Raw genomic sequence first — 48,412 nt, 5'->3', positions numbered from 1 at the left:
CCGGAGGGCGTGGGGCCGTGGCCGGGGCTGGTTTTCACGGGGCCGTTCACCGGGGTGCGCGATCAGGTCACGGGGCTGTACGCGGCCCGGCTGGCCGAACGGGGATACGCCACGCTGGCCTTCGACCACCGCAACTGGGGTGAGTCCGGCGGGTCGCCGCGTCACCACGAGGATCCGCAGGGCAAGTTGCACGACCTGCGGGCGGCGGTGTCGTTCCTGCGGTCGCGGCCCGAGGTGGATCCGGAGCGGATCGGGGCGGTGGGGATCTGTCTCGGCGGGGGATATGCCCTGAAATTTGCTGCCTTCGACCCGAGGGTGCGGGTGTTCGCGGGGATCGCGGGGGCGTACAACAACCCCTATGCGGGGCGAGGCGTGGATCTCGCGCCCTACGTCGAGGTGCTGGAGCGGCGGGAGCTCGAATACCTGCCCGCCGTGGCGGAGCGGGGCGAGGCCGCGATGCCGGGCGACGAGCCGTACGCCTACTACGGGAGCGATCGCGGCGCCACGCCGCTCTGGTCGAACGAGGTCACCAGGGTCTCCCTGCTGGAACTGCTCACACTGGACAACATGATGGGCAGCGACTTCCTGTCGCCGAAGCCCGCGCTGATCGTGCACGGGATCGTGGACCGCTTCTGCACGCCCGAGGGGGCCGAGGAGGTGTTCAGGCGGCTCGACCAGCCGAAGAAGATCGTCTGGGTGGACGCCAAGCAGCACATCGACCTCTACGACCGCGAGCCGTACGTCACCGAGGCCGTGGACGCGACCGCCGCTTTCCTGGCCGAGCACCTCTGAGGCGCTGATCGTGCGGTCGGCAAGGTGGTGCTGAAGGTCTGACCAGGAAAGCGCCTGGTGCGATGAGCCCGCCCGCCGGGCAGGGCATGCTCCGAACAACCCCCGACGAGATCTCGGGGGTTACGCGTGCGTGCGAAGTGGATGGCCTGGCTGGGGCTGGCGATCGTGACGGGGTGCGGGACCGGGAAGGCACCGGTCGTACCCGTGGCCATGGAAGCGCCGGTCAAAGTCGCGCGATGTCTCCTGAAATTTCCGGACAACCGCGCCGCAGGCGTGGCCCGCGCCCGGCTGCGCCGCGACATCGCCCAGTACGTCGGCGGCCGCCCGGGCCGCATCGTCTACGGCGCGCACGACCTGGTCACCGCGATCCGACTGGGACAGGGCGAGCACCAGAACGACCTGATCACCGCCAGCGGCGCCAAGGTGGACATCGTCACCGCGCTGCTGGCGAATCGCGACGGCCGCCTCGACGAAGGAGAGCGGGACCTGGCGGGCCGCATGATCAAGGAGAGCGACAACAGCGCCGCGGACGCCATGTGGTCACGGGTGGGCGGTGGCGAGGCCATGGGCGGCTTCTACCGGAAGATGGGGCTGACGGAGACCACACCCGGGCCGAGCCGCTTCTGGGGCGGCACCAAAACCAGCCCCACCGATCGGATCAGGTTGCTGAAGGTGCTGGTCAAAGGGGGCAAGGGATTGACGACCGGCGATCGGGAGCTCGTGCTGGGGCTGATGGAGCAGGTGCAGAAGGACCAGAGGTGGGGGGTCAGCGCCGCGGCGAGACCGGGGGATCGGGTGGCGCTCAAGAACGGGTGGACGCCGCGGCCGTTCATCCACAACACGTGGGCCGTGACCAGCTACGGCCGCGTCGTGGGTCCTGGGCGGGACCTGCTGCTGGCGGTGCAGACCGATCAGCAGCCCGGGGAGGGCACGGGCATCCAGACCATCGAGGGCGTCGCCCGGCTGATCGGCAGCCGCCTCGACGGCCTGTCCCCGGTGAGCACCCGCCCCTGCCCCAGGAACCCCATCGCCTGAGCTCAGGAGTGCGCCCCGGCCAGGACCTCCTCCGGGATGACCTTCGGCACGCCGCGCAGCCCCACCAGCGCGAGCACCGCCACCACGGCCAGCAGGCCCGCCGTGACGAACGAGGTGAGGTGCACACCCTCCATGAAGGCCGCCTGCGCGGCGCGTACGATCTGGTCCGCCTGCTCGGCGGGCAGCCCGGCGGCCATCCCCATCGCCCCCGCGATGGACTCCCGCGCGGCCTCGCCCCCCACTCCGGCGGGCAGGTCCAGGTTGGCCCGGTAGGCGCTGGTCAGCACCGTGCCCAGGACCGCGATGCCGAGCGCCCCGCCCAGCTCGAACGCCGTCTCCGACACCGCGGCAGCGGCCCCCGCTCGCTGCCGCGGCGCCGTGGCCAGCACGTTGTCGTTGTTGACGGTGAAGGCGAACCCGACGCCCACGCCGCCGATCACCATGACGGGCAGCAGCGCGAGGTAGTTCAGCTCGGCGGTGAGCGTGGTGTAGTAGAGGAACGAGCCCGCGTTCATGGCCAGGCCCAGCGCCACCACGCCGTTCCTGCCGAGGTGGCGGATGAGCCTGGCGGCCATGATGCCGCCCACCGCGCCGCTCAGGCCGCCGGGGAGCTGGGCCAGCCCCGCCTGCAGCGGCGACCAGCCGAGCACGAGCTGGAGATACCAGGCGAACATCAGCATCATGGCCGACATGGCGAAGATCGCCAGCAGGTTCGTCACGATGGACGCGCTGAACGCCCTGCGCGTGAACAACCGCACGTCGATCAGCGGCTCGGCCAGCCGGGTCTGCCGCCAGGCGAACAACGCCAGGAGCACGATTCCGGCCACGCCCGCCCCCAGCACGTCGGCGTGTTCGAGCCCCTTGTGCGCCGCCTCCTTGATCGCGTAGACGGCGATCACGATGCCCGTGAAGGACAGGGCCACGCTGGTCAGGTCGAGCCGGCCCGCGTGCGGGTTGCGCGACTCGGGGAGCACCATGATGCCGCCGGCCACCACCAGCGCCATGATCGGCACGTTGATCAGGAAGACCGAACCCCACCAGAAGTGGTCGAGCAGCAGGCCGCCCACGACCGGGCCGACGGCGAAGCCGGCCGCGCTCATCCCGCTCCAGATGCCGATGGCCGCGGTCCGCTCGCCCGGCTCGGTGAACACGTTGCGCACGATCGACAGGGTCGAGGGCATGATCGTGGCGCCGGCCACGCCCAGCAGCGCCCTGGCGGCGATCAGCAGTTCGGCGCTGGGCGCGTACGCGGTGACCACGGAGGCGGCGCCGAACGCGACCGCGCCGATGATCAGCAGGCGCTTGCGGCCGATGCGGTCGCCGAGGTTGCCCATGGTGACGAGCAGGCCGGCCAGCGCGAAGCCGTACATGTCGCCGATCCACAGGAGTTGTGTGGAGCTCGCGCCCAGGTCGGTGACCAGCCGGGGCAGGGCCAGGTGCAGGACCGTGAGGTCGAGCGAGAGAAGCAGGGTGGCCAGGCAGGCGATGGCCAGACAGGACCATTTGTTCTTCATGCCGCCCACTCTCAGGAGGACGGCTGACGGCGGGCCTACCGTTCGCTGACCGCCCCGCTGACCTTCGCCAGCGCGGCCGCGATGCGGCCGCGGGTGTCCTCGGTGCTGTACCAGCCGTCCGGGCACACCTCACGCGCCTGGAGCAGCAGGGGGAGCGCCGTCTCCGGGTCGCCCGCGGCCAGCGCCACCTCGGCCTGCCCCAGGTACGCCCAGGCCAGGGTCTCCATCGAGCCGTTCCTGCGCGACACGTCGGCCGCCTCCGCGTAGTCGGCCCGCGCGCCCGCCACGTCGTCCAGATGGAACAGCGCGTCGGCCCTGCGGCACAGGCCCTCGGCGATCTCGGTGCTCGCGCCCAGCTCGCGCGCCAGCCCCAGCGCCTCGTCGGCCAGCGCGTACGCGGCCGGGTAGTCGTCCTGCAACTGGCGCAGCGACCCCAGCCCGGACAACACCAGCACCTTGCCCCACCGCTCCCCGATGACCTTGAACTCGGCCAGGCTCGCCTCGAACTGGACCCGCGCCTCGTCGATCCGGCCGAGCGCCTGCAACATGAACGCCTGCCCGCTGACGGCCAGCGCCTTCTGCCAGGGCGGGAGCACGTAGGACGGCGCCTCGTCGAGTAACCGGTGGGTCGTCTCGAGGTCACTGGGCGGCCCGGTGAACATCGACAACAACATCATCAGGAACTCCACCCGCACCGGCAGGTAGTGGATCGGCAGCAGGCCGGACACCTCGGCCAGCCGCACCCGCAGCCGCTCCTCCACGCTGCCCGTCCAGGCCGTGATGAGCACGCACATGACGTACTCCTCCTCGCGGCCGGGGAAGCGGGTGTCGCCGAGGGCGGCCAGCAACCCGGCGGCCAGGTTCGCGCTGATGGCCCGGTGGCCGCGCATCCACCAGTAGCAGGCGGCGTGCGCCAGCAGGCACATCGCCAGTTCGAGCTGCCCGGACTCGGTCGCCCAGCGCACGGCCGCGTCGAGGTCGTCGCTCTCCTCGTCGAGCCTGGCCAGCCACCGCGTCTGCCCGGCGGTGCGCAGCATGGGATCCGCCGCCATCAGCAGGTCGAGGTAGTGGCGGGCGTGCGCGTCACGGATCGCCTCACCCTCGCCCGACTCCTCCAGCCGCTCCACGCAGAACGCCCTGATCGTCGCCAGCATCCTGAACCGGCCGTCCACGAACTCCACCAGCGACTTCTCCGCCAGCGAGAACAGCACCTCCTCCGGCAGCCCGCACACCGGCTCGGCCGACGCCGGTCTGGCCCCGCCCACGAACGCGCTCAGCCGCCTGGCCATCCGCTGCTCGTCCTCGTCCAGCAGGTCCCAGCTCCACGCGACGACCGCGCGCAACGTCTGGTGGCGCGGCAGCGCCGTACGGCTGCCGCGGGTCAGCAGCCTGAACCGGTCGTCGAGGCGGGCCGCGACGTCGGCGACCGACAGCGTACGCAGCCGCGCCGCGGCCAGCTCGATGGCCAGCGGCAGCCCGTCGAGCGCCCGGCAGATCCGCACGACGTGCGCCGCGCTCGTCTCGTCCACGGCGAACCCCGGCCGGACGGCGGCGGCCCGGTCGGCGAACAGCCGCACCGCCGGGTAGTCGAGGGGGTTGCCCGCCTCGGGCGGCGGCAGCCGCAGCGGCGCCACGGGCAGGATCGACTCCCCGGTGATGCCCAGCGCCTCGCGCCCGGTCACCAGCACGCGCAGGCCGGGACAGGCGGCCAGCAGGTGGTCGGTCAGCTCGGCCGTGGCCCCGACGAGGTGCTCGCAGTTGTCCAGCACCAGCAGCAGCTTGCGGGCGGCCAGCGCGGTGACCAGCCTGGTCAGCGGGTCCACGGTGGGTCGTTCCGGGTTGTGCAGCAGGGCGTCGCGGATGCCGAGGGCGGCCAGCACCGCCTGCGGCACGCTTTCGCCGTCGGAGACCGGCGCGAGCGGCACGAAGCACACGTCGCCCGGCTCCTGGCCGGCCGCCTCGATGGCCAGGCGCGTCTTGCCCGCGCCACCGGGGCCGATCAGCGTGACGAGCCTGCTCTCCTGAAGCCGCGCGCCGACCTGCGCGAGCTCCTCGGCCCGGCCCACGAAGCTGGTGAGCTGAGCCCGCAACCCCTGCCTGGAGCGCGGCTCCCGCTCCGGCGGCGGAGTTCCGGGCGCGGGAACGGCCCTGGGGCCGCCGAAGGCCGAGTCGGTGCTGGGGCCGCCCAAGGCGGGGTCGGCTCTGAGGACGGCCAGGTGGGCGGCGGCCAGTTCGGCGCCCGGCTCGATGCCCAGCTCCTCGTCCAGCAGCTTCCTGGCCTCCTCGTAGACGGTCAGCGCCTCCGCCTGGCGGCCGCTGCCGTACAGGGCGCGCATGAGCTGGGCGCGCAGCCGTTCGCGCAGCGGGTGCGCGGCGGCGAGCTGGCTCAGCTCGGCCACCAGCTCCCTATGCCGTCCCAGGTCGAGGTCTGCTCGCACGCGGTCCTCGGTGGCGGCCAGGCGCAGCTCGTCCAGGGCCGCGGCGGCGGCCTCGGCGTGCGGGGCGTCGGCCAGCGGCGCGCCCCGCCACAACTCCAGCGCCTCGCACAGCAGCGCGGCCGCCTGGCCGGGGTCGCCGCCCGCCAGGGCCTGCCGGCCGGCCTGCGTCAGAAGCTCGAACCTGCGCGCGTCCACGTCCTGCGGGTCGGCGATCAGCCGGTAGCCGGCCGGGCTGAACTCCACCAGGTCCCTGCCCAGCGCCCGGCGCAGCCGGGACACCTGCGACTGCAGCGCGTTGGCCACGCCCTCGGGGGGCCGGGGGCCGTACATGCCGTCCACGAGTTGCTCCGCGCCGACGATGCGGCCCGCGTGCAGGGCGAGCAGCGTCAGCAGGGCACGGACGCGGGGACCGCCGAGCGTGATCGGCTCGCCGTCCTCACCCAGCACGGTGGTGGGCCCGAGGATCTGGAAGCGCATGTCTCAAGTATCGCGGCAGCGGGTCGCCCGGCGGCGCGGGTCGCGGACGTTCACGGGAGCAGCCCCTCCAGGACGCCGGCGGCCAGCGCGAGCGCGTGGGCGGGCGCGGGGCAGGGACGTATTCCGTGGCCGAAGGTCAGGTGCGGGGTCCGGCCGCGCGCGGGGTCGAACCGCAGGGGCTCGGCGAACACGTCCGGGTCCCGGTTGCAGGCCACCAGGTCGATCGTCACCTCGTCACCGGTGCGCGTGTCCAGCCTGCGGGTGGCCTTGAGCGGCGGGTCCTGCCTGAGGGTCTCGTGCAGCAGCGCGTCGACGTCGTCGCCGGGCTCGGCGTGCTCCAGAGCGGTCTCGATGAGCGCCTCCGTGGCGGCGTGCCCCTGCAGCAGCAGCGTGATCGCGGGAATGCCGGCCAGGCTCAGCAACTTCGCGACGGCGGCGTCGGCCCCCGGGCTCTGCTCGCCCGACAGGTAGCCGGCCGCGGCGTCGGCCACGGCTCCTGTGTCCGCGACTCCGAACGCCACTCCGAGCGCGGCCCCGAGCACGGTCGTGGGCACTCCACGCCAGTCGCCACCGCGTTCCGCGGTCATGGCGCGGGCCTGCTCGCGCAGGTCGCCGGGGTCCAGGCCGTTCAGCAGCTCGACCAGTTCGCGGCGCCGCGCGGCGTGCTCCTCGCCGGTGCTGAACCGCGACACCTGGGCGCGCAGCCAGGCCGGCGTTCCTTCTGCGCCGTCCTGGCGTACGGGAGGCGGCACGTACCTCGGGTCGGAGAGGACCGCCTCGGCTTCCGCATGGCGTGTGATGAGCATGACTTCACGTTAGGACCTGGTCCTTTCGGTAGCGGTCGAAATATGTCAGGCGGCCAGCCGCTGCTCCGGTTCCTGCGCCTTGGTGGGTTCCGCCGGGGTCGCCTCGGCCTTCACGCCGGTACGGACCCCGCCGATGGCCAGCGCCATCACCATGAGGAGCACCATCTCGGCCAGCACCACGCCGCGCTCCATCAGCCCGTAGTAGGCGCTGCCGTTGATCAGCGTGGAGGTGAAGGTCGCCGGGTGCGCCGCCAGGTAGACGGCCAGGGTCAGCCCGGAGGCCACGCTCATGGCCCGCACCGCGTTCCACCGGGGAGTGGCCGCCCGGCCCCTGGCCAGGACCCAGCCGGCGACCGGCAGCGAGGTGAAGACGACGGCCGCCGACCAGCGGTGGATCTCGCCGGACAACGAGCCCACCTCCGACGTGCCGGGGTCCGTGGGGAAGATCGCGCTCATCATCAGCCCGGCCGCCCCGGCCAGCAGCAGCACCCTGGTGGCCGCGGTACGCAGCGGGTCGGCGGCCGCCAGCCCGTACGCGAGACACAGGCACGCCCCCGCGAGCGCCAGCATCCCGATCAGCACCGGCACCAGCCCGCCGGAGAGCAGGGCGTAGTCGCTGAGCAGCACCTGAGTGGGCAGCGCGACCTGAGCGTAGGCCAGCGCGCACGCCGACACCGCCGTGCCGATCACGGTGGCCCAGAGGCTCTGCTTTGGCGTCATCGACCCACCTCGTCATAGATGCGCTCGAACCGGGCAAGCGACGACTGGTCGTCGTGGGTCAGCGCCAGTTCCCTGCTGGACTTGCCGAGCCTGGTCCGCAGGCCGTCGTCGGTCAGGATGGTCGTGAGGTGGCGGGCCAGCGAGACGACGTCGCCCGGCTCGAACAGGTAGCCGTTCTCCTCCACCAGGTGCGGCAGCGCCATCGCGTTGGCCGCCACCACGGGCAGCCCGGAGGCCATGGCCTCCAGCGTGGCGATGCTCTGCAACTCGGCGACGCCGGGCATGGCGAACACGTCGGCGGCGGCGAACGCCTGCGGCATGTTCTCGTCGGCCACGAAGCCGAGGAAGAACACCCGCTCGCCCACGCCGATGCGCCTGGCCAGCCGCTCCAGCTCGCCCCGCTGGTTGCCCTTGCCGACCAGCGCCACCTGCGCGTCGGTCTCGTTGAGGATCATCGGCAGGGCGCGGATCAGCTCGTCCAGGCGCTTCTCCTCGTCCAGGCGGCCGACGAACAGCGCCGTGGGCCGGTCGGGCAGGTCGAACATCCTGCGCGCCCACGCCTTGGGCTCGGCGTGCGGGTGGAACCTGGTCAGGTCGATCCCGCAGGACACCGGCTCGACCTCGTGCTGGAAACCCTGGGCGGTCAGGAGACCGGCGGCCAGCGGGGTGGGCGTGGTGATGTGGTCGGCCCGGCCGTAGATCCGGCTGAAGTCGCGCCACGCCAGCCGGCCCGCCTGCCGCCGCAGCCGGTCGGGGATGTGGGCGAACTGGAAGAGGTTGTCGGGCATGAAGTGGTTGGTGGCCACGACCGGCACGCCGGCCCGGCGGGCGGCGGCGATGGCGGCCCTGCCGACCACGAAGTGGCCCTGGGTGTGCAGCACGTCGGGGTTGATGCTGGCGACCAGCCGGTCGAGCCGAGTCGGGACCGTGACCCGCATGGTGGGGTGGACCAGCAGCGGCGCCGAGCGCAGCCGGTGCACGACGACGCCGTCCACCACGTCGGTGCTGGCCGGGCCCGCGTCCGACTGGCAGACCACGTGCACCTCGTTGCCGCGCGCGGCCAGGCCCGTGGCCAGGCGATGGGTGAAGTAGGCGGCGCCGTTCACGTCAGGGGGATAGGTGTCGGAGGAGATCAGGACGCGGCGGGGACGCTCAGGTGCTGGGGACAGGGTGGCGACGTCGGGGACGGTGTGCAGGGGCATGGCCATTTCGGTGAACTCCGATTTCACAGCGGCTTGGGGAGAGCCGGAGACAAGGGACAGAAGGGGGGACATCAATGGGCCTCTATCGGGCTGGTCCTGGCCAGGGCGACGGTGCCCACGGCGGTCAGCAGGGCCGCGCCGATCGGCAGGATCCCGGTCGGGAGCGGCTCGCCCAGCAGCAGCGCGCCGAAGGCCACCGCGGTCAGCGGGTCGGCGATCTGCAACGAGGCGAAGGAGACGCCGAAGTGGCCGACGGCGTACGCGCGCTGAAGCATCATGAGCGCCAGCAGCGCCGGGATCGGCAGCGCCAGCAGGTACCACCAGTTCCAGTCGCCGTCGACCAGGACGCGCATGAGGGTGGCGGTGGCGCCGTACAGGACGCCGGAGCTGGTCGCCAGCAGCGCGGCCCGGCCCGCGGGCGAGGCCGCCTTCGAGCCGGCCCACAGCAGCACCGCCGCGACGCCGGCCACGCCCAGCAGCGTGAACACGCCGTCGGGGGCGAGGTGGGTGGGACCTTCCGACTCGGGGACCAGCAGCACCAGGCCGATCAGGCCCATCGCCACCACTGCCGCCGCCGCCAGTTCCCTGCGCGACGGCTTGCGGCCGTGCATCGCGGCGGCGAGGGGCAGCGCGAACAGCAGGCTGGCCACGCCCATCGGCTGAACGATGGTCAGCGGACCGAGCCCGAGGGCGACGATGTGCAGGCCACCACCCGTCAGGATGGACACGCCGCCGAGCAGCCAGCGCGGCCTGCGCAGCAGGGCGAGCAGTCCCGGCTTGGCGGTGCCGGCCGCCTCGAACTGCTGCAGGGCGGCCCCGAGCGCGAAGAACAACGAACCGACCAAGGCGATCACCGCGGCCAGCACAGTCATTGCGCACTCCTTTCAGACGGATAGTTGCCAGGCAGGGTCAAACGGACGTGTCCGCCGGAAGTCCTTCCGGGGAAGCCTTGATGGCGCGTCGCTTCCTGGCCCATCGCACGATCTCCACGACGGCGGTGACGGACAGCGCGATGCCCAGGCCGAGCAGCAGACCCTTGATCGGGTCGTTCTCGAACGCCATCCCGCCGAAGAAGCCGATCAGCCCGGAGTACACCGCCCACGAACTGGCCGCGATCGCGTCGAAGAAGGTGAACTCGCGCAGCGGGTGCCGTACCGCGCCCATGGTGAGCGTGGTGGCGGTCCTGCCGCCGGGGATGTACCTGGCCACGACCAGGACGAGCCCGCCCCGCTCGGCCAGGGCGCCGCGCGCCCAGACGAACGCCTTCTTGTCCCTCAGCCTGCGCGCCGACTTGTGGCCGATCAGGTAGGAGATGTGGTCACCGGCGAACGCGCCGAGCGCCGCGACCACGATGACCAGGGCGAGGTTCGTCTCGCCCGAGGCGGCGAACACCGCGGCGGTGATCACGGACGTCTCGGCGGGCACGATGGGGAAGAACCCGTCGAGCAGGGCCAAGGCGAACAGCGCGACGTACAACCACGGCGATGACATCGCCTGTTCGACCAGGTCGAGGATCGCGTGCGACATGGGCGTGTACTCCGATCGTTTAGGGCACCCCCACAGCGTGTCGGTGAGGGACGGCCGGGGACATCGGGGATGCCCCGGGTCGAACGCGGCCCTTTCCCTTACGCGGGTCAGGGCCGGTACCCCATGAAGGTAGAAACTCCGCAGGTCATGGCACATCGGACGATCGGCACGCACTACCCCCTACTTTCGTCAGGGGCGGGCCGGCGACCTCCGGGTGACATCTTCGATCCAAGCGATTTCCACAGGCGGAAACAGCAGTGGAGGTAGGCGCTTTCGAGGTGGGGCTACCTCTACCGTGGTGGTGGACCGGCCCCCACCCCGACTTTCGTCAGGGGTCACACCCGACTTCGGCCGGCACCCGCGCCCGAGCAGGGCGGATAACGTCGGTGCGGTGAAGGTCCTGCGTCATCTCCGCCGCGACAGCCGCCGTCAGGTGGTCTACGATCTGCTGCTCTGGGCCGTGCTCAGCATCTGCATCACCGCCATGGGCCCCGATCCGTTCATGGACCCGGCGGGGTTCGGCATGGTGACCGCGCCCAGGGAGGCGCTCGCCGCGGTGGCCGTGCTCGTCGGCCGCCGCTGGCCGCTGGCCGCGGTGGCGCTGCTGCTGCCGCTGGGGCCGTGGCGGTTCAGCGAGGGGTTCGCGACCGTGGACCTGAGCTGGTTGTTGCCCAGGCGCAACGTGAAGATCGTCCCGCTGCTGCCGACGTCGCCGTTCATCATCTGGTACGCCTACCTGACCGGGCGGCGCCTGGCCAGGCTGTGGCCCGCTCTGGTGGCGTTCGGCGTGATCTGCCTGGTCGGCGTGGTCGTGGTGCTGCTCAGGGGCGGCGATCTGGCCCTGTGGGTGTCCATGGTGACCGCGCTGGTGGGCACCTACCTGATGCCCTACCTGTTCGGCATGCTCCGGCGCAAGCTGCTGCAGCAGCGGCTGCAGACCAGGCTGTCGGCCGAGGCGCAGGCCAGGCTGCGGGAGCGGGCCAGGATCGCGCGCGACATGCACGACTCGCTCGGCCACGACCTGGCCCTGATCGCGGTCAGGGCGGCCGGGCTCGAGCTGGCCCCCGGGCTCGCCCCGGCGCAGGTCAAGTCGGCGGGGGAGTTGCGGCTGGCGGCGGCGGACGCCACCGAGCGGCTGCGGAAGATCATCGGGCTGCTGCGCGACGACGCCGACGCCGCGCCGCTGTCCCCCGTGGGGGAGGACGTGTCGGAGCTGGTGGGCAGGGCCGCCGACTCCGGCATGGCGATCACCCTGGACCTGACCCCGGGATCGGTGCCCGCCCTGGCCCGCGCCGTCGTCCAGGAAGGGCTCACGAACGCCGCCAAGCACGCCCCGGGGGCCGCAGTCGAGGTCTCGCTCTCGCCGTACCGTGTCCGTGTGCGGAACGGGCCGCCGCGCTCCCGCCCCACCGCGCGCCGCGGCGGGCTGGGGCTGGCGGGCCTGCGTGAGCGGGTCCGGCTGGCGGGCGGAACGCTGAGCGCGGGACCGTCGGGTGACGGCTTCGAGCTGTCGGTGACCATCCCCCGTGAGGGGGAGGAGGATCCCCGCTGATCGGGAGGGAATCGCCCGCCGGGCACGCGACGCTCGGACCATGACAGAAGAAGCACCGGGCATCGGCCGCCTGACGGCCGCCATCGTGGCGATCGCCGCCATGCTGCCCTACCTCACACTGAAGATCCTCTGGCTGACGGGCAGCACCGTCGGCGTGAGCGACCCGTACCTGATGAGCGACCCGGCGATGGTCGGGCTGAACGCGATGACGTTCGGCATGGACGCCGTGGGCCTGCTGCTGGCGCTGGCCTTCACCATGCGCTGGGGCCTGCGGCTGCCGGCCTGGCTGGTGCTGGCGCCGCTGTGGGTGGGCACGGGCCTGCTGTCGGTGGTGGTGGTCACCGCGCCGATCATCGTGGCGACCGCCGGGATGGCCGCCTTCAGCGGCGGGCCCATCGAGCCGTGGGTCTACATGATGGTCTACGGCGGGTTCATGGGTCAGGGCGTCGGCCTCATGGTGGCCTTCACCCTCTACGCCCGCGACCGCTGGCCGGTCGTCTTCACCGCGGCCCCGCCCGATCAGAGGCCCGGCCCGACCAGGTCCCTGCAGGAGGTCATGGCCTGGGGCGCGCTGATGGCGGCCGTGGTGGTCGGCGGGGTCAGGCTCTCGTGGGTGTTCGGCGAGCCGTTCGCGGCGGCGGCGCAGGACGGGCTCAAGGGCCTGCTCGGGATCGCCGGGGCCGTCGCGCTCGTGCTGCTGGTCAAGGGGCGCGGCGGGTTCTGGCCGGCGCCGGCCTGGCTGGGCTCCGGATGCCTGTTCGGCTGGGGCCTCTACGCGATGATCCTCAGGTCCGTGGGCGGCCCGCTCGGCGCGGGGATGAGCGGCGCGGCCGACCTCGTGGAGCTGTTCGGCATGCTGACCGGCCTGGTCATGGGGATGTGCGGAGCACTCGTGCTGGTGGAGCGGTCAGGTGTGCGCGACGTGCAGGCGGTGCAGGAGCCGCTTGAAGGCGATGACCGAGAACGTGATCGCTGTGCCGCTTATCACGGCCACCGCTGAGGTGCGCAGCACCATGAACGCGCCCAGCGAGCCGCCCAGCGACTCGTAGACCGCCAGGAAGATGCTCAACGTCGAGTTCATCAGCAGCACGAACGCCCACAGCAGCGTGATCCTGGCGAAGAAGCGGCGAACCCGCTCGTGCTTGAGCACCGCCGACGGCAGGTGGATGTAGTCGAGCGTGAGCTTCTGCACGAGCGGCTTGTTCAGCCGCACCGAGGCGAGGAAGGCCATGCTGATGCAGATCGTGCCCATCTCCGGCTGGATGAAGAACCACATCCAGGTGCCCGTCCAGAACGCCACGATCGCCCGTATAGTGATCGCGAACGCGGCCAGGAACATGGTGGCGGGCACTTTCACCCGCTTGATCAGCCGCCAGGCCACCCCGAAGTAGACCCAGCCGACGGTGAGGGCGAGCGCCCACTTGAAGCCGAGGATGACCATGGCGAGGTAGAAGACGGCGAGGGGTGCGACCACGCCTTCGAGCAGCCGGGGAGCCGCCTGCCGGGCGAGGGCGGTGAGGCGTGGAAGAGTGACCGGAGGATGGTTCAAGGCTGCTCCGCAGATAGGCCGACGTTCAGCGTCTACCCGGGCTTCGAGGGACCAGGCATTCCTGGATGGAGCGCTGGGTGTCACCAGATGCGTCATCACCGATGTCCCGGGAAGCACGCCGGTGGCCTACCGTACCCGAGGCCTGGTGGTGAGACTGCCTCTTTTGACTCGTTCCATCTGTCTCCACGAAAACAGCCGGGCCTTGAATGCGGCTTTCATCCGAGTGACGTTGTGGCGAGCTTCGCGCCAAACCCCAGGAAAACGGCGCCGACTCCGGAGGTCAGTCCGGCGCTGAGCCGGCGGTGGCGGCGGAAGTGGGCGGCCAGGAAAGTGCCGCCGAGGATCAGCGCGGTCAGGTAGAGGAAACTGAAGATCTGGATGACCGCGCCCAGGATGGCGAACGACAACGCGGGACTGGCGTATCCGGGCGAGACGAACTGCACGAAGAACGAGACGAAGAACAGGATCGCCTTCGGGTTCAGCAGGCTGATCGTCAGGGCCTTGCGGAACGGGCGGCTCTCCGACATGGGCCTTTCCACGGGCGCCGAGTCCTCGCGCCGGGACTTCCAGGCGCCGCGGATCATCTGGAAGCCGATCCACACCAGGTAGGCGGCGCCCGCGTACTTGACGATCGTGAACAGGGTCGCGTTGGAGCGCAGGAGGGAGGCGGCGCCGGCGGCGCTGAGGAACATCAGCACGGTGTCGCCGACGAAGACGCCCGCCGCCGCCCGGTAGCCCTGGCGGACGCCGTGCTGGGCGGCGAAGGTGAGGACGTACAGGGAGTTCGGGCCGGGCAGGAGAATGATCAGAAAGGCGCCGATCACATAAGCCCAGATATCCGTGATACCGAAGAACATGCCGCTTGCTCCTGGGGAAGTACTGGTGACATATCACGGTATCGCGTGATTAATCGCCTGGTGCGTACCAGATCCCGCCATAAGCCTGCCTGTAGCCGAGCGCCCGGTACGTGGCGTCCACCAGCGCCTGGCCCCGCGGGTTGATGCCGAGTCCGGCGCCCTGCTTGTTCATCGTGTAGCCGAACGCCAGCCGCGCCGCCGGATCGCAGAACCCGGCCGACCCGCCCATCCCCACGTGCCCGAACGCGGACGCCGACATCAGCACGCCCTCGCTGTCGGCCGGCGGCAGGTGCCGGTTGTCCACCGACTTGACGAAGCCCAGCGAGAAATGCGTCGGCGCGAGCAACACGGGCCAGCACCAGCGCGGACACCGAGGCGGGATCGGTGAACACCTTGACGTAGAACGAGGGCGGCGCTTCCGGCGGCTCGGCCGCGATCGTCGGCGCGACCCTGTGCTCCTGCTCCTCCGGCAACCCCAGCCAGAGCTCCAGCCCGAGCGGCTCGGCCACCTCCTCGCGGAAGAACGTGCCGAGCGAGCGCCCGCTCACCCGCCGCACGACCTCGCCCACGAGGTAGCCGAACGTCAGCGCGTGGTAGCCGTGCCTGCTCCCCGGCTCCCAGAACGGCTCCTGCTCGGCCAGCCGCCCGGCCATCAGCTTCCAGTCGTAGAAGGCGCCCGGCGGCAGCGGCGCGTCGAGGTCGAGTTCGCCCCGCGAGGCGAGCGCGTGGGCGCAGAGCGTGGTCGCGCCCTTCGTGCACGACCAGACGTGCCCGATCGTGTCGCTCGCCCACGGAACGCCCGGCGCGGCCTGGCCGCCCCACAGATCGACGGCGACCTCACCGTCGACGATCACGCACACCGACGCGCCCACCTCGCCACGACCGGCCAGATTCGCTTCGAACTCCGCCGCGACCTGGGAGAACTTGGGATCACAGGCGCCGTGCACGGTCATTTCCCGAATCCATCACGAAGGAGGCCGCCTGTAAACCGATGACTTCCGGCTCTTCCCGGCGTCGTACACGGAGACAGGAAAGGAGCATGAAATGGATCTCGGAATCGGCCTCCCCATGTCGGGACGGCAGATCGACCCTGAGCAGATCGTCCGGGTGGCGCAGAACGCCGAGCGCGCGGGCCTGGGCGCGGTGTGGACCTTCGAGCGTCTCCTGCGCCCCGCCCAGGCCTCCATGCTGGGCATGGACCAGCCGATCTCCCTCCCCGACAACAACGCCTGCGTGTACGACCCGCTGGAGACGCTGGCGTACGTCGCCGCCAAGACCAGCACCATCCGCCTCGGCACGAGCGTCGTGGACTCCCTTTTCCACAGCCCCGTCGTGCTCGCCAAGCGGCTGGCCACGCTCGACCGGCTCAGCGGCGGCCGGGCCATGATCGGGCTCGGGCAGGGCTGGATGGAGCAGGAGTTCGAGGCGACCGGCGTGCCGGTCAAGCGGCGAGGGGCGGGCTTCGAGGAGCACGTCCAGGCCATGCGGGCGTGCTGGGGCCCCGACCCGGCGAGCTTCTCCGGCCGCTTCTACACGATCCCCGAGGCCGACGTCGGCCCCAAGCCCGCCGGGCTGACCCTGCTCGCGGGCGTGGCGGCGCCGGCGGCGATCGAGCGGGCGGCCAGGCTCGGGCTGGGGGTGACCACGGTGGTCTTCGACTGGGACCAGGTCAGGCAGACCGTCGACCTGTACGGCAAGGGCCCAGGCCCGATGGTGCTCCAGGTGAACGGCCCGATCACCGACCGCCCGCTGGACCAGCGCATGCCGCTCACCGGCTCGCCCGAGCAGGTGGCCGAGGACCTGCGGAAGGCCGGGGAGATGGGGGCCGACCACGTGTTCTGGCACCCCTTCGAGGTGGACGCGGACGACCTGCTCGGACGCATCGGGGAGATCAATACCTATTGACCGTGTAGGTAATCGGTCTATATCTGGAAAGATGACTCTCTGGACTCCGGATCCCACGTTCTATCCCTCTCCCAGAGACGCCGCCGGCGCCCCACCTGAGAGGCTGGCGTACGTCGCCGCGTTCGACCGGGCCGCCGCCCGGCCCGACGCGCTGGCCGTCATCGACACCGACCCGTCCTCGCCCGGCTACGGCACGGTCGTGGGCTGGACCGACCTGCCCAACACCGGCGACGAACTGCACCACTTCGGCTGGAACGCGTGCAGCAGCGCCCTGTGCCCGAACGCCCCGCACCCGCACGTGGAGCGCCGCTACCTCGTCGTGCCGGGGCTGCGCTCCTCCCGCATCCACATCTACGACACCAAGGCCAGGATCAGCCCGGAACTGGTCAAGGTCATCGAGCCCGACGCGCTCGCCCGCGGCGCCGGCTACTCCCGCCCGCACACCGTCCACTGCGGCCCGGAAGGGCTGTACGTCTCCGCGCTCGGCGGCGCCGGCGGCGAAGACGGCCCAGGCGGCATCGCGGTGCTCGACCACACCTCCTTCGAGGTGGTCGGGCAGTGGGAGCTGGACCGGGGGCCGCAGTACCTGGCCTACGACTTCTGGTGGCACATCAACCAGGACGTGCTGATCACCTCCGAGTGGGGCACGCCGTCGATGATCGAGGACGGGGTGGTCGGGGAACTGCTGCTCGGCCGCAAGTACGGCCACAAGCTGCACTTCTGGGACCTGCGCAAGCGTACGCACCTTCAGGAGGTGGACCTGGGCGACGAACACCAGATGCCCCTCGAACTACGCCCGGCCCACGACCCCACCCGCCTGTACGGCTTCGTCGGCGTGGTCGTCAGCGTCGAGGACCTGTCGGCGTCCGTCTGGCTCTGGTTCCACGAGGAGGGCCGCTGGCAGGCGCGCAAGGTCATCTCCATCCCCGCGGAACCGGCCGACGCCGACCGCCTGCCGCCGCTGCTCAAGCCGTTCGGGGCGGTGCCGCCGCTGGTGACCGACATCGCCCTGTCGGTGGACGACCAGCGCCTGTACGTCTCCTGCTGGGGCACCGGGGAGATCAAGCAGTATGACGTGTCGGATCCGTACAAGCCGGTGGAGCTGGGCTCCCTGCGGGTGGGCGGCGTTGTACGGCAGGACGCACACCCGGCCGAACCCTCGCTCCCGCTGCGCGGCGGCCCGCAGATGGTCGAGGTCAGCCGCGACGGCCGGCGCGTCTACCTCACCAACTCCCTGTACGGCGCCTGGGACGACCAGTTCTACCCCGACGGGGTGGGCGCCTGGATGGCCAAGATCGACACCGACTCGTTCACCTTCGACAGCCGCTTCTTCCTCCACGGCGACGCCTTCCGCGGGCTGCGCCCCCACCAGGTCCGCCTGCAGGGCGGCGACGCCTCCTCCGACTCCTACTGCTACCCGTGACCCTTGCCACGGTGTTCCTGCTCGGCGCCTTCCACGGCCTGAACCCCGCCATGGGCTGGCTCTTCGCCGTGGCCCGCGGCCTGCAGGAACGCAGCATGGACCGGCTCCTGCAGTCGATCCCGATGATCGCCCTGGGCCACCTCGCCTCGGTGGCCCTGGTGGCCCTCGTCGTCGCCGCCACCGGCTCCCTGGTCACGGGCACCGTGCTGTCCGTCGGCGGCGGTCTGGTGCTGGTGGGCTTCGGCCTCTGGCGTCTGCTGTCCAGCCGGCACTTCCGCTGGGTGGGGATGCGGCTGTCGTTGTGGCAACTGGCCGGCTGGTCGTTCCTGATGTCCTCGGCGCACGGGGCCGGTCTGATGTTGCTGCCCGTCTTCACCAGCTTGAGGGTGGAGGGGCACGCGGGCCACGCCGTCTCCGGAGGGCTGGGCGTGGCGGCCCTCCACACCCTGGCCATGTTCCTGGTGGCCCTCGTCATCGCAGTGGTGGTCTACCGGGTCGCCGGGCTGACGGTGCTCCGCCGGGCCTGGTTCAACGTGGACCGCATGTGGGCGGTGGCCCTGGTCGCCGCAGGGGTCATCACCTTGGCCCAGGTCTGAACGGGTTAGTCGAAGATTTCTTCGGCGGTGGTGGCGTGCAGGGCACGGACGAGCCAGGCATCGAGGAGGGCGAGGTCGGTGGTGCTCATGACGCGTGCGTGGACGGACTCGCTGACGGGAATCTCACGCCCCTCAAGGACCCTCAGGATGGAGATCGCCTCGCCTCTTGCTTCGCCTCTCGCTTCGCCTCTTGCCTCGCCGATGGCCTCGCCTTCCGCCCTGCCCACGGCTATGCCTTCGGCGCGGAACATCTGCGCGGTCTCCGAGCGGAATCGGTATGTGCTCATGCGAGCCAGCTCCTTCCAGATTTGTCCGGCTTCGGACCCTCCGAGGCCTATTTCTGTTTGTTCGGCGAGCGCACGCGCCGTGTCGATGTCGATCTTGTCTAGAGCGTAATCCAGAGCTTTCAGTATGGCACCTGCCTTCGGCGAGTGTGCGTGGGTGAATGCGGAGTACATGGTCAGCACGACCTCCGCCGCCGCCCGCTCCGGATCCGTGATCGGGTCGACGATGTCCGGGCCGAGCACCCAGGGGCATACGACCAGGGAGGGGTGGTCCACCAGGCCGATCGCCAGCTTGCCGCGTGCCCACCGGGTGGTGGCCATATCCGAGCAGGCCACCAGGAGTGATACCGGGCACTCGTACTTGATGTGCGCGTAGCTGACATAGTGGGCCCAGGCGGCCACCTTCCTGTCGTCTCTTTTCAGTTGTGCCTCGCTGATGAGGATGTGCTTTTTCCCTTGGTGGGAGGTGAGCATCATCACTGTGTCGGCGCGCCGGTCGATGGGCCTTATTTCCGTCATGTCTGTATCGACTATCGCAATATCCCGGGGAGTGGGAAAGTCGATGTGGAGCATCTTGAATGCATGGGAGTAAAGCTCCGGATTGTCGCGAAAGATGCGGTGGAGCCCCTCGTGCTCGGTGGTTGGCATGTGTGGAAAGTTATCGCGAATCGGTGTTCGATTTTGCCGTCTCTTTGGGAATGGAATATCCGTCGGTATAAATTATGCGTACGAAGTGGAAAACTGTTTCACCGCGGGAGTAATAAACCTGCGTGCTGAGTGGTGCCGGCAACGGGGCAGGATGTGACATGTGCGGATATCCATCCTGGGCCCGCTGGAGGTCGAAGGCGACGGAGGGCCGATCGCGATCGGTGGGTTCCGGTTGCGGGCGTTGCTGGCGATGCTGGCGCTCGAAGCCGGGCATACCGTCACGGCCGAGCGGCTGATCGACGCCCTGTGGCCGGAGGAGCCCCCGGTCAACGGGCCCAATGCGTTGCAGACGCTGGTCAGGCGGTTGCGGGTGGCGTTGCGGCCTCATGACGTGGTGGAGAGCAGGCCGGGCGGGTACGCGCTGGCCGTGGCGGACGACGACGTGGACGCCTTGCGGTTCAGGCGGCTGGCGCCGACGGGGGACGGGCTGGGGCTCTGGCGGGGGGCGGCGCTGGCCGACCTGACCGCCGTGCCGCGGCTGGCGAACGTGGCCGCCGCGCTGGAGCAGGAGCGGCTGGGTGCCGTCGAGGCGCGGGCCGAGGCGCGGCTGGCGACCGGGTCGCCGGTGGATCTGAGCGCCGAGGTGGCCGCGCATCCGTTGCGGGAGCGGCTCTGCGCGCTGGCCATGCGGGCCCTCGCCGCCTCCGGGAGGCAGGCCGAGGCGCTGGAGTTGTTCGAGCGGACCCGCCGCACGCTCGCCGACGAACTCGGCGTCGATCCCGGGGCCGAGTTGCGGGCCGCCCATCTGGCCGTCGTGTCAGGGGAGGGACAGCCGCAGGCACGTCAGCCCGTACGGCACAAGGGCAACGTACGGGCCCCGCGGACCAGCTTCATCGGGCGGAAGGCCGAGCTGGAGCAGATCCTGCGGCTGCTCGGCCGGGCCAGGCTCGTGACGCTCGTCGGGCCGGGAGGCGCGGGGAAGACGCGCCTGGCCACCGAGGTCGCGCTCCAGATGGACGGCGGCGACGGAGCCTGGATGGTGGAGCTGGCCCCCGTCAGCGAGGCCGAGGACCTCGCGGGGGTGTTGCTCGACGCGCTCGGCATGCGGGAGGACCGCCCGCGGTACCGGAAGGCGGAAGAGGAGCGCTACCCGGTGGCGGAGGATCCGGTGGCGCTGGTCGTCGAGGCTCTCGCGGGGCGGCGGGCGCTGATCGTGCTGGACAACTGCGAGCACCTCGTCGAAGCCGCGGCCGACCTGGCGGAACGGCTGCTCACCGAGTGCCCGGCGCTGATCGTGCTGGCCACCAGCCGGGAGCCGTTGAGCCTGCCGGGCGAGCACCTGGCCCCAGTGCCGCCGCTGGAGCCGCCGCCCATCGGGGCCGAGCCGGCGCTGGCGGAGGCGTACCCGTCGGTCAGGCTGCTGGTCGATCGGGCCACGGCCGCCAGGCCCGGGTTCGTCCTGGACGAGGGGAACGTGGCGGCCGTGGTGGCGCTGTGCCGCAGGCTGGACGGGATGCCGCTGGCCATCGAGCTGGCGGCGGCCCGGCTGCGTACCATGACGCCGCGGCAGCTCGCCGACAGGATCGACGACCGGTTCAGGCTGCTCACCGGCGGCAGCCGCAGCGCGCTGCCGCGCCAGCAGACGCTCAGGGCAGTGGTCGAGTGGAGCTGGGACCTGCTGGAGGCGGAGGAGCGGGTGCTGGCCAGGAGGCTGAGCGTGTTCGCGGCCGGGGCGACGCTGGAGGCCGTGGAGGAGGTGTGCGGAGGCACACCGGACGTGCTGGGCGCGCTGGCCGACAAGTCGCTCGTCCAGGTCTCGCCTGAGGGCCGCTACTCGATGCTGGAGACCATCCGCGCCTACGCGCTCGAACGCCTGGAGGAGGCGGGCGAGGTGGGCGCGTACCGGCGCGGGCATGCGGTGTACCTGCGCGACCTGGCCGAGCGGGCGACGCCGGAGCTGCGGACGAGCGCCCAGATCGGCTGGATCGAGCGGCTGGCGGCCGAGCGCGACGATCTCACGGCGGCGCTGCGCTGGGCGCTCGACGAGCGGGACACCGAGCTGGCGCTGCGGTTGTGCGCGGGGATGAACTGGTTCTGGTGGATGTGCGGCTACCGGAAGGAGAGCGCGGCGTGGGCCACGCAGGTGCTCGAACTGGCCGGTGACACGCCGCCGCCCGGCCTGGCCGCGGCGTACGCGGCCTGCCTGTTCGCGTACGGCGTGGACAAGTTCGCCTCGATCGTCAGCGACCGGCCCGCCATGCGGGAGATGACCGGCCGGATCGACCGGCTGATCGAGCGGGCGGAGCGGGAGGGCCCCGTGCACCCGCTGATCCTGCTGAGCAGGGCCGTCATGGCGGCCGCGGCCGGGCTGGACGATCGCGCCACTGAGCTGCTCAGGACCTACGCCGCCAGCGACGATCTCTGGTTGTCCAGCTCGGCCCTCATGATCGGATCGCACCGCGGCGAGGAGGAGCTGGAGCGGGCGGTGGCCGGATTCAGGAAGCTCGGCGACCGGTGGGGGCTGAGCGAGGCGCTGCTGGGGCTGGCCGCGGTCAGGGCCGCGCGGGGCGCTCCCACCGACGACCTGATCGCCGAGACCTGGTCGCTGACCAGCGAGTGGGTCAGCGCAGACGAGGCGATCTCCACGCTGACCAGGCTGGCCGAGCTGCGGTTCAGGGCGGGCGACCTGGACGGCGCGGCCGAGGACCTGGCCAGGGCCAGGGCCGGCGTGGATGAGGACACCAGCCCGTACACGCGGATGCATCTCGGCCTGGCCGAGGCCCTGTACGCCTGCCGCCGCGGCGACCTGGAGCGGGCCCTGGAGATCTACCGCGGCCTGTTCGAGGTGCTGCCCGACGTCGTGCCGGTGGTGCCGTTCACGGTCTCGCTCATGACCGCCTACGGCCGGGCGCTGGCGCTGGGCGGCGACGTGGACGCGGCGCTCGCGCAGCACCGCGCCGCCCTGGAGCTGTTCGACGGCCCCAGCCCGGACCGGCCGTTGTTCTCCGAGGTGCTGGCCGGGTTCGCGCTGGCCGCGCAGGCGGGGGGCGACGAGGAGCGGGCGGCGGTGTTGTTCGGGGCCTCAGCGGCGATCGAGCCGCACGACACCTCGCCCGAGACCGTCGAGGGGACGCGAGCGGCCGGGGCCGCGCTGGGCGAGCGGCGCTTCGCGGAGTGCTTCGCCAAGGGCGCGGCCATGCCCAGACCAGAGATCTACGAGATGGTGGGCAGTACGGCGTAGGACGGGGCGTGCAGGGTGGTGGTGCCCTTCTCGGGGTTCCTGCCAAACCTGGGGAAGTTGGAGCCCGCCACGTCGATCCTGATCCGGTGCCCGGGCAGGAACGCGTTCGAGATCGCGCCGAGCGGCACCGTCACCTCGCGCACCTCGCCGGGGACCAGCCCGGTCACCCTGACGATGCCGTCGGTCAGCAGCTCGGCCCGCCCGGACGGATGCACGTCGATCAGCTTGGCGGTGAGGTCGGTGGCGGGCGCGGTGGAGGAGACGCGCGCGACCAGCTCGACGTGCCCGCTGACCTCCACCCGCTCCGCCAGCGGCTCGCTCTGGTGGCGCAGCACGTCGGCGCGCTCGTCCAGCGGGCGCTGGTCCAGCGGGCCGAACGCGTCGAACATCATGACCGCGCCGCCGACCGTCGGCACCGGGTCCGCGGGGTCGCCGGCGAACTCGGCCGCGCCGCCGGTGCCGGGGGTCGTGGAGAGCGTGCCGTCCCGGCCCAGGTGGTACGGCACGCGCCGGGCCCGCCGGATCGGCCAGTCCGCCTCCTCGCGCCACTCGTCGTCACCCATCACGAAGATCTTCACCCTGGCCCGGTCGCGCGGCGCCGCCCCGCGCAGCCACTGGTCGAACCAGTCGAGGTGCGTCCCGGTCCAGTCGACGGCGTCCTGGCTCGCGTGGTCCCCGTAGCCGCGCCCGCAGATGTCCCTGTCGTGCGTGAAGTGCGACCACGGGCCCACGATCAGCCGCGAGTCGCCGCGCAGCCGTTCGTAGTGCTCGATGGAGGCGTCGACGAAGTAGTCGTACCAGCCGGTGCTGACCAGCGCGGGCACCTCGATCGCGGCGTGGTCGACGATCCCTTCGCGCCAGAGCGGGTCGAGGGGGTCGGGGGTGTCCATCCAGGGGGCGTAGAAGGGGACGAGGTCGGTCAGCAGGGGCTGGTCGCTGAGCGGCAGCCGGTCGGACAACTCCCCGAACCGGACGGCCTCGGCCAGGTAGGCCTCCTTGTCCCGTGGGGTGGCCGTCCCCCGGGCGATCCTGCGGTCGAGCTCGTGCGGGCCCAGCACGATCAGGCCGACCGTGAGGAGGACGTTGAGGTTGGGGATGCCGCCCGGCTGGTAGACGCACTCGTACAGGCCGGCGGGGGAGACGTGCGGGGCGATGGCCCGCAGGCCCTCCGGCCGTTCCTGGGCGGCGAGAAGCTGGGTGATGGCCAGGTACGAGTCGCCGTACATGCCGATATTTCCGTCGGACCACGGCCGCGTCGCCGCCCAGCGGACCGCGTCGTACCCGTCGGCCGCCTCCCCGCTGATGAAGCGCAGCTCGCCGTCCGAGTCCCCGGTCCCGCGTACGTCCTGGGCCACGACCGCGTACCCGGCCGCCACCAGGCGGGGCACGTCGAGGTGGAACCCTGGACCGGACAGGCCCCTGCCGTACGCGGTGCGCGACAACAACACCGGGAAGCGCCCGGACTCGGCGGGCCGCCACGCCGTCGCCACGAGTTCGACGCCGTCACGGGTGGTCATGGTCTCGGTGGTCTCGATCATCGAACTCTCCTGTTGTAGGCACGAAGGGCAAGGGGGAAGAACAGGGCGAGCAGTCCGGCGGTCCAGCCGAGCGTGATCCACACGTCGGCCATCACCAGCCCGCCGCCCATGAGGCCGCGCAGGGCCCCGGCCAGGTGCGAGACCGGGTTGACCCGCATCCACCAGGTCAGCCAGCCGGGCATGTCGCTGGCGGGCACGAAGGCGCTGCTGCCGAACGTGAGCGGCAGCAACACGGCCGTGGCCAGGCCCTGCATCGAGGTGACGGACTTGGCCACCAGCCCGATCCAGGCCGAGCCCCAGCTCAGCGCCATGGTCATGAGCAGCACCAGGCCGATCCCGGCCAGCGCGGCGAGCGGGCTCGTGGTGACGCGGAAGCCGACGGCGTACCCGACGGCCAGCGACATGGCGATGGTGATCAGCAGCGTGAGCATGTCCGCCAGGACGCGGCCGGCCAGCGGCGCGGACCTGGCGATCGGCATGGTCCTGAACCGGTCGAAGACGCCGTTGCCGATGTCGGTGGCCAGGTTCATGCCGGTGGTGATCGTGGCCATCAGCGCGACCTGGACGAGCACGCCGGGCAACATGTACGCCACCGCGCCCGCCCGGTCACCGCCCGCCGCCCCGCCGAACAGGTACACGAAGATGACGATCATGAAAACGGGCTGGAACAGCAGCCCGGCGAGCTGCCCCGGACTGTTCTTCAGCGGGATCAGGCTGCGCCAGGCCAGCGTCAGTCCCTGGGAGACGGCGGTGGTCATCGGGGGCCTCCGGTGAGGGTGAGGAAGACGTCGTCGAGGGAGGGCAGCCGCAGGGCGTGCTCGGCGAGCACGATGCCCGCGTCGTCCAGGTCCCGCAGCACCGCGGGCGGCACGGCCAGGTCGTGCACGGGCAGGGTCAGCAGCCCGTCGGCGGCGCGCACCCCGAGGATGGCCTCGGCCTTCTCCACGTCGGCGGCGCGCAGTGGCCTGACGTCGAGCCGATGGCCGCCCGCCAGTGCCTTGAGCTCGGCGGGCGTGCCGGCCGCCGCGACCCGGCCGCGGTCGATGACCAGCAGGTCGTCGGCGAGCTGGTCGGCCTCCTCCAGATACTGGGTGGTCAGCAGCACGGTCACCCCGTCGGCGACCAGCTCCCGCACGATCTCCCACAACTCACCGCGGGCGTGCGGGTCCAGGCCGGTGGTCGGTTCGTCGAGGAACAGGATCCGCGGCCTGCTGACCAGGCTCACCGCCAGGTCGAGGCGGCGGCGCATGCCTCCCGAGTAACCACTGGCCGCCCGGCCCGCCGCCTCCTCCAGGCCGAACCTGGCCAGCAACTCCGCGGCCCTGGCCCGGGCCGCCACCCTGGACAGACCGAGCAGGCGGCCGATCAGCAGCAGGTTCTGGGTGCCGGTGAGCTTCTCGTCCACGGAGGCGTACTGGCCGGTCAGGCCGATCAGCTCGCGGACCTTCGCCGGGTGACGGGTCACGTCGTGCCCGCCGACCAGGGCCCGGCCGGCGTCGGGCGCGGCGAGGGTGGCCAGGATCCGCACGGCGGTGGTCTTGCCCGCGCCGTTCGGTCCCAGGACGCCGAGCACGGCTCCGGTCCTGGCCCTCAGGTCGATGCCGTCGAGGGCGGCCTTGTCGCCGTATCTCTTGGTGAGCCCTTCGGCTTCGATCGCGTACTTCATGCCTCCGAGAGTGTCGGGCCGTCCTGGCATCCACCTGACACTTCCCTGTCAGCCAATGGCAGCACCCGATGCGGCACGACAGCGGACAGCGTGATCACGGTGGTGCCGCGCCGCACGCCCGGGATCGCGAGCATGGCATCGATGACCCGCTGGAGGTGCTCGTGGTCGCGCCCCGCGATCCGGCACCACACGTCGCCGGGCCCGGTCACGATGTACGCCTCCAGCAGCTCGGGGATGGACTCCAGGGCCTTGGAGATGTGCTCGCGGGCCGGCTGCTCGACCTCCAGCGTGGTGAACGCCTGCACCGGGTGCCCGAGGGCGGCGGGGGACAGGTTCGGGCCGAAATCGGTGATCACGCCGTCGGCGGTCATGCGGTCGAGCCGGGCCTGTACGGTCCCGCGCGCCACCCCTAGCAGCCGGGCGATCTCCAGCAGCCCGCTGCGCGGGCGCTCGGCGACCAGGCGGAGGAGGCGAAGGTCGAGAGCGTCGAGACCCCGCCGGCGTGCTGGCATATTCGTCTCCAGAAGTCCGCTTCCACTGTCAGATCGGCAGTACGCGGCGAGGGCTGTTGTCAGATCCGCCATCCGTTGCCGAGACTTCGGATCTTATGGAGCACCAGCACCCGTTCGTTCCCTACCAGCAGGAGCGCTACGAACCCGAGGAGATGGTCAGGCGCGGCGAGGAGTTCCACCGGCTGGTGGACCGGCGGCGCAGCGTGCGGGCGTTCAGCGCGGAGCCGGTTCCGTACCGGTGTGTGGAGCTGGCCGTGCGCGCGGCCAACACCGCGCCGTCGGGCGCGCACCAGCAGCCGTGGACGTTCGTCGTGATCGGCGACCAGGAGACCAGGCGGCGCGTACGCGAGGCGGCCGAGGTGGAGGAGCGGCAGAACTACGAGGGCGGCCGGCTGCCACCGGACTGGCGCGCGGCGCTGGAGCCGATGAAGACCACCTCGGACAAGGGCTACCTGGAGGTGGCGCCGTGGCTGGTGGTGTGCTTCGCCGAGAAATACGGCCTGACCTCCGGCGGCGAGAAGGTCCGGCACTACTACGTCAACGAGAGCGTCGGCATCGCCTGCGGCCTGTTCATCACGGCGCTGCACGTCATGGGCCTGTCCACGCTCACCCACACGCCGAATCCGATGGCCTTCCTCAGCGAGATCTGCCATCGCCCGCCCAATGAGCGCCCCTACATCCTGTTCCCCATTGGCTACGCGGCCGAGGGCGCGGAGGTGCCCGACCTGACCAGGAAACCCTTGGAACAAGCACTTATCCCCATGTCCGGAAAGTTGGGTCTTTCCTAGGGGATTCAACGTCTTCACTCTCGGTTCAGGCGCCGGTCGACACCCGAGATCCCGAGCGCCTGAGGAGGACGAGGTTGAAACGCCGATTAGTCATCCTGCTGGCAGCCCTCAGCCTGATCACCCTGACCGGAATGACAGGGGTGGGCGCCACCGCGGAACCGCCGCCGAACAAGCAGTATCGCGTGTCGGGTCCGGCCAACTCTCAGCAACGCAGTGCCGTGGCGGCCACCGGAGCCGCCATCGAGGAGGTGGCCGGCGACTCCGTTCTGGTCACGGCCACGGAAGCCGAGGTCTCCGCCATCAAGCGGCTCGGCTACCGGGTGGCGGAGGTCCCGCGCCCGACACCCCCGTCCGTCGACGCGTTTGACTTCCCGCCGGCGGACTCCGGGTACCACAACTTCGCCGAGATGACGGCCGACATCAACGCCCTGGTCGCGGCCCATCCGAACATCGTCAGCCAGACGACGTTCGGCACGTCGTACGAGGGCAGGGCGCTGCGCCTGATCAAGATCAGCGACAACGTCGGCACGGACGAGAACGAGACGGAGGTGCTGTTCACCGCCCACCAGCACGCCCGTGAGCACCTCACGGTCGAGATGTCGCTCTACCTCATGCACCTGCTCGCCGACAACTACGGCACCGATTCGAGGATCACCAACCTGGTGAACACCAGGGAGATCTGGATCATGCCGGACCTGAACCCGGACGGCGGCGAGTACGACATCGCCACCGGCTCCTACCGCTCCTGGCGCAAGAACCGCCAGCCGAACTCCGGCTCCTCGGCCGTCGGCACCGACATGAACCGCAACTGGGCCTACCAGTGGGGCTGCTGCGGCGGCTCGTCGGGCACGACGTCCAGCGAGACCTACCGCGGCGCGAGCGCGGAGTCGGCCCCCGAGGTCAGGGCGGCGGCCAACTGGGTACGCGGCCGTGTCGTCGGCGGCGTCCAGCAGATCAGGACGAACCTCGACTGGCACACCTACAGCGAACTGGTGTTGTGGCCCTACGGCTACACCTTCAACGACACCGCCCCCGGCCTGACCCAGGACGACCGGGACGCGCACGCCACCCTCGGCCAGAACATGGCCTCGACCAACGGCTACACGCCCGAGCAGGCCAGCGACCTCTACATCACCGACGGGACCATCGACGACTGGATGTGGGGCGTCTACAAGATCTTCAGCTACACCTTCGAGATGTACCCGACCGGCTCCAGCCCCGGCTTCTATCCGCCGGACGAGCAGATCGTCCCCCAGACCACCCGCAACAGGGAGGCGGTGCTGCGCTTCCTCGAATACTCGGACTGCGTCTACCGCATCATCGGCAAGGAGGCCCAGTACTGCGGCACCGGCACCCCGCCGGTGACCGTCTACTCCGACACCTTCGAGACGGCCACGGGCTGGACGACGAACCCGAGCGCCGCCGACACGGCCACCACCGGCACGTGGGAGCGCGGTGACCCCGCGGCCACCACCTCCACCGGCGCCAAGCAGCTCGGCACCACGGTCAGCGGCACGAACGACCTGGTCACGGGCCCCCTGGCGGGCACCGCCGCCGGCGACTTCGACATCGACGGCGGCATCACCTCGATCCAGTCGCCACCCATCACGCTGCCGTCGACGGGCGCGCTGAACCTCTCGCTCTCCTGGTACCTGGCGCACGGCTCGAACGCCTCCAGCGCCGACTACCTCCGGGTACGCGTGGTCGGCACCACCACGACCACCGTGCTCAACCAGGCGGGCGCGGCCACCAACCGCAACGGCGCCTGGGCCACCGCCACGGCGAGCCTGAACGCCTTCGCCGGTCAGACGGTCCGCATCCTCGTCGACGCCGCCGACGCCTCGGGAGCCTCCCTGGTGGAGGCAGGGGTGGACGACGTCAGGATCACTCAGCAGCCGTAAACCGAAATCACTTTCCGCCGTACGAGACGTGCGTCTCGTACGGCGGAGCCATGTTTGGGCCTTGTAAGCACGGGATGTCAAAGCTACGATCGCGACAACTCTTAGGAAACTTTCCTAAAAGTAATCATCAATCGGACAAAACCTGACACCCCCTGCAAGGTTACTGGCGCCGACACCCCCCGGGCCCGCGTTTCACCTCCGCGGGCCGTGCCGTACGGCTTGCGCTCTCACCCCCCGGTGCAAGCCGTACGGCACGCACACCTCCATAAGGAAGAACTCCGTGAAAGTACGCGCGATTCTCCTGGCACTCGCCACCCTCGCACTCAGCCTTCAGGCCCTGCCCGCCCAGGCCGCCGCCGCCACCGCGACGTTCGCCAAGGTCTCCGACTGGGGCTCGGGCTTCGAAGGCAAGATCACCGTCACCAACGGCACCACCGCCGCCATGCCCACCTGGAACGTGCAGTTCGACGTGCCCTCGGGCTTCACGATCCCCTCCGCCTGGGACGCCGTGATGGCGCGGAACGGGCAGCACTACACCTTCACCCCTCCCACCTGGGCATCCCCACTGGCGGCCGGCGCCAGCACGACCTTCGGATTCAACGGCAGCCCAGGTAACTTCCCGGGCATCACCGGCTGCACCCTCAACGGCGCCTCCTGCGGCGGGGGCGGCTCGACCCCCGGCGTCCCGGGAACCCCGGGAACGGCCGGGGCCAGCACGACCGGCAGCGCCATCACGCTCACCTGGGGCGCGTCGAGCGGCACGGTGACCGGCTACCGCGTCTACGAGGGCACCGCGGTCAAGGCCACGGTCACCGGCACCACGGCCACGATCAGCGGGCTCGGCGCCTGCGAGACCCACAGCTACACCGTCAAGGCGTACAACGCGCAGGGCGAGTCACCGGGACAGGGCGTCACCGCCACCACCACCGGCTGCTCCGGCGGCGGCGGGACGTTGCCCAAGCACATCCTCACCGGCTACTGGCACAACTTCGTCAACCCCGCCGTCGAGCTCAAGCTCTCGGCCGTCCCGAACGAGTACGACCTCGTCGCCGTGGCGTTCGGCGAGGCCACCTCCACCGCCGGAGAGGTCGTCTTCGCGGTCGATTCCGGGCTGGCCTCAGCCGTGGGCGGCTACACCGACGCCCAGTTCAAGGCCGACGTGCAGGCCCTGCACCAGCGCGGCAAGAAGGTGATCCTGTCGGTCGGCGGCGAGGCCGGGCGCGTGCAGGTGGCCGGCGCGGCGGCGGCGACCAAGTTCGCCGACACCGTGTACGCCCTCATGCAGAGCTACGGCTTCGACGGCGTGGACATCGACCTGGAGAACGGCCTCAACGCCACCTACATGGCCCAGGCGCTCAGGTCGCTGCGCGCCAAGGCCGGCTCCGGCCTGATCATCACCATGGCCCCGCAGACCATCGACATGCAGTCCACCGGGATGGAGTACTTCAAGCTCGCCCTGTCGATCAAGGACATCCTCACGGTCGTCCACACGCAGTTCTACAACTCCGGCTCCATGCTCGGCTGCGACCAGGCCCAGGCGTACTCGCAGGGCTCGGTCAACTTCATGACCGCGCTGGCCTGCATCCAGCTCGAGAACGGCCTGCGCCCCGACCAGGTGGCGCTGGGCCTGCCGGCGGGACCGGGCGCGGCCGGCGGCGGCATCGTCGCGCCCACCCTCGTCAACCAGGCACTCGACTGCCTGGCCAAGCGCACCAGTTGCGGCACCTTCACCCCACCGCGCGCCTACCCCGACATCAGGGGCGCGATGACCTGGTCCATCAACTGGGACGCGAGCAACAACTGGTCGTTCTCCAAGACAGTCAAGCCCCACCTCCAGGGAATGCCATGAGACTTCGCAGCAGACTCACCGCCTTGGCGGCCGGCCTGGTCCTCGCGCTGACCGGCGCGGGACCGACCATCGCAGCGCCCGCGGCGTACGGCGCGACGCAACAACTGGCCGTCGCCTGGGCCCCGTGGACCGCCTACGCCACCGGCGCGGTCGTCACCTACAACGGCGTGGACTACGTGTGCCTGCAGGCGCACACCTCCCAGCCCGACTGGACGCCGCCGAACGTGCCCGCCCTGTGGAAGCAGGGATCGGGTGGCGGCGGCGGCAACGACACCACGGCCCCGTCGGTGCCCGGCAACCTCCGCTCGACCGGCGTCACCTCCAGCAGCGTCTCCCTGGCCTGGAACGCCTCCACCGACAACGTGGGCGTCACCGGCTACAACGTCTATCGCGGCGGCACCCTGGTCACGACCGCGACCGGCACGTCGTTCACCGACACCGGCCGCGCGGCGAGCACCGCCTACACCTACACCGTCCGCGCCCGTGACGCGGCGGGCAACCTGTCCGGTGTGAGCAACTCCGTCACGGCCACCACCTCCGCCGGCGGCGGCGGCGGCCCCAACCCCACCAAGATGCCCGGCGCCCCCTACCTCTACATGGGCTGGGGCAACCCGCCCAACCCCGGCACGGTCATGGACGCGACCGGCGTCAAGTCGTTCACGATGGCGTTCATCCTGGCCAGCGGCGGCTGCACCCCGGCATGGGACGGCAACCGCGCGTTGACCGGCGGCGCCGACCAGCAGGCGATCAACACGATCAAGTCCAAGGGCGGCAGCGTCCAGGTCTCCTTCGGCGGCTGGTCGGGCAACAAGCTCGGCCCCAACTGCGGCACGCCGCAGGCGTTCGCGAACGCGGTGCAGCAGGTCATCAACGCCGTCGGCCCCGCCGTCGTGGACTTCGACATCGAGAACACCGACGAGTTCGAGAACTACACCGTCCAGGACCGCATCCTGAACGGGCTCAAGATCGTCAAGGCGAACAACCCGAACGTCAAGGTCGTCGTCACCTTCGGCACCTCGACGTCGGGCCCGACCAGCCACGGCATCCGGCTGATCAACCAGTCGAGGGCGCTCGGCGTGCCGATCGACAACTACACGATCATGCCGTTCGACTTCGGCGGCGGCGCCAACATGTACCAGAGCACCGTCAACGCCTCCGAGGGCCTGAAGAACGCGTTGAAGAGCGCCTTCGGCTGGACCGACGCCCAGGCGTACGCGCACATGGGCATCTCGGGCATGAACGGCCTGTCCGACCAGCAGGAGCTGACCTCGCCCGCCACCTGGACCCAGATCCGCGACTGGGCCAACTCCCACGGGCTGACCAGGCTCGCCTACTGGGCCGTCAACCGGGACCGTCCCTGCCCCGGCGGCGGCGTGGTCTCGAACTGCAGCGGCATTGCCCAGTCCGACTGGGAGTTCACCCGCACCACCGCCGGATTCTGACCCGCTGGGCGGCCCGCCCTTTCCTGCGAGGGGGCGGGCCGCAGTGAGGAACCCCCCATGAGACTCCGAGGACCGGCGGTCTTACTCTCCGCCGCACTGATCGCCTTTCACGCCACCCCGGCTTTCGCAGCGAATATCGCGATAAATCCTGGCTTTGAGGATGGCCTGACCGGCTGGACGTGCTCGGGAGGGCAAGCCGTCTCATCCCCGGTCCACGGGGGCACACGGGCGCTCCAGGCGACCCCGCAGGGCAACGACTACGCCAGGTGCCAGCAGGCCGTCACGGTCAAGCCGGGCACGACCTACCAGCTCTCCGCATGGGTGCAGGGCGCCTACGTCTTCCTGGGCGCGACGGGCACCGGCGTCAGCACCAGCACGTGGGGCGCCCCCGGCGGCCAGTGGGGCCAGCTCAAGACCTCCTTCACCACCGGCGCGTCCACCACCTCGGTGACGATCTACGTCAACGGCTGGTACGGCCAGGGCGCCTACCTGGCCGACGACATCGTGCTCGACGGTCCCGGCGGAGCGCCTGACGTCCTGCCGCCCAGCGTCCCCGGCAACCTCTCCGTCGCCGGCGCGACCGCCACGAGCCTCACCGCGACCTGGAACGCCGCCACGGACAACTCCGGCGGCATCGCCCGCTACGACGTCTCCAGGGACAACGGCGCCCCCACGCCCGTCACCTCCACCACCCACACCGCGACGGGCCTGACCCCGGACACCGCCTACGGCTTCCGCGTACGCGCCTGCGACCTGGCGGGCAACTGCTCGGCCTACTCCGCCTCCGTCAGCGGCCGGACGAACAACGACACGACGCCGCCGGCCGGCGACATCCGCCACGCGCCCTACATCGACATCACCATGCCCACGCCGTCCCTGGCCGGCGCGGCGAACGCGACCGGGGTCAAGAACTACACGCTGGCCTTCGCGCTCGGCGACAGCTCCGGCTGCAACCCCTCGTGGGGCGGCACGATCCCGATCAACGACTCCCGCATCGTCAATGACATCAAGGCGTTGCAGGCCCAGGGCGGTCAGGTGATCGTGGCCAGCGGCGGGGCGCTGGGGCCCTACCTGGAGCACGCCTGTGGCAGCGTCGCGGCGCTGATCGGCGCGTACAAGAAGGTGCTGGACACGGTCGGGACGAACCATCTCGACGTGGACGTCGAGGCGGCCATCGACGTGAACAAGGTCAACACCGCGCTCAAGCAGCTCCAGAGCGAGCGCGGCACCGTCGTCAGCTACACGCTGCGGATCCAGGGCCAGGACTACGGCGTGGACCCGTTCTCGTTGCAGATCCTGCAGGACGCCGCCGCCAAGGGCCTGAACGTGGTCGTCAACCCGATGCTGATGAACTTCGGCTACACCGGCAACTGGGGCGATGCCATGATCGCCGCCGCGCAGGCCACGCTGAACCAGATGAAGGGCGTCTGGCCGGGCAGGACCGACGCCCAGCTAAAGCGCTCGCTCGGCGTCACGCCGATGATCGGCAAGAACGACACCGGCATGACGACCACCCAGGCCGACGCCCGCAAGCTGCTCACCTGGGCGAACGCCAACCACATCGGTTTCGTCGGCTTCTGGTCCGCGGCCCGCGACAACGGCGGCTGCCCGGACGGGCGGGTCTCGCCCACGTGCAGCGGTATCGCGCAGTCGAGTTACGAGTTCACGAACATCTTCAAGGGGTTCACCGGATGAGGAGCCTGCTCAGCGTCGTGGCCGGGGTGCTGCTCACCCTCGCCCTGACCACAACCCCCGCTTTCGCGGCAAATATCGCGATAAATCCGGGCTTCGAGGACGGCCTGACCGGCTGGACCTGCTCGGGCGCCTCCGGCGCGCAGGCCGTCACGACGCCGGTCCACGGCGGCACGAAGGCCCTGCGCGCCACCCCGGCCGGCAGCGACACCGCCAGGTGCCAGCAGGCCGTCACGGTCAAGCCGGGCACGACGTACCAGCTCTCCGCCTGGGTGCAGGGCGGCTACGTCTTCCTCGGCGCGACCGGCACCGGCGGAACCGACCCGCAGACCTGGGGCTCCCCGGGCGCGGCCTGGAGCCAGCTCAAGACGTCCTTCACGACCGGCACCTCCACCACGTCGGTGACCGTCTACGTCAACGGCTGGTACGGCCAGGGCGCCTACCTGGCCGACGACCTCGTGCTCGACGGCCCCGGCGGCACCCCCGACACCCAGCCCCCCACCGTCCCCGGCAACCTGACCGTGGGCGGCGCCACGTCGTCGTCGCTCTCCCTGAGCTGGTCGGCCGCCACCGACAACACCGGCGTCACCTGGTACGAGGTGTCCAGGGACAACGGCGCCCCCGCGGCCACCACCTCGACCGCCTACACGGCCACCGGCCTCGCCGCGCAGACCGCCTACGCCTTCCGGGTGCGCGCCTGCGACGCGGCGGGCAACTGCTCGGCCTACTCCGCCACGGTCAGCGGCACCACGACCACCGGCGGTGGTGGGGGAGGCGGGCTGCCCAAGCGGGTCCTGGTCGGCTACCTGCACGCCTCGTTCGCCAACGGGTCCGGATATATCCGGATGGGCGAGGTGCCTGACGAGTGGGACGTCATCAACCTCGCCTTCGGCGAACCCACCTCCGTCACCTCGGGCGACATCAGATTCCGCCAGTGCCCGGCCGCGGAGTGCCCCAACGTCGAACCAGAGGCCGACTTCATCGCCGCCATCAGGGCCAAGCAGGCCCGCGGCAAGAAGGTGCTGATCTCGATCGGCGGTCAGAACGGCCAGGTCCAGCTCACGACCACGGCGGCCCGCGACAAGTTCGTCGAGTCGGTCGCGGCGATCATCGACAGGTACGGCCTCGACGGCCTCGACATCGACTTCGAGGGCCACTCCCTCTACCTCAACCCCGGAGACACCAACCTCGCCGCTCCGACCACCCCGGTCATCGTCAACCTGATCTCCGCGCTCAGGACGCTCAAGGCCCGCTACGGCGCGAGGTTCACGCTCACCATGGCCCCCGAGACGTTCTTCGTCCAGCTCGGCTACCAGTTCTACGGCCCGGGACCGAACGGCGCCGCCGACAGCAGGAGCGCCTCCTACCTGCCCGTCATCCACGCCATGCGCGACGACCTGACCCTGCTCCACGTGCAGGACTACAACTCGGGCCCGATCATGGGCCTCGACGGCCAGTACCACACGATGGGCGGGCACGACTTCCACGTGGCCATGACCGACATGTTGCTGGCCGGCTTCCCGATCATGGGCAACGCGGCCAACAGGTTCCCGCCGCTGCGCCAGGACCAGGTGGCCATCGGGCTGCCCGCCTCGGTGAACGCGGGCAACGGGTTCACCGGCGTCGCGGAGGTGCAGAAGGCGTTCGACTGCCTGGCCAAGGGGAGCAACTGCGGGACGTACAAGCCGCGCGGCGTCTACCCGAACCTGCGCGGCCTGATGACCTGGTCGATCAACTGGGACAGGTACAACGGGCAGGAGTTCTCCCGGAGCCACCGGGCCTACCTGAACGCACTCGGCTAGAAGCGGACGAGCTGGGTGGGCTTGAGCGGGATGCCCAGGCCCGGCGGCCGGTAGGTGGGCAGCGCCTCGCCGTACTCGTGCATCCAGGCGTGGTCCACCAGCAGCCGCATCCGCTCGAACACGCCGGAGGCGTAAGGCTCGGCCAGGGCCGTCTCACCGGACAACCGGGAGACGGCCCCGGCCACCAGGTCGGGATCGGGCGGCGACAGGTCGCAGTGCTCGTCCGGCCCGATGAGCAGGTCCACGCCGGGCGGCAGCGGGTAGATCGGCCGGGGCAGCGCCAGCACGCGCGGCGGCGGCGCCATCGGCCAGCCTCCCGCCACCGCCTCCAGCAGCACCGAGCGCGACGTCCTGCGCGCGAACAGCCCCTCCGCCAGCGCCCAGCTCAGCGCGCCCACGTCGGCGAGGTCCTCGCCGCAGGCGTGCAGGCACAGGTACGGCACCAGCGGGATCCCCGCCCCGCCCGCCTGCGCCCATCCGCCGCCGCACCCGGTCAGCACCAGCAACGCCAGCATCGCCCGGTAGGCGGTGTCGGCGTGCGGCGTCTCCAGCCGCCCCGGCACGATCACGCACCGGCCGCCGGTCTTCTCGGCCGTCACCCCCAGCTCCCGCGCCGTCTTCAGCGCCCGCGACGCGGCCACCCCCGTGTACGCCTCCTGCCAGGCAGGCGTGTACGGCTCCGCACGGTCCTCGTACCCGGCGGGCCACACCCCGGGCAGCCCGGGCCGCTCCACCCCGTAGACGGCCAGCAGCAGGTCGAACACGGTCGTCAGCAGCTCACCGCCGTCCCGCAACACGGGCACGCCCCGGCGCAGCACCCCTGGGCCGTCGTCGAAGCGCGGCAGCAGCACCTCCACCGCCTCCTCGCCGTACACGCTGAGCCGCCCGCACGCCCCGCCCACCAGCCCGCCGGGCACGTAGGCGTCCTCGCGCTCGCGCAGCCGCACCAGGCACGGCAGGTCCGTGCGCTCCATGGCGTGCCCGTCGAACGGCGTCCTGTCCAGGAAGAACTCCTTGAGCAGCACGTGCCCCATGGCCATGGCCAGCGCCCCGTCCGTGCCGGGCCGCACCACGAGCGTCTCGTCCGACAGCCGCGTCGGGTGCGTGCCGATCGCGACCACCTTCTGCCCCTTGTACCGCCCGGCGATCACCCAGGGCGTGTCCGCCGTCCGTACGAGCCGGTTGTTCTCCCCCCACAGCAGCACGTACGCCGCCCGCGCCCAGTCGTCGGCCCCCGGCCCCGCGAACCGCGGACCCAGCACCTGCTCGGGCGCGGCCGGATGCTCGGTCAGCACTGCGCCCCCGAGCCCGCCGACGACCCGCGCCAGCGGGGAGGTGGCCAGCGCCGCCACCCGCTCCGCCCCGTGCTGGGTGGCGGTGTGCACGATCGCGGCCGCCGCCAGTTCCGCCGCCGTCCCGTCGTCCAGCGGCACTCTGCGCTCGCCTCTGGCGCGGTGATAATGCTGAGAATTGGCTGTGAGTTTCGCCCAGGCGGCGACCGGATCCCGCACCCCTTCCCGGACTTCGAAGTAGAGCCTGACCAGTGCCTGGTTGACCTGCGATCCCCCCATGGAAAAAGTTCAACACAGACGGTGATGTCGTATCGGGATACGTGTCGGCATGTCGGGGATAAGAATTGGAAGCCGGGCGGCGCCAGGTGGCAGCAGTGCTCTTGTTACGGCAGGCTAGGGGCCGCCATGGATTACGCAGTTCTCACGGGGATCGTCCTCGTCGCCGGTGTCGTGCTCGCTCTCGTCGCGCAATGGCGTGACTGGCGGCCCCCTCTGATCGTCGCCATTGTGGTGGGCATCGCGGTGCGCGTGCTCATCATGTACACCTCGGCGATCGACACGTGGCAGCCCGTCGACTTCATGCAGAGCTTCAAGCCCGCGGGCGAGGCGGTGGTGCGGGGCGAGGACCCCGTGCTGGCCAGCAACGGCGGCTGGCACTTCCTGCCGACCATCCCCTACGTCTACGGCATCCTGCTGTGGCTCGGCATCCCGTGGGAATACGCCGGGCGTCTCGTGACCGTGGTCGCCGACATCGTGCTGATCCCGCTGGTCGCGAAGCTGGCCGGCGGCCCCAAGGCGTCGCTGCGCGCCCTGCAGTACGCGCTCAACCCGCTCGCCGTGCTCATCGCCTCCGTCCATGGCCAGGTGGAGCCCGTCGCGCTCGTGTTCGGCGTGGCCGCCTTCGTGGTGGCCCGCGGCCCCGGCGACCCCGACAGGCCCGGCCTGCTCACCGACGTCGTCGGCAGAGTACGCGGCGGCGTCGCGTCCTACGGCGTACGCGCCTCGATCCCGCGCGTGATCGGCCGCGGCGGCATGTTGCACCGGGCCCTGCTGGCCGGCGAGGACGACCGCGCCCACCTCAGGCGCGGCGCGCTGGCCGGCGTGCTCATGGGTCTGGCGCTGTGCGCGAAGAGCTGGCCGATCTGGCTGATCCCCGGCTTCCTGCTGCTCCTGCCCAACCTGCGTTCCCGCGTGGCCGCCCTGTTCACCACGGGCGTGGTGCCGCTCTTCTTCCTGGTGACGCTGCCGATCTTCGCGGGCACCTCGCTCAGCCAGATCCCCAAGGTCATCGACACCATCCGCGACATCCGGCCCATCGTCGGCGAGTGGGGCTGGACCCCGTGGTTCACCGAGGGGAGCTGGGACCTGAGGCCGGGGCTGGCCTCGTTCGGCACCAACCTCATCTACCTCAGCGTCGTGCTCGTCATCCTCATCTGGCGGCGCGCCGACCCGATCGACATGACCACGGCCATCCTGCTCGTCTTCATGGTCATGACACCCCGGCTCGGCGCCCAGTATCTGCTGTGGTTCATGCCGTTCCTGGTCGCCAGGCCCACCCGATTCGCCTGGCCGGCCATTCTGGGGGTCTCGTTCTGGTCGGCCTACGGCTACATCTACATGACGCAGTTCGACTCCGACGGATGGTGGTTGCAGCACACGTACTGGTCGCGGGCCTCGATCGTGCTGCTGCCCGTCCTCGCGCTGGCCATGCCGTGGGGCCGCCGCATCGCGGCGACCCCCGGCCTGACCCACCGCCTGGGGCCCAAGGGCCCTTCGGCCAAGATCACGTCACCGGCATAGGCGCCCCCACAACGTGACCCACTGGTCGGGGTGGACGTGGCCCACGACGGTGTCGCGGGCGACGCCCGCCGCCTGCAGCGCGGCGTCCACGCCGTCGTAGCGGGCCTTCAACGAGGCGCGTACCGAGCCGCCCACCCCGCCGAAGCCCAGCTCGACCAGCTCCTGGTACGAGCGGCGCCCGGACACGAGCGGCTCCGGCCTGCGCTCCACACGCAGGATCGCCGAGTCCACGGACGGCACGGGACGGAAGCTCTCGCTGCCGACCGTGTCGCCCAGCCGCCAGGAGAACCAGGGCCACGACTCCACCGTGACCAGGCTCCACCGGCCGTAGTCGCCGGAGCGCTTGCGGGCGTACTCCCGCTGCGTGAGCAGCGTCGCCGAGGTCAGGGCCGGCGCCCGCAGGCACCAGTCCACGATCTTCGACGTGATCGAGTAGGGGATGTTCCCCACGACCGCGAACGGCTCACGCGGCGCCCGCGCGGCCGTGAAGTCGCCCCTGACCACGTCGATCCGGGGATCGTCGCGCGTGCGGGAGGCCAGCCGCCCGGCCAGCCTGGGGTCGATCTCGTAACCGACCACCTGCGCGCCCGCCCCGGCCAGCGCCAGGGTGAGCACGCCCTCGCCGGAGCCGGGCTCCAGCACGAGCCCCTCGGGAGCGGCCGCCTTGACGACCAGTCCGACGGCATGGGCGTCGACCAGGAAATTCTGCGAGAGAGTGCGCCGCGCCCGATCCACGGGCGTGCGACCGCCGCCGCCGTTCCTGGCCTTCCTCTGGGTGTGTGAATAGTTTCCGTGAGCGAAATTCTGCGCCACAGCGCTGCCCTTCCGGGTCCTCGAGATTGACGGGTCTCGAAGGGCCCTGGGCGCGCCTGGCGGACGCTCTGCCTCAGGTCATCGCGTCCGCAGGCGGGCCAGAGCCCGGCCATGGCGGATACGGATGAAAACCTGGCAGGTGAACATGCATGACATGCGTGTCACTGTAGGTCGCCCCTGTTCAGGCGGGCAAAGCATTTAACTCAGCGTGCGCGGGCCGGCGTTCTACCTGAAATGAGGCTTTGAGGCGGCTTTGAACTGGCTCAGGTAAACCTTGGGACATGGACCGACCGGCCAGGGTTCTCGTCGTGGACGACGAGCCGAACATCCGCGCCCTGCTCTCCCAGACGCTGCGACTGGTCTCCTTCGAGGTCAGGACCGCTGAGACGGGCGCCGAGGCGGTCAGCGCCGCCAGGGAGTTCAGGCCCGACATCGTGGTGCTCGACGTGATGCTGGCGGACTTCGACGGGTTCGAGGTGGCCAGGCGGCTCGGTGAGAGCGTCCCCGTGTTGTTCCTGACCGCCCGCGACCGCGTGGAGGACCGCGTGCAGGGGCTCACGCTGGGGGCCGACGACTACGTGGCCAAGCCGTTCAGCCTGGAGGAGGTGGTGCTGCGCATCCGGGCCATCCTGCGGCGCAGCCGTACCGGGACGGCGGACGACGTCCTGCGCTACGCCGACCTGGAGCTGGACCCGCAGGCCCACGAGGTGCGCAGGGCCGGCGTGCCGGTGGACCTGTCGCCCACCGAGTTCAACCTCCTCGAATACCTGCTCACCAACGCCGGCCGGGTGGTGAGCAAGGCGCAGATCCTCGACAGCGTCTGGCGCTACGACTTCGACGGCGACTCCAGCATCGTCGAGTCCTACGTCTACTACCTGCGCAAGAAGATCGACAAGTACGAGCCGCAGCTCATCCACACCGTGCGCGGCGTCGGCTACACCCTGAGGACCCCGCGATGAGACCGGCCACCTGGACCCTGCGCACCCGCCTGGTACTGGCGATACTCGGGCTCACCACGCTGGCGCTCCTGCTGTCCAACGTCGTGGGCGTCACCGTGCTGCGCGACAACCTGATGGGGCGCGTGGACGAGCAGCTCGCCGGCCTCACCAGGGTCGCCGGCGTCAAGACCATCACCGCGATCGGGCAGCGGCCTGACACGGCCACCGACCTGGCCACGCTGCTCACCAAGCGGATCGCGACCGTCCAGCAGATCCTGATCTACCGCCCCGACGGCACACTCCAGGCCCGCACCCCCGAGGCCAAGAACCAGCCGACCCCCGTCATCGACGACGTCAGGACCGACGAGCCCTACACCGTGCCCGGCACCAGCGGGGCCTCCTGGCGCGTGCGCGGCGCCGAGATGCCCAACGGCGGCACCCTGGTCGTCGCGCAGTCCCTCACCGAGCTGGAGGCGACCCTGACCTCGGCCGTCGTCATCGCCGCCGCGGTCAGCCTGGTCGTGCTGCTCCTGCTGGGGCTGGCCGCCGCCGCCGTCGTGCGGCTCGGGCTGCGCCCCCTGACCAGGATGGAGGCCACCGCCGGGCACATCGCCCGCGGCGACTTCGCCCGCCGGGTGCCCGCCCAGGACCCGCACACCGAGCCCGGCCGCCTGGCCGCCGCCATGAACGTCATGCTCGACCGCCTCCAGGCCGAGATCACCGCCAGGACCGACTCCGAGACCCGCATGCGGCGCTTCCTCGCCGACGCCTCCCACGAGCTGCGCACCCCGCTCACCTCCGTACGCGGCTTCGCCGAGCTGCACCGCAGAGGCGGCGACGCCGGCGAGGCCATGCGCAGGATCGAGGACGAGGCCGCCAGGATGGGCGTGCTCGTCAACGACCTGCTCACGCTGGCCCAGCTCGACGAGGAGCGCCCCCTCGACCAGCGCCCCGTCGACCTGCTCGAAGTGGCCGCCGACACCATCCGCGACGCCCGCGTACGCGTGCCCGACCGGCCCGTCAGGCTCGCGCCCCTCGGCGACCGGCTCGCGCCCGTCTCGGTCGTGGGCGACGAGGCCCGCCTGCGCCAGGTGGCCGCCAACCTCGTCGGCAACGCGCTCTGCCACACGCCGCCCGACGCCGCCATCACCGTCAGGGTGGGCAGGTCGGGAGGCTCGGCCGTCCTGGAGGTGACCGACACCGGGCCCGGCGTGCCGCCCGAGCACGTGCCGCGCCTGTTCGACCGCCTCTACCGGGTCGGCCGGGGCCGATCGAGGGCCGACGGCGGCGCCGGGCTGGGCCTGGCCATCGTCTCCGCCATCGTCCGCGCCCACGGGGGCCGCGTCGAACTGGACACCGCACCGGGCGAGGGCGCGACATTCCGCGTACTTCTACCTGACTCCGAGGTCGCTCCCAGCTCACGTTGAAACGCGCTCGCGACAGTCGGGGCATGAGACTCATCGCCACAGCGCTCCTGGTCGTCCTCGCGGCGGCCGGGTGCGGCAACCAGCAGAGCGGTACCGGTGTCGCCTCCATCGCCACCGGCTCGGCCCGGCCCTCCGCCGCCACCCCCACCGCTACGGCCGACCCGCAGGAGCAGGGCAGGAAATGGGCCCGGTGCATGCGTGAGCACGGCGTACAGGTGGACGATCCCGACCCGAACGGCGGCGGCGGCCTGAACGTGACGGCGGACAAGGCCGACAAGGGCAAGATCCAGGAGGCCATGGAGGCCTGCCGCGGCACCGCGCCGTTCATGGACCGCAAGGCGTCCAAGCCGCAGGACATCGACCAGTTGCGGGCGTTCGCCCAGTGCATGCGCGACAACGGCGTGGACATGCCCGACCCCAACCCCGACGGCACCTTCGGCACGAGCGCCATCGACAGGAACGACGCCGGGTTCAAGAAGGCGTTCGACGCCTGCCGCGGGAAGTTCCCCAAGAGGGGAACGGGCAAGTGACGAAGGTCGAGGAGACCAGGCTCGCCCCCCGAGCCCTGCCGCCGCGCCGCCGCCCGCGCGCGGTCCTGGCCTGGACGGGCGCCGCGGCACTGCTCGCCGCCGCCGTCGCGGCCGCCGCCGTGGGCTTCGGCGGCACCACCACCGGTACGGCCCTCGCCGGCCGCACACCCCCCGCCACCGCCAAGGTCACCCGCACGACGCTCACCGAGACCAAGACGGTCGACGGCACCCTCGGCTACGGCGCCCCCGTCGCCGTCACCGCCAAGTCCCAGGGCACGATCACCTGGCTCCCCGCCGAAGGCTCCACCATCACCAGGGGCCACGCCGTCTACAGCGTGGACGCCGACCGCCGCCCCCTCCTGTACGGCACCATGCCCCTCTACCGGACCCTCCAGGACGGCGTCGAGGGCAAGGACGTCGAACTGCTCGAACGCAACCTCCACCGGCTCGGCTACACCGGATTCGACGTGGACGACACGTTCACCTGGGCCACCGGGGAGGCGGTCGAGGACTGGCAGGACGACCTCGGCCTCGACGTCACCGGCCGGGTCCAGCCCGGCGACGTCGTCGTGGCCGACGGCCGCATCCGCGTCGCCGACCTCAAGAAGGCGCTCGGCGACACCGCCACAGGCCAGGTCCTCACCGCCACCGGCACCACCCGCCAGGTGCTCGTCAACCTCGACGTGGCCGACGAGCACCTGGTCAGGAAGGGCATGAAGGCCACCGTCGAGCTCCCGGACGGCGGCACGGTCAACGGCAAGGTCGCGGGCGTCGGCAAGGTCGCCACCGAGACGACCAGCGGCAACGAGAGCGTCACCACGGTCGAGGTCAAGGTGTCGGTGACCGGCCTGAAGAAGGCGTACGACGCCGCCCCCGTGGACGTCACGATCGTCTCAGAACAGCGCGAGAACGTCCTGGCCGTACCCGTCGGAGCGCTGGTCGCCCTGACCGAGGGCGGCTACGGCGTTCAGGTGGTGGAGGGCTCGGCCACCCGGTACGCGGCGGTCGAGACCGGGCTGTTCGCCGACGGCCGGGTCGAAGTGGAAGGCGTCGCGGAAGGCGTGACCGTGGCGGTGCCCAAGTGATCGTCGAACTGCGCGAGGTGAGCAAGGAGTACGGCGACGTCGCCGCCCTCCGGGGCGTCTCCCTGGGCATCGACCACGGCGAGCTCGTCGGCATCGTCGGCCCGTCGGGTTCGGGCAAGTCGACCATGCTCAACATGATCGGCACCCTCGACCGCCCGTCGGGCGGCACCGTCCGCATCGCCGGGCACGACGTGCTCTCCCTCACCGACAGGCAACTGTCCGCCCTGCGCGCGAACGTCATCGGCTTCGTCTTCCAGCAGTTCCACCTGGCCCCCGGCGTGCCCGCGCTGGACAACGTGGCCGACGGGCTGCTGTACGCGGGGCCGTCGCCGCGAGAACGGCGGCTGCGCGCGTACGAGGCCCTCGAAAGGGTGGGGCTCGGACACCGGATCGGCCATCGCCCGCACGAGTTGTCCGGCGGCGAACGCCAGCGCGTCGCCATCGCCCGCGCCGTCGTCGGCGGCCCGCGCCTGCTGCTGGCCGACGAACCGACCGGCAACCTCGACTCCCGGTCCGGGGCGGGCGTGATGGAGCTGCTGCGCGAGCTCAACGCGGCCGGCACCACCGTGGTCGTCATCACCCACGACCGCGACATCGCCGCCTCCCTGCCCCGCCAGGTCGAGATGCTGGACGGAGCACGGATATGACCACTCTCGTACCCACCCGCCTGCGCCCCCGCGACGTGATCACGGTCGGCGGGTCGGGCCTGCGGGCCAGGCCGCTGCGCGTGTTCCTGTCGGCGCTCGGGATCGCCATCGGCATCGCCGCCATGCTCGGCGTCGTCGGCATCTCCGCCTCCAGCCAGGAGGACCTCAACCGGCAGCTCGAAGCGCTCGGCACGAACCTGCTCACCGTCTCGCCCGGCAAGACCCTGTTCGGCGAGGCGTCCCACCTGCCCGCCGAGTCGGAGGGCATGATCGGCCAGATCGCCCCCGTCACCGCCGTCACCGCGACCGGCGCCACCCAGGCCAAGGTCTACCGCAACGACCACATCCCCGAGGCCGAGTCGGGCAGCATCTCCGTCACCGCCGCCCGCCTCGACCTGCTCAAGGACACCGGCGCCACCGTCGCGGCCGGAACCTGGCTGAACGAGGCCACCCACCGCTACCCCGCCACCGTGCTCGGCGCCACGGCCGCCGACCGGCTCGGCGTCGTCCAGGCCGGTCCCGACCAGCGGGTCTGGCTCGGCGGGCAGTGGTTCACCGTCGTCGGCGTGCTCGCCCCCGCGCCACTGGCCCCCGAACTCGACCCGGCCGCCCTTGTCGGCTGGCCGGTCGCGGAGGAACGGCTCGGCTTCGACGGGTACGCGAGCACGATCTACGCCAGGGCGCGGGAGGCGTACGTCGTCCAGGTACGTGACGTGCTGGCCGCCACCGCCAACCCCGGCAGGCCCAACGAGGTCGAGGTCTCCAGACCCTCCGACGTGCTGGCCGCCAAACAGGCCACCGACGCCACCCTGAACGCCCTGCTCCTCGGCCTCGGCGGCGTCGCGCTGCTGGTCGGCGGCGTGGGCGTGGCCAACACCATGGTCATCTCGGTCCTGGAACGCCGTGCGGAGATCGGCCTGCGCCGCTCCCTGGGCGCCACCCGCGGCCAGATCCGCCTGCAGTTCCTGGCCGAGTCGTTGCTGCTGTCGGCCATCGGCGGGGTCGGGGGCGTGCTGCTCGGCATCGGCGTGACCGCCGCGTACGCGGGCCTGCGGGGCTGGCCCGCGATCATACCCGTCTGGGCCATGGTGGGCGGCGTCCTGGCCACCCTCGTCATCGGCGGCATCGCCGGCTTCTACCCGGCCGTCCGCGCCGCCAGGATGTCTCCCACGGAGGCCCTGGCCACACCCTGACGTGTCCGATTATTACAAGGCAACGGCCCCGGCCGGGGGATACGTTCGCCCGTATGGATGGACAGACCAACGTTGTGGACCGGGCGGAGCAGTACCTGCACCGCCACGGTCGGCTGATCGACCGGCTGCGCTTCGAGGCGCTGTTCCGTGGAGGCTCCCGCGAGCGCGTGCACGACGCGCTGCGCTGCTACCAGAACGCCGACGGCGGCTTCGGCAACGCCCTCGAACCCGATCTGCGCGGCCCGGGCAGCCAGCCGGAGCCGGTCGAGGTGGCCTGCTGGATCCTGGACGAACTCGACGCCTTCGACTCGCCCATGGTCCCCGCCGCCTGCGACTACCTCGCCTCCATCACCACGCCCGACGGCGGCGTCCCGTTCGTCCTGCCCTCCGTCAGGGACACGCTGCGCGCCCCGTGGTGGCAGACGGACGACGCCCCGCCCGGCAACCTCATCCCCACCGCCTCCATCGCCGGGCTCCTGCACAAGCACGGCATCACGCACCCGTGGCTGGCCACCGCCACGGACTTCTGCTGGTCGGAGATCGCCTCCCTGAAGGAGCCGGGCGCGTACGAGGCTCGCGCGGCGTTGACATTCCTGAACCTGGTCTCCGACCGGGAACGCGCGGAAGCGGAGTTCACCCGGCTGCGCGACACCCTCCTGTCCACCGTGACCTTCGACCTGAACGCCCCCGGCCACGTCCACTTCCCCCTGGACTTCGCGCCCGCGCCGTCGAACCTGCCCCTGTTCTCGCAGGACGTCCTGGACACCCACCTCGACGCGATGCTCGCCGCACAGTCCGCGGACGGAGGCTGGGGAGGGAACTGGACGATGTGGACGCCGCTGGTGGAGCACGAATGGGGCGGCTACGTCACGGTGCACCACCTCGGTACGCTGCGCGCGTACGGGAGGCTGTGATGTAGCCCTGCCGGTGGCCTGCCGGTGGCCTGTCGGTGGGGTCGCGTACGTTGGAGACATGTACGCGGAACGGCCCCCCGAGCCCGGCCTCTCCGACCGTGTCGCCTGCGGGTGGCACCGGGTCGGCGAGACGAGCTTCACCCAGCTCGTGGTGCCCGACGCCTGCGTCGACCTCATCTGGGGGCCGGGCGGCCTGTTCGTGGCCGGTCCCGACACGGGGCCCATGCCCACGTCCGTCAGGGCGGGCGACACGCTGGTGGGGGTGCGCTTCAGACCCGGAGCCGTGGGCGACTTCTTCGGGCTCCCCCTCCAGGAGCTCCGCGACCAGCGCGTCCCCCTGTCCGACCTCCCCGGCCGGCAACACCTCCTGCCGGAGCTCATGGACAGACCGGCGACCTCGGTCGAGGCACGGCTCCACGCCATGCAGCGCGCGGTCGCCCGGCGCCTGGCGGTCGCCGGCCACGACCCTGCCGCCCCCGCCATGGCCTCCGCCCTGGGCAAAGGCCACACGGTGGCGCAGGTGGCCTGGCGGCTCGGCTTCAGCGAACGCCAGCTGCAGCGCCGCAGCCTGACCTCGTTCGGCTACACGCCCAAGACCCTCCAGCGCATCGTCCGCTTCCAGCACGCCCTGTGCCTGGCCCGCGCGGGCGTCCCGCTGGCGGAGGTGGCGGTCACGGCCGGCTACACCGACCAGGCCCACCTCGCCAACGATGTCAAACGGCTGAGCGGCGTGCAGATGCACCGCCTCGTCTCACCGCTTAGGGAATCGGCCTGACACCAGCGCCTGCGCCCACGTCGCACTCGGATCGCTGTCGATCAGCAGCGCCCGCGTCAGCAGGCTCAGCGGAATGGCCAGAATCGCGCCCAGCGGCCCCAGCACGAAAGTCCAGACGATCAACGAGATGAACGTCATCGTCGTCGAGAGCCCGACGGCGTCGCCCAGGAATTTGGGCAGAATGAACGACTGCGTGACGACGTTGATGACGATATAAGCGGCGATGACGAGCAACATCGTCTGCACGCCGCCGTCCAGCAGGGCGAGCATGGCGGGCGGCAGCAGCCCGATGACGAAACCGATGTTGGGAATGTAATTGGTGATGAGCGCCAGCACACCCCAGAGCAGCGGCAGCGGAACATCCAGCAGTGACAGGGCGACCATGTCGAGAATTGCGTTGATCAATCCGAAAACGGTGGAGACAATCAGATAACGCCTGGTCTTCTGCCCGAACGTGGCCAGCGCCGTCACCAACTGGGGCCGGTTGCCCTCACCTGTGGTCAGGATGCGCGTGGTGACGGGCGCGTCGAGCGACATCGCCAGCACCACCACCACGATCAGGAAAAGCGCCGAAAGAACCCCGATCAAGCTGCCGAGCAGACTCTGCACCAGCCCGAGGATCCTCCCGGGGTCGAACGCCTGCAGCCCCTTGTTCAGCATGTCGTTGCTCAGGCCGTGCGTGCCGGCCCAGCGCTGGGCGTCGGCGAGCAGCTGCTCGAACTGGTCGGTGTAGGTGGGCAGCAACGAGGCCAGCTGCGTGGCCGAGATGGTCAGGATGCCGACCATGCCCAGCAGTACGAGGACCACGATGAGGAAGGGCACCGCGACCTGGAGCCAGACGGGTGCCCTCTTGGCGTTGAGCCACCCGCGTACCGGGGAGACGGCGATGACGAGCACGAGTGCCAGCACGACGGGGCCGGCGATGGAGGCGACCTCGCGGATTCCGAAGAGCACGACCACAGCGGCGGCCATGCCTACCAGGAGGATGAGCGCCCTGGGTACGGATTGATCTAGCACGTCCCGTTCTTACCCCTGGGGGGACGGCGAACCATCGATTTGACGGTTCCCGGAGGCGTACATAGAGTTCACCAGTCCCGCGAGGACGGCGTTGATCGTCGGCCTCACTCGGGGGCGATCTCCAGACACCATCTCTCCGGTGCGGCGTGCGCGTCCACTCGGAATGGCTGGTAAGTTAGAGGGGTTGTCTCCGAAAGGGGACAGGGATTAATTCCAGCAGGTCGA

Annotated in this window: 41 protein-coding genes and 1 pseudogene; 23 read left to right on the top strand and 19 right to left on the bottom strand. The window is 70.9% G+C overall.

Features of this window, described 5'->3' with window-relative positions; genetic code table 11:
• Together ACFPZ3_RS46600 and ACFPZ3_RS46595 are read left to right on the top strand one after the other, a co-directional pair.
• A partial coding sequence (locus ACFPZ3_RS46600; RefSeq protein ID WP_379520840.1) for an alpha/beta hydrolase occupies positions 1–792 on the top strand: 792 nt, incomplete at its 5' end.
• A gap of 126 nt (positions 793–918) precedes the next feature.
• Entirely contained in the window at positions 919–1,827 is a 909-nt protein-coding gene (locus ACFPZ3_RS46595; protein ID WP_379520839.1) for a serine hydrolase, read from the top strand.
• A 2-nt stretch (positions 1,828–1,829) separates the two neighbouring features.
• On the opposite strand, the gene ACFPZ3_RS46590 is transcribed toward ACFPZ3_RS46595, so the two are convergent.
• The 7 genes from ACFPZ3_RS46590 to ACFPZ3_RS46560 all read right to left on the bottom strand — a co-directional run bounded on the left by ACFPZ3_RS46590 (position 1,830) and on the right by ACFPZ3_RS46560 (position 10,511).
• Positions 1,830–3,341, bottom strand: a complete 1,512-nt coding sequence (locus ACFPZ3_RS46590; RefSeq protein ID WP_379520838.1) for an MFS transporter — start codon at positions 3,339–3,341, stop codon at positions 1,830–1,832.
• A gap of 35 nt (positions 3,342–3,376) precedes the next feature.
• Entirely contained in the window at positions 3,377–6,256 is a 2,880-nt protein-coding gene (locus ACFPZ3_RS46585; protein ID WP_379520837.1) for an AfsR/SARP family transcriptional regulator, read from the bottom strand.
• Positions 6,257–6,306: 50 nt separating this feature from the next.
• Complete coding sequence (locus tag ACFPZ3_RS46580; RefSeq protein ID WP_379520836.1) at positions 6,307–7,062, bottom strand: cytochrome P450; 756 nt, start codon at positions 7,060–7,062, stop codon at positions 6,307–6,309.
• Positions 7,063–7,107: 45 nt separating this feature from the next.
• Positions 7,108–7,782 carry a DUF998 domain-containing protein gene (locus ACFPZ3_RS46575; RefSeq protein WP_379520835.1) on the bottom strand — a complete coding sequence of 225 codons (675 nt, stop codon included), beginning with the start codon at positions 7,780–7,782 and terminating at the stop codon, positions 7,108–7,110.
• Positions 7,779–8,990: a glycosyltransferase gene (locus ACFPZ3_RS46570; RefSeq protein WP_379520834.1), complete on the bottom strand. Its 1,212-nt coding sequence runs from the start codon at positions 8,988–8,990 to the stop codon at positions 7,779–7,781. Before ACFPZ3_RS46570 ends, ACFPZ3_RS46575 begins: the two co-directional genes overlap by 4 nt.
• 65 nt (positions 8,991–9,055) lie before the next feature.
• On the bottom strand, positions 9,056–9,856 hold the full coding sequence (locus tag ACFPZ3_RS46565; RefSeq protein ID WP_379520833.1) for a DMT family transporter: 801 nt from the start codon (positions 9,854–9,856) through the stop codon (positions 9,056–9,058).
• Positions 9,857–9,893: 37 nt separating this feature from the next.
• Positions 9,894–10,511 (bottom strand): DedA family protein, encoded by a 618-nt coding sequence (locus tag ACFPZ3_RS46560; RefSeq protein ID WP_379520832.1) that lies wholly within the window; start codon positions 10,509–10,511, stop codon positions 9,894–9,896.
• Positions 10,512–10,902: 391 nt separating this feature from the next.
• Between ACFPZ3_RS46560 and ACFPZ3_RS46555 the strand changes: the two genes are divergently transcribed.
• Both ACFPZ3_RS46555 and ACFPZ3_RS46550 read left to right on the top strand, forming a co-directional pair.
• Entirely contained in the window at positions 10,903–12,063 is a 1,161-nt protein-coding gene (locus tag ACFPZ3_RS46555; protein WP_379520831.1) for a sensor histidine kinase, read from the top strand.
• A 40-nt stretch (positions 12,064–12,103) separates the two neighbouring features.
• The gene (locus ACFPZ3_RS46550; RefSeq protein ID WP_379520830.1) at positions 12,104–13,063 is read left to right on the top strand and encodes a hypothetical protein; all 960 of its coding nucleotides are present in this window, start codon (positions 12,104–12,106) and stop codon (positions 13,061–13,063) included.
• On the opposite strand, the gene ACFPZ3_RS46545 is transcribed toward ACFPZ3_RS46550, so the two are convergent.
• The 4 genes and pseudogenes from ACFPZ3_RS46545 to ACFPZ3_RS46530 form a co-directional block, all read right to left on the bottom strand.
• The gene (locus tag ACFPZ3_RS46545; protein WP_379520829.1) at positions 12,971–13,612 is read right to left on the bottom strand and encodes a VC0807 family protein; all 642 of its coding nucleotides are present in this window, start codon (positions 13,610–13,612) and stop codon (positions 12,971–12,973) included. The genes ACFPZ3_RS46550 and ACFPZ3_RS46545 overlap by 93 nt on opposite strands.
• Before the next feature lie 215 nt (positions 13,613–13,827).
• On the bottom strand, positions 13,828–14,469 hold the full coding sequence (leuE, locus tag ACFPZ3_RS46540) for a leucine efflux protein LeuE (RefSeq protein ID WP_379520828.1): 642 nt from the start codon (positions 14,467–14,469) through the stop codon (positions 13,828–13,830).
• 49 nt (positions 14,470–14,518) lie between these two features.
• Positions 14,519–14,818 (bottom strand): hypothetical protein, encoded by a 300-nt coding sequence (locus tag ACFPZ3_RS46535; RefSeq protein WP_379520889.1) that lies wholly within the window; start codon positions 14,816–14,818, stop codon positions 14,519–14,521.
• A pseudogene (locus tag ACFPZ3_RS46530) lies at positions 14,817–15,422 on the bottom strand (serine hydrolase domain-containing protein); the annotation flags it as partial. The gene ACFPZ3_RS46535 and the pseudogene ACFPZ3_RS46530, both read right to left, overlap by 2 nt.
• 91 nt (positions 15,423–15,513) lie before the next feature.
• Between ACFPZ3_RS46530 and ACFPZ3_RS46525 the strand changes: the two are divergent.
• Genes ACFPZ3_RS46525 through ACFPZ3_RS46515 form a run of 3 tightly spaced genes read left to right on the top strand, consistent with a single transcriptional unit; the run spans position 15,514 to position 18,393 of the window.
• A complete protein-coding gene (locus ACFPZ3_RS46525; protein WP_379520827.1) occupies positions 15,514–16,374 on the top strand; it encodes a TIGR03619 family F420-dependent LLM class oxidoreductase in 861 nt (286 codons plus the stop codon).
• A 31-nt stretch (positions 16,375–16,405) separates the two neighbouring features.
• Positions 16,406–17,797 (top strand): selenium-binding protein SBP56-related protein, encoded by a 1,392-nt coding sequence (locus ACFPZ3_RS46520; protein ID WP_379520826.1) that lies wholly within the window; start codon positions 16,406–16,408, stop codon positions 17,795–17,797.
• Entirely contained in the window at positions 17,794–18,393 is a 600-nt protein-coding gene (locus ACFPZ3_RS46515; RefSeq protein ID WP_379520825.1) for a hypothetical protein, read from the top strand. The genes ACFPZ3_RS46520 and ACFPZ3_RS46515 overlap by 4 nt, the downstream gene beginning before the upstream one ends.
• 5 nt (positions 18,394–18,398) lie before the next feature.
• On the opposite strand, the gene ACFPZ3_RS46510 is transcribed toward ACFPZ3_RS46515, so the two are convergent.
• Positions 18,399–19,325: a hypothetical protein gene (locus tag ACFPZ3_RS46510; RefSeq protein ID WP_379520824.1), complete on the bottom strand. Its 927-nt coding sequence runs from the start codon at positions 19,323–19,325 to the stop codon at positions 18,399–18,401.
• Positions 19,326–19,485: 160 nt separating this feature from the next.
• On the opposite strand from ACFPZ3_RS46510, the gene ACFPZ3_RS46505 reads away from it, so the two are divergent.
• Complete coding sequence (locus ACFPZ3_RS46505) at positions 19,486–22,566, top strand: AfsR/SARP family transcriptional regulator (protein ID WP_379520823.1); 3,081 nt, start codon at positions 19,486–19,488, stop codon at positions 22,564–22,566.
• Here the strand turns inward: ACFPZ3_RS46505 and ACFPZ3_RS46500 are convergent.
• Genes ACFPZ3_RS46500 through ACFPZ3_RS46485 form a run of 4 tightly spaced genes read right to left on the bottom strand, consistent with a single transcriptional unit; the run spans position 22,539 to position 26,282 of the window.
• Positions 22,539–24,104, bottom strand: coding sequence for a CocE/NonD family hydrolase (locus tag ACFPZ3_RS46500; RefSeq protein ID WP_379520822.1), 1,566 nt, complete (start codon positions 24,102–24,104; stop codon positions 22,539–22,541). The genes ACFPZ3_RS46505 and ACFPZ3_RS46500 overlap by 28 nt on opposite strands.
• The gene (locus ACFPZ3_RS46495; RefSeq protein ID WP_379520821.1) at positions 24,101–24,862 is read right to left on the bottom strand and encodes an ABC transporter permease; all 762 of its coding nucleotides are present in this window, start codon (positions 24,860–24,862) and stop codon (positions 24,101–24,103) included. Before ACFPZ3_RS46495 ends, ACFPZ3_RS46500 begins: the two co-directional genes overlap by 4 nt.
• Entirely contained in the window at positions 24,859–25,770 is a 912-nt protein-coding gene (locus ACFPZ3_RS46490; protein ID WP_379520820.1) for an ATP-binding cassette domain-containing protein, read from the bottom strand. Before ACFPZ3_RS46490 ends, ACFPZ3_RS46495 begins: the two co-directional genes overlap by 4 nt.
• Positions 25,767–26,282 (bottom strand): Lrp/AsnC family transcriptional regulator, encoded by a 516-nt coding sequence (locus tag ACFPZ3_RS46485; RefSeq protein WP_379520819.1) that lies wholly within the window; start codon positions 26,280–26,282, stop codon positions 25,767–25,769. Before ACFPZ3_RS46485 ends, ACFPZ3_RS46490 begins: the two co-directional genes overlap by 4 nt.
• 95 nt (positions 26,283–26,377) lie before the next feature.
• Here ACFPZ3_RS46485 and ACFPZ3_RS46480 point away from each other — a divergent pair, with 95 nt between their 5' ends.
• The 6 genes from ACFPZ3_RS46480 (at position 26,378) to ACFPZ3_RS46455 (ending at position 35,756) form a co-directional block, all read left to right on the top strand.
• On the top strand, positions 26,378–27,070 hold the full coding sequence (locus ACFPZ3_RS46480) for a nitroreductase family protein (protein WP_379520818.1): 693 nt from the start codon (positions 26,378–26,380) through the stop codon (positions 27,068–27,070).
• A gap of 74 nt (positions 27,071–27,144) precedes the next feature.
• Entirely contained in the window at positions 27,145–28,971 is a 1,827-nt protein-coding gene (locus ACFPZ3_RS46475) for a M14 family metallopeptidase (RefSeq protein ID WP_379520817.1), read from the top strand.
• 280 nt (positions 28,972–29,251) lie between these two features.
• Entirely contained in the window at positions 29,252–30,820 is a 1,569-nt protein-coding gene (locus ACFPZ3_RS46470) for a chitinase (protein WP_379520816.1), read from the top strand.
• On the top strand, positions 30,817–32,262 hold the full coding sequence (locus ACFPZ3_RS46465; protein WP_379520815.1) for a carbohydrate-binding protein: 1,446 nt from the start codon (positions 30,817–30,819) through the stop codon (positions 32,260–32,262). The genes ACFPZ3_RS46470 and ACFPZ3_RS46465 overlap by 4 nt, the downstream gene beginning before the upstream one ends.
• 57 nt (positions 32,263–32,319) lie before the next feature.
• Positions 32,320–33,957 (top strand): carbohydrate binding domain-containing protein, encoded by a 1,638-nt coding sequence (locus ACFPZ3_RS46460; RefSeq protein WP_379520814.1) that lies wholly within the window; start codon positions 32,320–32,322, stop codon positions 33,955–33,957.
• Entirely contained in the window at positions 33,954–35,756 is a 1,803-nt protein-coding gene (locus ACFPZ3_RS46455) for a chitinase (RefSeq protein ID WP_379520813.1), read from the top strand. The genes ACFPZ3_RS46460 and ACFPZ3_RS46455 overlap by 4 nt, the downstream gene beginning before the upstream one ends.
• On the opposite strand, the gene ACFPZ3_RS46450 is transcribed toward ACFPZ3_RS46455, so the two are convergent.
• Positions 35,753–37,327 carry a molybdopterin-dependent oxidoreductase gene (locus ACFPZ3_RS46450; protein ID WP_379520812.1) on the bottom strand — a complete coding sequence of 525 codons (1,575 nt, stop codon included), beginning with the start codon at positions 37,325–37,327 and terminating at the stop codon, positions 35,753–35,755. The genes ACFPZ3_RS46455 and ACFPZ3_RS46450 overlap by 4 nt on opposite strands.
• Before the next feature lie 126 nt (positions 37,328–37,453).
• Between ACFPZ3_RS46450 and ACFPZ3_RS46445 the strand changes: the two genes are divergently transcribed.
• Positions 37,454–38,848, top strand: a complete 1,395-nt coding sequence (locus tag ACFPZ3_RS46445) for a hypothetical protein (RefSeq protein WP_379520811.1) — start codon at positions 37,454–37,456, stop codon at positions 38,846–38,848.
• Here the strand turns inward: ACFPZ3_RS46445 and erm are convergent.
• Complete coding sequence (erm, locus tag ACFPZ3_RS46440) at positions 38,837–39,583, bottom strand: ErmE/ErmH/ErmO/ErmR family 23S rRNA (adenine(2058)-N(6))-methyltransferase (protein WP_379520810.1); 747 nt, start codon at positions 39,581–39,583, stop codon at positions 38,837–38,839. The genes ACFPZ3_RS46445 and erm overlap by 12 nt on opposite strands.
• 359 nt (positions 39,584–39,942) lie before the next feature.
• Here erm and ACFPZ3_RS46435 point away from each other — a divergent pair, with 359 nt between their 5' ends.
• Genes ACFPZ3_RS46435 through ACFPZ3_RS46400 form a run of 8 tightly spaced genes read left to right on the top strand, consistent with a single transcriptional unit; the run spans position 39,943 to position 47,170 of the window.
• On the top strand, positions 39,943–40,620 hold the full coding sequence (locus ACFPZ3_RS46435) for a response regulator transcription factor (protein ID WP_379520809.1): 678 nt from the start codon (positions 39,943–39,945) through the stop codon (positions 40,618–40,620).
• Positions 40,617–42,026: a sensor histidine kinase gene (locus ACFPZ3_RS46430; protein WP_379520808.1), complete on the top strand. Its 1,410-nt coding sequence runs from the start codon at positions 40,617–40,619 to the stop codon at positions 42,024–42,026. Before ACFPZ3_RS46435 ends, ACFPZ3_RS46430 begins: the two co-directional genes overlap by 4 nt.
• Before the next feature lie 23 nt (positions 42,027–42,049).
• Positions 42,050–42,556 carry a hypothetical protein gene (locus tag ACFPZ3_RS46425; RefSeq protein WP_379520807.1) on the top strand — a complete coding sequence of 169 codons (507 nt, stop codon included), beginning with the start codon at positions 42,050–42,052 and terminating at the stop codon, positions 42,554–42,556.
• Positions 42,553–43,641: a peptidoglycan-binding protein gene (locus tag ACFPZ3_RS46420; RefSeq protein ID WP_379520806.1), complete on the top strand. Its 1,089-nt coding sequence runs from the start codon at positions 42,553–42,555 to the stop codon at positions 43,639–43,641. The genes ACFPZ3_RS46425 and ACFPZ3_RS46420 overlap by 4 nt, the downstream gene beginning before the upstream one ends.
• Positions 43,638–44,288, top strand: coding sequence for an ABC transporter ATP-binding protein (locus ACFPZ3_RS46415; RefSeq protein ID WP_379520805.1), 651 nt, complete (start codon positions 43,638–43,640; stop codon positions 44,286–44,288). The genes ACFPZ3_RS46420 and ACFPZ3_RS46415 overlap by 4 nt, the downstream gene beginning before the upstream one ends.
• A complete protein-coding gene (locus tag ACFPZ3_RS46410; RefSeq protein WP_379520804.1) occupies positions 44,285–45,481 on the top strand; it encodes an ABC transporter permease in 1,197 nt (398 codons plus the stop codon). The genes ACFPZ3_RS46415 and ACFPZ3_RS46410 overlap by 4 nt, the downstream gene beginning before the upstream one ends.
• A gap of 53 nt (positions 45,482–45,534) precedes the next feature.
• Positions 45,535–46,395 carry a hypothetical protein gene (locus ACFPZ3_RS46405; RefSeq protein WP_379520803.1) on the top strand — a complete coding sequence of 287 codons (861 nt, stop codon included), beginning with the start codon at positions 45,535–45,537 and terminating at the stop codon, positions 46,393–46,395.
• 58 nt (positions 46,396–46,453) lie between these two features.
• Entirely contained in the window at positions 46,454–47,170 is a 717-nt protein-coding gene (locus ACFPZ3_RS46400; RefSeq protein WP_379520802.1) for a DUF6597 domain-containing transcriptional factor, read from the top strand.
• Here ACFPZ3_RS46400 and ACFPZ3_RS46395 read toward each other — a convergent pair.
• Entirely contained in the window at positions 47,147–48,142 is a 996-nt protein-coding gene (locus ACFPZ3_RS46395) for an AI-2E family transporter (RefSeq protein WP_379520886.1), read from the bottom strand. The two genes, ACFPZ3_RS46400 and ACFPZ3_RS46395, sit on opposite strands and share 24 nt — an antisense overlap.
• Between the last annotated feature and the right edge of the window lie 270 nt (positions 48,143–48,412).

This window comes from Nonomuraea insulae (assembly GCF_042656245.1).
This window is presented reverse-complemented; position numbering and strand designations above follow the sequence as displayed.

What these genes read in the sequence shown, in the direction of transcription:
- ACFPZ3_RS46425 (WP_379520807.1), top strand. Translation starts at nt 42,050, where the DNA reads ATGAGACTCATCGCCACAGCGCTCCTGGTCGTCCTCGCGGCGGCCGGG.
- ACFPZ3_RS46465 (WP_379520815.1), top strand. Translation starts at nt 30,817, where the DNA reads ATGAGACTTCGCAGCAGACTCACCGCCTTGGCGGCCGGCCTGGTCCTC.
- ACFPZ3_RS46410 (WP_379520804.1), top strand. Translation starts at nt 44,285, where the DNA reads ATGACCACTCTCGTACCCACCCGCCTGCGCCCCCGCGACGTGATCACG.
- ACFPZ3_RS46590 (WP_379520838.1), bottom strand. Translation starts at nt 3,341, where the DNA reads ATGAAGAACAAATGGTCCTGTCTGGCCATCGCCTGCCTGGCCACCCTG.
- ACFPZ3_RS46400 (WP_379520802.1), top strand. Translation starts at nt 46,454, where the DNA reads ATGTACGCGGAACGGCCCCCCGAGCCCGGCCTCTCCGACCGTGTCGCC.
- ACFPZ3_RS46450 (WP_379520812.1), bottom strand. Translation starts at nt 37,327, where the DNA reads ATGGGGGGATCGCAGGTCAACCAGGCACTGGTCAGGCTCTACTTCGAA.
- ACFPZ3_RS46570 (WP_379520834.1), bottom strand. Translation starts at nt 8,990, where the DNA reads ATGGCCATGCCCCTGCACACCGTCCCCGACGTCGCCACCCTGTCCCCA.
- ACFPZ3_RS46575 (WP_379520835.1), bottom strand. Translation starts at nt 7,782, where the DNA reads ATGACGCCAAAGCAGAGCCTCTGGGCCACCGTGATCGGCACGGCGGTG.
- ACFPZ3_RS46520 (WP_379520826.1), top strand. Translation starts at nt 16,406, where the DNA reads ATGACTCTCTGGACTCCGGATCCCACGTTCTATCCCTCTCCCAGAGAC.
- ACFPZ3_RS46500 (WP_379520822.1), bottom strand. Translation starts at nt 24,104, where the DNA reads ATGATCGAGACCACCGAGACCATGACCACCCGTGACGGCGTCGAACTC.
- ACFPZ3_RS46435 (WP_379520809.1), top strand. Translation starts at nt 39,943, where the DNA reads ATGGACCGACCGGCCAGGGTTCTCGTCGTGGACGACGAGCCGAACATC.
- ACFPZ3_RS46495 (WP_379520821.1), bottom strand. Translation starts at nt 24,862, where the DNA reads ATGACCACCGCCGTCTCCCAGGGACTGACGCTGGCCTGGCGCAGCCTG.
- ACFPZ3_RS46430 (WP_379520808.1), top strand. Translation starts at nt 40,617, where the DNA reads ATGAGACCGGCCACCTGGACCCTGCGCACCCGCCTGGTACTGGCGATA.
- ACFPZ3_RS46560 (WP_379520832.1), bottom strand. Translation starts at nt 10,511, where the DNA reads ATGTCGCACGCGATCCTCGACCTGGTCGAACAGGCGATGTCATCGCCG.
- ACFPZ3_RS46395 (WP_379520886.1), bottom strand. Translation starts at nt 48,142, where the DNA reads ATGGCCGCCGCTGTGGTCGTGCTCTTCGGAATCCGCGAGGTCGCCTCC.
- ACFPZ3_RS46455 (WP_379520813.1), top strand. Translation starts at nt 33,954, where the DNA reads ATGAGGAGCCTGCTCAGCGTCGTGGCCGGGGTGCTGCTCACCCTCGCC.
- ACFPZ3_RS46485 (WP_379520819.1), bottom strand. Translation starts at nt 26,282, where the DNA reads ATGCCAGCACGCCGGCGGGGTCTCGACGCTCTCGACCTTCGCCTCCTC.
- ACFPZ3_RS46565 (WP_379520833.1), bottom strand. Translation starts at nt 9,856, where the DNA reads ATGACTGTGCTGGCCGCGGTGATCGCCTTGGTCGGTTCGTTGTTCTTC.
- leuE (WP_379520828.1), bottom strand. Translation starts at nt 14,469, where the DNA reads ATGTTCTTCGGTATCACGGATATCTGGGCTTATGTGATCGGCGCCTTT.
- ACFPZ3_RS46580 (WP_379520836.1), bottom strand. Translation starts at nt 7,062, where the DNA reads ATGCTCATCACACGCCATGCGGAAGCCGAGGCGGTCCTCTCCGACCCG.
- ACFPZ3_RS46525 (WP_379520827.1), top strand. Translation starts at nt 15,514, where the DNA reads ATGGATCTCGGAATCGGCCTCCCCATGTCGGGACGGCAGATCGACCCT.
- ACFPZ3_RS46510 (WP_379520824.1), bottom strand. Translation starts at nt 19,325, where the DNA reads ATGCCAACCACCGAGCACGAGGGGCTCCACCGCATCTTTCGCGACAAT.
- ACFPZ3_RS46480 (WP_379520818.1), top strand. Translation starts at nt 26,378, where the DNA reads ATGGAGCACCAGCACCCGTTCGTTCCCTACCAGCAGGAGCGCTACGAA.
- ACFPZ3_RS46490 (WP_379520820.1), bottom strand. Translation starts at nt 25,770, where the DNA reads ATGAAGTACGCGATCGAAGCCGAAGGGCTCACCAAGAGATACGGCGAC.
- ACFPZ3_RS46550 (WP_379520830.1), top strand. Translation starts at nt 12,104, where the DNA reads ATGACAGAAGAAGCACCGGGCATCGGCCGCCTGACGGCCGCCATCGTG.
- ACFPZ3_RS46585 (WP_379520837.1), bottom strand. Translation starts at nt 6,256, where the DNA reads ATGCGCTTCCAGATCCTCGGGCCCACCACCGTGCTGGGTGAGGACGGC.
- ACFPZ3_RS46405 (WP_379520803.1), top strand. Translation starts at nt 45,535, where the DNA reads ATGGATGGACAGACCAACGTTGTGGACCGGGCGGAGCAGTACCTGCAC.
- ACFPZ3_RS46445 (WP_379520811.1), top strand. Translation starts at nt 37,454, where the DNA reads ATGGATTACGCAGTTCTCACGGGGATCGTCCTCGTCGCCGGTGTCGTG.
- ACFPZ3_RS46460 (WP_379520814.1), top strand. Translation starts at nt 32,320, where the DNA reads ATGAGACTCCGAGGACCGGCGGTCTTACTCTCCGCCGCACTGATCGCC.